General features: G+C 63.5%; 55 protein-coding genes and 1 tRNA gene (1 of these 56 cut by a window edge). 29 read left to right on the top strand and 27 right to left on the bottom strand.

Annotated features, from left to right (window positions below):
- The 5 genes from G3N95_RS08735 to G3N95_RS08715 form a co-directional block, all read left to right on the top strand.
- On the top strand, window positions 1-239 hold the final stretch of the coding sequence (locus G3N95_RS08735) for an efflux RND transporter permease subunit (protein WP_205969583.1). Its footprint begins 2,944 nt before the window's first position; only the last 239 of its 3,183 coding nucleotides appear in the window; its start codon lies beyond the left edge, outside the window; its stop codon occupies window positions 237-239.
- Window positions 240-309: 70 nt separating this feature from the next.
- Complete coding sequence (locus G3N95_RS08730) at window positions 310-1,578, top strand: efflux RND transporter periplasmic adaptor subunit (RefSeq protein ID WP_205969582.1); 1,269 nt, start codon at window positions 310-312, stop codon at window positions 1,576-1,578.
- Between the two features lie 35 nt (window positions 1,579-1,613).
- On the top strand, window positions 1,614-3,092 hold the full coding sequence (locus tag G3N95_RS08725) for an efflux transporter outer membrane subunit (RefSeq protein ID WP_241018312.1): 1,479 nt from the start codon (window positions 1,614-1,616) through the stop codon (window positions 3,090-3,092).
- A gap of 164 nt (window positions 3,093-3,256) precedes the next feature.
- Window positions 3,257-4,528: an MFS transporter gene (locus tag G3N95_RS08720; RefSeq protein ID WP_205969580.1), complete on the top strand. Its 1,272-nt coding sequence runs from the start codon at window positions 3,257-3,259 to the stop codon at window positions 4,526-4,528.
- Window positions 4,529-4,799: 271 nt separating this feature from the next.
- Entirely contained in the window at window positions 4,800-4,982 is a 183-nt protein-coding gene (locus tag G3N95_RS08715) for a hypothetical protein (protein WP_007582094.1), read from the top strand.
- 21 nt (window positions 4,983-5,003) lie between these two features.
- Here G3N95_RS08715 and G3N95_RS08710 read toward each other — a convergent pair whose 3' ends face one another.
- From G3N95_RS08710 to mgrA, 3 genes are all read right to left on the bottom strand, one after another.
- Window positions 5,004-5,459 carry a hypothetical protein gene (locus tag G3N95_RS08710; protein ID WP_205969579.1) on the bottom strand — a complete coding sequence of 152 codons (456 nt, stop codon included), beginning with the start codon at window positions 5,457-5,459 and terminating at the stop codon, window positions 5,004-5,006.
- Window positions 5,440-6,009, bottom strand: coding sequence for a nucleotidyltransferase domain-containing protein (locus G3N95_RS08705; RefSeq protein ID WP_205969578.1), 570 nt, complete (start codon window positions 6,007-6,009; stop codon window positions 5,440-5,442). Before G3N95_RS08705 ends, G3N95_RS08710 begins: the two co-directional genes overlap by 20 nt.
- Before the next feature lie 230 nt (window positions 6,010-6,239).
- Complete coding sequence (mgrA, locus tag G3N95_RS08700; RefSeq protein ID WP_205969577.1) at window positions 6,240-7,283, bottom strand: L-glyceraldehyde 3-phosphate reductase; 1,044 nt, start codon at window positions 7,281-7,283, stop codon at window positions 6,240-6,242.
- A 312-nt stretch (window positions 7,284-7,595) separates the two neighbouring features.
- On the opposite strand from mgrA, the gene G3N95_RS08695 reads away from it, so the two are divergent.
- Complete coding sequence (locus G3N95_RS08695; protein WP_205969576.1) at window positions 7,596-7,796, top strand: DUF3185 family protein; 201 nt, start codon at window positions 7,596-7,598, stop codon at window positions 7,794-7,796.
- A gap of 47 nt (window positions 7,797-7,843) precedes the next feature.
- On the opposite strand, the gene G3N95_RS08690 is transcribed toward G3N95_RS08695, so the two are convergent.
- Window positions 7,844-8,605, bottom strand: coding sequence for a phytanoyl-CoA dioxygenase family protein (locus tag G3N95_RS08690; RefSeq protein WP_205969575.1), 762 nt, complete (start codon window positions 8,603-8,605; stop codon window positions 7,844-7,846).
- A 423-nt stretch (window positions 8,606-9,028) separates the two neighbouring features.
- Between G3N95_RS08690 and G3N95_RS08685 the strand changes: the two genes are divergently transcribed.
- On the top strand, window positions 9,029-9,388 hold the full coding sequence (locus G3N95_RS08685; protein ID WP_205969574.1) for a hypothetical protein: 360 nt from the start codon (window positions 9,029-9,031) through the stop codon (window positions 9,386-9,388).
- A gap of 205 nt (window positions 9,389-9,593) precedes the next feature.
- Here the strand turns inward: G3N95_RS08685 and metK are convergent, their stop codons facing one another.
- On the bottom strand, window positions 9,594-10,781 hold the full coding sequence (metK, locus tag G3N95_RS08680) for a methionine adenosyltransferase (protein ID WP_205969573.1): 1,188 nt from the start codon (window positions 10,779-10,781) through the stop codon (window positions 9,594-9,596).
- 272 nt (window positions 10,782-11,053) lie between these two features.
- On the opposite strand from metK, the gene G3N95_RS08675 reads away from it, so the two are divergent.
- The 9 genes from G3N95_RS08675 (at window position 11,054) to hslU (ending at window position 20,457) form a co-directional block, all read left to right on the top strand.
- Entirely contained in the window at window positions 11,054-11,938 is an 885-nt protein-coding gene (locus tag G3N95_RS08675; RefSeq protein ID WP_205969572.1) for a lipid A biosynthesis lauroyl acyltransferase, read from the top strand.
- A gap of 54 nt (window positions 11,939-11,992) precedes the next feature.
- Window positions 11,993-12,853 carry a diaminopimelate epimerase gene (dapF, locus tag G3N95_RS08670; RefSeq protein ID WP_205969571.1) on the top strand — a complete coding sequence of 287 codons (861 nt, stop codon included), beginning with the start codon at window positions 11,993-11,995 and terminating at the stop codon, window positions 12,851-12,853.
- A gap of 86 nt (window positions 12,854-12,939) precedes the next feature.
- The gene (locus G3N95_RS08665) at window positions 12,940-13,659 is read left to right on the top strand and encodes a DUF484 family protein (RefSeq protein ID WP_205969570.1); all 720 of its coding nucleotides are present in this window, start codon (window positions 12,940-12,942) and stop codon (window positions 13,657-13,659) included.
- A gap of 10 nt (window positions 13,660-13,669) precedes the next feature.
- A complete protein-coding gene (gene xerC, locus G3N95_RS08660; RefSeq protein WP_205969569.1) occupies window positions 13,670-14,593 on the top strand; it encodes a tyrosine recombinase XerC in 924 nt (307 codons plus the stop codon).
- An 85-nt stretch (window positions 14,594-14,678) separates the two neighbouring features.
- Complete coding sequence (locus G3N95_RS08655) at window positions 14,679-15,881, top strand: class I SAM-dependent rRNA methyltransferase (RefSeq protein ID WP_205969568.1); 1,203 nt, start codon at window positions 14,679-14,681, stop codon at window positions 15,879-15,881.
- A gap of 177 nt (window positions 15,882-16,058) precedes the next feature.
- Window positions 16,059-17,138: a GTP-binding protein gene (locus tag G3N95_RS08650; protein ID WP_205969628.1), complete on the top strand. Its 1,080-nt coding sequence runs from the start codon at window positions 16,059-16,061 to the stop codon at window positions 17,136-17,138.
- A gap of 614 nt (window positions 17,139-17,752) precedes the next feature.
- Window positions 17,753-18,172, top strand: a complete 420-nt coding sequence (gene dksA, locus G3N95_RS08645; RefSeq protein ID WP_012399496.1) for an RNA polymerase-binding protein DksA — start codon at window positions 17,753-17,755, stop codon at window positions 18,170-18,172.
- 395 nt (window positions 18,173-18,567) lie between these two features.
- Entirely contained in the window at window positions 18,568-19,104 is a 537-nt protein-coding gene (gene hslV, locus G3N95_RS08640; RefSeq protein WP_012399495.1) for an ATP-dependent protease subunit HslV, read from the top strand.
- Between the two features lie 9 nt (window positions 19,105-19,113).
- The gene (gene hslU / locus G3N95_RS08635) at window positions 19,114-20,457 is read left to right on the top strand and encodes an ATP-dependent protease ATPase subunit HslU (protein WP_205969567.1); all 1,344 of its coding nucleotides are present in this window, start codon (window positions 19,114-19,116) and stop codon (window positions 20,455-20,457) included.
- A gap of 84 nt (window positions 20,458-20,541) precedes the next feature.
- On the opposite strand, the gene G3N95_RS08630 is transcribed toward hslU, so the two are convergent.
- Together G3N95_RS08630 and G3N95_RS08625 are read right to left on the bottom strand one after the other, a co-directional pair.
- A complete protein-coding gene (locus G3N95_RS08630) occupies window positions 20,542-21,084 on the bottom strand; it encodes a response regulator transcription factor (RefSeq protein WP_012399493.1) in 543 nt (180 codons plus the stop codon).
- The gene (locus G3N95_RS08625; protein WP_205969566.1) at window positions 21,081-22,385 is read right to left on the bottom strand and encodes an ATP-binding protein; all 1,305 of its coding nucleotides are present in this window, start codon (window positions 22,383-22,385) and stop codon (window positions 21,081-21,083) included. Before G3N95_RS08625 ends, G3N95_RS08630 begins: the two co-directional genes overlap by 4 nt.
- Before the next feature lie 102 nt (window positions 22,386-22,487).
- On the opposite strand from G3N95_RS08625, the gene G3N95_RS08620 reads away from it, so the two are divergent.
- Entirely contained in the window at window positions 22,488-24,125 is a 1,638-nt protein-coding gene (locus tag G3N95_RS08620) for a tetratricopeptide repeat protein (protein ID WP_205969565.1), read from the top strand.
- A gap of 36 nt (window positions 24,126-24,161) precedes the next feature.
- On the opposite strand, the gene G3N95_RS08615 is transcribed toward G3N95_RS08620, so the two are convergent.
- Window positions 24,162-24,401 (bottom strand): cysteine-rich CWC family protein, encoded by a 240-nt coding sequence (locus G3N95_RS08615; RefSeq protein WP_205969627.1) that lies wholly within the window; start codon window positions 24,399-24,401, stop codon window positions 24,162-24,164.
- Window positions 24,402-24,754: 353 nt separating this feature from the next.
- On the opposite strand from G3N95_RS08615, the gene argB reads away from it, so the two are divergent.
- The 7 genes from argB to G3N95_RS08580 all read left to right on the top strand — a co-directional run bounded on the left by argB (window position 24,755) and on the right by G3N95_RS08580 (window position 31,948).
- Window positions 24,755-25,654: an acetylglutamate kinase gene (gene argB / locus G3N95_RS08610; protein WP_012399489.1), complete on the top strand. Its 900-nt coding sequence runs from the start codon at window positions 24,755-24,757 to the stop codon at window positions 25,652-25,654.
- A gap of 211 nt (window positions 25,655-25,865) precedes the next feature.
- Window positions 25,866-26,621, top strand: a complete 756-nt coding sequence (locus G3N95_RS08605) for a pyrimidine 5'-nucleotidase (protein WP_205969564.1) — start codon at window positions 25,866-25,868, stop codon at window positions 26,619-26,621.
- Window positions 26,622-26,657: 36 nt separating this feature from the next.
- Entirely contained in the window at window positions 26,658-27,344 is a 687-nt protein-coding gene (slmA, locus tag G3N95_RS08600) for a nucleoid occlusion factor SlmA (protein WP_205969563.1), read from the top strand.
- A 243-nt stretch (window positions 27,345-27,587) separates the two neighbouring features.
- Window positions 27,588-28,733 (top strand): homoserine O-acetyltransferase, encoded by a 1,146-nt coding sequence (locus G3N95_RS08595; RefSeq protein WP_205969562.1) that lies wholly within the window; start codon window positions 27,588-27,590, stop codon window positions 28,731-28,733.
- Entirely contained in the window at window positions 28,730-29,338 is a 609-nt protein-coding gene (gene metW / locus G3N95_RS08590; RefSeq protein WP_205969561.1) for a methionine biosynthesis protein MetW, read from the top strand. Before G3N95_RS08595 ends, metW begins: the two co-directional genes overlap by 4 nt.
- Window positions 29,339-29,351: 13 nt before the next feature.
- A complete protein-coding gene (locus G3N95_RS08585; protein WP_205969560.1) occupies window positions 29,352-30,746 on the top strand; it encodes an AmpG family muropeptide MFS transporter in 1,395 nt (464 codons plus the stop codon).
- Window positions 30,746-31,948 carry a M48 family metallopeptidase gene (locus tag G3N95_RS08580; RefSeq protein WP_205969626.1) on the top strand — a complete coding sequence of 401 codons (1,203 nt, stop codon included), beginning with the start codon at window positions 30,746-30,748 and terminating at the stop codon, window positions 31,946-31,948. The genes G3N95_RS08585 and G3N95_RS08580 overlap by 1 nt, the downstream gene beginning before the upstream one ends.
- A 24-nt stretch (window positions 31,949-31,972) precedes the next feature.
- On the opposite strand, the gene G3N95_RS08575 is transcribed toward G3N95_RS08580, so the two are convergent.
- The 5 genes from G3N95_RS08575 to gatC form a co-directional block, all read right to left on the bottom strand.
- Window positions 31,973-32,752 (bottom strand): exodeoxyribonuclease III, encoded by a 780-nt coding sequence (locus G3N95_RS08575; RefSeq protein WP_205969559.1) that lies wholly within the window; start codon window positions 32,750-32,752, stop codon window positions 31,973-31,975.
- A 43-nt stretch (window positions 32,753-32,795) separates the two neighbouring features.
- Complete coding sequence (locus tag G3N95_RS08570; protein WP_205969558.1) at window positions 32,796-33,632, bottom strand: PPK2 family polyphosphate kinase; 837 nt, start codon at window positions 33,630-33,632, stop codon at window positions 32,796-32,798.
- Window positions 33,633-33,738: 106 nt separating this feature from the next.
- A complete protein-coding gene (gene gatB / locus G3N95_RS08565; protein WP_205969557.1) occupies window positions 33,739-35,214 on the bottom strand; it encodes an Asp-tRNA(Asn)/Glu-tRNA(Gln) amidotransferase subunit GatB in 1,476 nt (491 codons plus the stop codon).
- A gap of 2 nt (window positions 35,215-35,216) precedes the next feature.
- Complete coding sequence (gatA, locus tag G3N95_RS08560; RefSeq protein WP_205969556.1) at window positions 35,217-36,710, bottom strand: Asp-tRNA(Asn)/Glu-tRNA(Gln) amidotransferase subunit GatA; 1,494 nt, start codon at window positions 36,708-36,710, stop codon at window positions 35,217-35,219.
- 153 nt (window positions 36,711-36,863) lie between these two features.
- Window positions 36,864-37,163, bottom strand: coding sequence for an Asp-tRNA(Asn)/Glu-tRNA(Gln) amidotransferase subunit GatC (gene gatC, locus G3N95_RS08555; protein WP_007582035.1), 300 nt, complete (start codon window positions 37,161-37,163; stop codon window positions 36,864-36,866).
- 379 nt (window positions 37,164-37,542) lie between these two features.
- On the opposite strand from gatC, the gene G3N95_RS08550 reads away from it, so the two are divergent.
- From G3N95_RS08550 to rodA, 5 genes are all read left to right on the top strand, one after another.
- Window positions 37,543-38,586 (top strand): rod shape-determining protein, encoded by a 1,044-nt coding sequence (locus G3N95_RS08550; protein WP_004189550.1) that lies wholly within the window; start codon window positions 37,543-37,545, stop codon window positions 38,584-38,586.
- A 127-nt stretch (window positions 38,587-38,713) separates the two neighbouring features.
- Window positions 38,714-39,814 (top strand): rod shape-determining protein MreC, encoded by a 1,101-nt coding sequence (gene mreC / locus G3N95_RS08545; RefSeq protein WP_205969555.1) that lies wholly within the window; start codon window positions 38,714-38,716, stop codon window positions 39,812-39,814.
- Window positions 39,811-40,323 carry a rod shape-determining protein MreD gene (mreD, locus tag G3N95_RS08540; protein ID WP_012399476.1) on the top strand — a complete coding sequence of 171 codons (513 nt, stop codon included), beginning with the start codon at window positions 39,811-39,813 and terminating at the stop codon, window positions 40,321-40,323. Before mreC ends, mreD begins: the two co-directional genes overlap by 4 nt.
- 169 nt (window positions 40,324-40,492) lie before the next feature.
- A complete protein-coding gene (mrdA, locus tag G3N95_RS08535; protein WP_205969554.1) occupies window positions 40,493-42,895 on the top strand; it encodes a penicillin-binding protein 2 in 2,403 nt (800 codons plus the stop codon).
- 10 nt (window positions 42,896-42,905) lie between these two features.
- Window positions 42,906-44,054: a rod shape-determining protein RodA gene (gene rodA, locus G3N95_RS08530; RefSeq protein ID WP_205969553.1), complete on the top strand. Its 1,149-nt coding sequence runs from the start codon at window positions 42,906-42,908 to the stop codon at window positions 44,052-44,054.
- A gap of 59 nt (window positions 44,055-44,113) precedes the next feature.
- Here the strand turns inward: rodA and G3N95_RS08525 are convergent, their stop codons facing one another.
- The 14 genes from G3N95_RS08525 to def all read right to left on the bottom strand — a co-directional run bounded on the left by G3N95_RS08525 (window position 44,114) and on the right by def (window position 56,764).
- A complete protein-coding gene (locus G3N95_RS08525) occupies window positions 44,114-44,824 on the bottom strand; it encodes a tetratricopeptide repeat protein (protein WP_205969552.1) in 711 nt (236 codons plus the stop codon).
- Complete coding sequence (locus G3N95_RS08520) at window positions 44,821-45,603, bottom strand: aldolase/citrate lyase family protein (RefSeq protein ID WP_205969551.1); 783 nt, start codon at window positions 45,601-45,603, stop codon at window positions 44,821-44,823. The genes G3N95_RS08525 and G3N95_RS08520 overlap by 4 nt, the downstream gene beginning before the upstream one ends.
- Window positions 45,604-45,790: 187 nt before the next feature.
- Window positions 45,791-46,234, bottom strand: coding sequence for a 6-carboxytetrahydropterin synthase QueD (gene queD / locus G3N95_RS08515; RefSeq protein WP_205969625.1), 444 nt, complete (start codon window positions 46,232-46,234; stop codon window positions 45,791-45,793).
- A 9-nt stretch (window positions 46,235-46,243) separates the two neighbouring features.
- Window positions 46,244-46,876: a 7-carboxy-7-deazaguanine synthase gene (queE, locus tag G3N95_RS08510; protein ID WP_205969550.1), complete on the bottom strand. Its 633-nt coding sequence runs from the start codon at window positions 46,874-46,876 to the stop codon at window positions 46,244-46,246.
- 70 nt (window positions 46,877-46,946) lie between these two features.
- The gene (gene queC, locus G3N95_RS08505) at window positions 46,947-47,678 is read right to left on the bottom strand and encodes a 7-cyano-7-deazaguanine synthase QueC (protein WP_205969549.1); all 732 of its coding nucleotides are present in this window, start codon (window positions 47,676-47,678) and stop codon (window positions 46,947-46,949) included.
- Window positions 47,679-48,053: 375 nt separating this feature from the next.
- Window positions 48,054-48,129, bottom strand: a tRNA-Phe gene (locus G3N95_RS08500).
- A gap of 86 nt (window positions 48,130-48,215) precedes the next feature.
- On the bottom strand, window positions 48,216-48,905 hold the full coding sequence (gene esaR / locus G3N95_RS08495; protein ID WP_205969548.1) for a response regulator transcription factor EsaR: 690 nt from the start codon (window positions 48,903-48,905) through the stop codon (window positions 48,216-48,218).
- Entirely contained in the window at window positions 48,906-51,326 is a 2,421-nt protein-coding gene (locus G3N95_RS08490; protein WP_205969547.1) for a PAS domain-containing sensor histidine kinase, read from the bottom strand. It abuts the gene before it with no gap.
- Window positions 51,316-51,906: a DUF4390 domain-containing protein gene (locus G3N95_RS08485; protein ID WP_205969546.1), complete on the bottom strand. Its 591-nt coding sequence runs from the start codon at window positions 51,904-51,906 to the stop codon at window positions 51,316-51,318. The genes G3N95_RS08490 and G3N95_RS08485 overlap by 11 nt, the downstream gene beginning before the upstream one ends.
- Complete coding sequence (rsmB, locus tag G3N95_RS08480; RefSeq protein ID WP_205969545.1) at window positions 51,903-53,327, bottom strand: 16S rRNA (cytosine(967)-C(5))-methyltransferase RsmB; 1,425 nt, start codon at window positions 53,325-53,327, stop codon at window positions 51,903-51,905. The genes G3N95_RS08485 and rsmB overlap by 4 nt, the downstream gene beginning before the upstream one ends.
- 218 nt (window positions 53,328-53,545) lie before the next feature.
- Window positions 53,546-54,403: a zinc metalloprotease HtpX gene (htpX, locus tag G3N95_RS08475; RefSeq protein WP_205969544.1), complete on the bottom strand. Its 858-nt coding sequence runs from the start codon at window positions 54,401-54,403 to the stop codon at window positions 53,546-53,548.
- Between the two features lie 104 nt (window positions 54,404-54,507).
- On the bottom strand, window positions 54,508-55,152 hold the full coding sequence (locus tag G3N95_RS08470) for a LysE family translocator (RefSeq protein ID WP_205969543.1): 645 nt from the start codon (window positions 55,150-55,152) through the stop codon (window positions 54,508-54,510).
- A 99-nt stretch (window positions 55,153-55,251) separates the two neighbouring features.
- Complete coding sequence (gene fmt / locus G3N95_RS08465; RefSeq protein WP_205969542.1) at window positions 55,252-56,235, bottom strand: methionyl-tRNA formyltransferase; 984 nt, start codon at window positions 56,233-56,235, stop codon at window positions 55,252-55,254.
- A gap of 25 nt (window positions 56,236-56,260) precedes the next feature.
- Window positions 56,261-56,764: a peptide deformylase gene (def, locus tag G3N95_RS08460; protein WP_205969541.1), complete on the bottom strand. Its 504-nt coding sequence runs from the start codon at window positions 56,762-56,764 to the stop codon at window positions 56,261-56,263.
- Window positions 56,765-56,811: the final 47 nt, after the last annotated feature.

Genomic DNA, 56,811 nt, shown 5'->3' with positions numbered 1-56,811 from the left:
GTTTTCGTCCCGTGTTGATGACGGCGCTTGCGATGGTGATCGGCATGGTGCCGATGGCAATCGGCCTCGGCGAAGGCGGCGAGCAGAACGCGCCGCTGGGACGCGCGGTGATCGGCGGCCTCACGATCGGCACAGTCGCGACGCTGGTGTTCGTGCCCGTGGTGTTTTCGATGATCTATCGACGGCTGTCGGAAAGGCGAGCACGCGCCGCCGCGCATGTCGTCCATAAACCGCAATGACGTGCCCGAAGCGGGCACAAAGTGGCCGCTGTCATAACAACGATGTGCAAGCACAGTATCCGGAGTGCAGATGGAAGTGAATCGTCCTGATGAGTCCGCGCCGCATGGGGAAGGCCCGCGCGGCTCATCGAAACGTTCCCGCTGGATCGCGGCCGGCGCGGCAGTCGTCGTGCTCGCGCTCGCGGCGCAAGGCATCTGGTCCCGCCACGACGCACACGCCGCGCTCGAACGCGACGCGCAGCATGCCGCGCAGTTGAGCGTCGAAGTCGTGAAGCCGCAGAAGTCGGCGGCGGCGCTCGATCTCGTGCTGCCCGGCAACGTGCAGGCGTTTCTCGACACGCCGATCTACGCGCGCACCAATGGCTATCTGAAGAAGTGGTATGTCGACATCGGCGCGCACGTGAAGGCCGGGCAGCTGCTAGCCGAGATCGACACGCCCGAGGTCGACGACCAGCTGAAGGCCGCGAGCGCCGATCTCGCGAACGCACAGGCCAACTACGCGCTCGCCAAAAGCACCGCCGACCGCTGGACGGAGATGCTGCGCAGCAACTCGGTGTCGAAGCAGGAAACCGACGAGAAGGTCGGCGACATGCTCGCGAAGAAAGGCACGCTCGACGCGGCACGCTTTAACGTCGCGCGCCTCGAGAAGACGCAATCGTTCCAGAAGGTCTATGCGCCGTTCGACGGCATCGTGACGGCACGCAACGTGGATGTCGGCGCGTTGATCGACGCAGGCAGCTCAGGTGGTCCCGCGAAGGAACTCTTCCATGTCGCGCAGGCGGACCGGCTGCGCGTCTATGTGAACGTGCCGCAGGCTTACGCGCAGGAAGTGAAGGCGCAGCAGACCGCGTATCTGACGCTCACGGAAACGCCGTCGAAGCACTATCCCGGCACCGTCGCGCGCACGGCCGGCGCCGTCGATATGCAGCAGCGCACGATGCTCGTCGAAGTCGACGTCGACAACCGCAACGGCGATCTGCTGCCGGGCGCGTATGCGCAGGTTCACTTTGCGCTGAAGTCGCAGGTCGCGGCGCCCTTCACCCTGCCCGGCAACGCGTTCCTGTTCCGCCCCGACGGCGTGAAGGTCGCCACCGTCGATGCACAGCAGCGCGTGAAGCTCGTGAAGGTCGCGCTCGGCACCGACTATGGCACGCGCGTCGCGGTCGCATCGGGACTGACGGGCGAAGAACAGGTGATCCTGAATCCGCAGGATTCGATCGTCGACGGTGCGGCGGTGCGTATCGTGCATCCGAAGGCGGGCAATGCCGCAGGGGCATCGGGCGCGTCCGGTACTTCGGCTTCGGCACAAAACGAACAGACGGCAAAGGCACCAGAGTGAGCACGCACCGCACGCGCCTTCGCTCAACCGCCGCAATGGCACTTGCGGCGTTTACCGGCGCGAGCCTGCTTGCCGCGTGCACGCTCGGCCCCGACTACAAGCGGCCCGCGACGCCGACGGCCGCGACGTACAAGGAACTCGAAGGCACAGGCTGGAAAGCGGCCGAGCCCGCCGACGCGCATATCCGCAGCGCCTGGTGGGAGGTCTATGACGACGCCGCGCTGAACGCGCTCGAACAGCAAGTGGCCGACGCGAACCAGAACGTGCAGGCCGCGCAGGCACGCTTTCGTGCGGCGCGCTCGCAGGTCGCGCAGTTCCGCTCGCAGTTCTTCCCAGTCGTCACCATGAGCGGCGGCTATTCGCGTGCGCGCTCGTCGGAGAACGTGAAGTTCAAGTCCACCGCCGGCAAGACGCTCGACGACTGGGTCGTCGGCGCCGATGCAACCTGGGAGCCCGACCTGTGGGGCCGTGTGTCGCGCAGCGTCGAAGGGGCGCGCGCGAATGCGCAGGCCAGCGCCGCCGATGCGCAAAGTGCGTTGCTGTCGATGCAGGCCGAGCTCGCGACGGACTACTTCGAACTGCGCGGCATCGACCGCGAGCGCCAGCTACTCGACGATACGATTGCCGCCTACAAGGAAGCCGTCGAACTCACGCAGAACCGCTACAAGGGCGGCATCGCCACCGACGGCGACGTCGCGCAGGCGCAGACACAACTGCGCACGACTCAGGCGCAGGCGATCGATCTCGGCGTGCAGCGCGCGCAGCTCGAACATGCAATCGCCATTCTGATCGGCCAGCCGCCTTCGACGTTCTCGTTGCCCGTCGCGCCGCTCGTCGCCGTGCCCGTGATCGCGCCCGTCGGCGTACCGTCGACGCTGCTCGAGCGACGGCCCGACATCGCTTCCGCCGAGCGGCATGTCGTCAATCTGAACGCGCAGATCGGCGTCGCGACGGCGGCCTTTTTTCCGAATCTGATCCTTTCGGTGACGGGCGGGCTGGAGGCGACCAACTTCAGTCAATGGCTGCTTGCGCCGAGCCGCTTCTGGTCGCTCGGACCGTCGCTCGCGGGCACCTTGCTCGACTTCGGCGGACGCGCCGCGCAAAAGGCCGAAGCGCAGGCGAGCTACGACGAAGGCGTCGCGCAGTATCGTCAAACGGTGCTCACGGCATTCGGTCAGGTCGAAGACAACATCGCGGCCTTGCGCGTGCTCGAACAGGAAGCACAGACGCAGGACGGCGCCGTCGAAGCCGCGCAGCGCTCGCTTGCGATCATGTCGAATCGATACAAGAACGGTGCGATCACGTATCTCGACGTGGTGGTCGCGCAAACGACGGCGCTCACCAACGAGCGCGAAGCCGTGTCGATCGCGCGCCGCCGGATGGCCGCAAGTGTCGCGCTTATCAAAGCACTGGGCGGCGGCTGGGACGTCACGTCGCTGCCCACCGACGAGCAGCTCACCCATCCCGACGAAGCCGGCCAGCCGGCAAGTGCGCCCGCCGCCACGCGTGGATAAGCGCTGAGAGAACACGCATCGCGGACTTCCCGGTCCGCGTCCTGCTGCAGAGTTCGACGACGCCCATGGCGCAATGGGCGTATCGTTGAGCCCTTGCGCGCCTGCTGGCGTCGCGCTTGTCGCTACTTCTTTCGCCACTTCTCATCGTTTCCGGGAGTTCTGTTGTGACCGCATCGTCGGACCCGAGTCGGCCCGCTGATTCTTCGTCTTTCGCCTCATCCTCTCCTTCCCCCGCCGGCACGCCGTATCTCGAGCGCGGCACGCGCGCCTACTGGCGCGCCAGTCTGGCGCTGCTGTTTGCCGGTTATGCAACGTTTTCGCTGCTTTACTGCGTGCAGCCGTTGTTGCCCGCGTTCTCCGCCTCGTTCGACGTCAGCCCGGCGCAAAGCAGCCTGTCGCTGTCGCTGACGACGGCTGCGCTCGCGCTCGCGGTGTTTGTCGCGGGCTTCGTCTCGGAAGGATGGAGCCGCCATCGGCTGATGACGGCTTCGCTCACCGTCTCTTCGCTGCTCACGCTCGCGGTCGCGTTCACGCAGCAATGGCACGCGCTGCTGTTGCTGCGCGCGCTCGAAGGGCTTGCGCTCGGCGGCGTGCCCGCCGTCGCGATGGCGTATCTCGCCGAGGAAGTGCATCCCGAGGGCCTCGGACTCGCGATGGGTCTTTATGTCGGCGGCACGGCCATCGGCGGCATGGCGGGACGCGTGATCACGGGCGTCGTCGCGGATCTGTTCTCGTGGCGCGTCGCGATCGGCACGATCGGCGTGCTCGGCATTCTGTCGATGCTCGCGTTCCGCTCGCTGCTGCCACCGTCGCGCCATTTCGTGCCGCGCCGCGGACTCGGCTTTGCACATCATCAAAGCGCGCTCGCGAAGCATTTCCGCCGGCCCGGTTTGCCGCTGCTGTTCCTGATGGGCTTCGTGCTGATGGGCAGCTTCGTCACGCTGTACAACTACATCGGCTACCGGCTGCTTGCGCCACCGTTCGGGCTGAGCCAGACGGCCATCGGCGGCATTTTCGTCGTGTATCTGACGGGCGTGGTCGCGTCGCCGTGGTCGGGGCGGATGGCCGACACGTTCGGACGCGGACGCGTGCTGACGGGCAGCATCGTCATCATGTTATGCGGTTTGCTACTCACGACGACGCAGTCGCTTGCGCTGATCGCTTGCGGCATCGCCTGCGTGACATTTGGCTTCTTTGCTGGACACGCGGTGGCGAGCGGTTGGGTCGGACGGATCGCGAAGGAAGCGAAAGGCCAGGCGGCCGCACTGTATTTGCTCGCGTATTACCTCGGTTCGAGCATCGTCGGCTCGTACGGCGGGCGCGTGTGGGCGGCTTACGCGTGGACGGGCGTCGCGGCGCTCGTCGGGGCGTTGCTGCTGATCGGCATACTCGCGTCGACGCGTTTGAGGGCTCGCGAGCGCCTCGGCGCGGCCTAACGTCACTCCTGCAACGCGCGCAACTTTCGCCGACGTTTCGACCGATAAAACGCATATTCAGAAAGGTCGGCGTAAGCGGACGCGCGCGCGGCGCGAGATTCCTCACGCCGATGTGCGTACCGTGCAAAGCCTTGTCCCGCTTCGCTTTTCCTCACGAGGGACAGAAGCGTGTGTGCGTTGCAGCTAACCAAACGCGTCCGTACGGTCTCCTATACTGGTTTCAGGCGCGCCGCATGCAGTCGCGTCAAACGACTACACACAGGAGACGGGCATGCACTACTTCACGATCGGTGATTTCATTCTGGTCATTCCGATGGCGCTGGCCGGGGCACTCTTCCTCGGCGCGCTTCCGTGCAAAACCGAGTTCAGGCACAACACGCTGCGGGTATTGGGCGCGCTGCTTGGGGTCGTGTTTGCGGTCGTGCTGGTAGAGGGGTTGCCCGCGCTCGTTTAGCGAAGCGACGTTTCATCGTGCTTACGCCAGCGCAAACCAGCCCGGCAGTTTCTGCCGGGCTATTTTTTCGACTCGCTCAGCGAGTTCGAGCAGATAGGTAGCAGTTGCGCTCGATGGGGGTGGCGCGAGACTCTTATAAAGCTTGTCGTTACGGGTTTGGCTCGCGTGCGTAATTTCCGATCTATCGTCGAGGTCGAGGTCGAGAAAGCCGTACATCAGCGATAACGCTTGCGTTCGATGTCCTTCCCTGTTGCCCGGCGCGAGACCGTGCACGTAAAGCACGCCGACAGCGATGGCGTGAAGTGCTTCATAAGCGAGCGTGTACCGCGCGATGGGCGCCATCTCGAGCTTTGCGGCCTGGATATACGATGCGACGTTCTTGCGAAACTGGATGGCGTGCACGTCTTCATAGGCGGTCTCGCGGATATAACTTGCTTTGAGCGCATCAGAGAGTGCTTTAGTCGGCAGAAGCGGCAATATTGAGTTCAATCTTTGGACCCTCATCAATTGCGCGGACCACCGGGTCTGAGATTCGTAGCTCCTCCCACTCGGTTGCCGGATAAACGTTCACGTGAATCTCCCTGCCAAGCTTGGACCCGGCCGCCTCCAGCGCACGCGTCGCCTTGCCGAGCCGGACGTCGCCAACAAGCATCACGTCGACATCGCTGTCCGGTTTGTCCGTTCCCTTCGCGAGCGAGCCGAAGATAAAGGCGCGGTCCACCTGATTCCGCAGTTCGACGAGCGCAGCCTCGATGGGCTCCCGGATTCCGAAGCTCTTGATAGCGATCTGGCGCAACTCCGGATAGAGCGGATGCGCGGCATTCGCCGTGTATCGCGTCGTGCGATGTTCCGTGTCGAGCAAGAGCACCTGCGCCTCGACCAGCGACTTGATAAAAGCCTGCGTCGAGCTACGGCCACCTTCCACGAGATCGAAGATATCGCTGATGGCGAAGCTGCGCGCGGGATTCAGCAAGAAGGCGCCGAGGATTCGCTGTTGCTTCGGTGTGAGAAGAAAATCGGCAAGCATGGGTGACTTTTTAGCCCGCACCGTGACAACCGGAACCAGGTAAATTTGTACCGAAGTCAGGTAATATTGTACCTAATATAGGTACTCGTCAAGCAGCTGTCCACGACGGAGGTCAAGAAAAAACCCCGTGGACTTTCGCCAAGGGGCTTCGCGCTGGCGTAGGGAACAGGCCTATCCGTCGGCATATTCCAATGCTGGCGGTGTCGCGGCACTGCCAGTTCCGGGCCGCATCAAATGTGCTGATCCGTCGACGGCTTCTCCCACAGGTTCACGCCGCCTTCCGTCGCATGGCGGTCGATCTCCGCAAGTTCTTCCGCCGTGAACGACAGGTTCTTCAGCGCCGCGACGTTCTCGCGGACCTGCTCCGCCTTGCTCGCGCCGATCAGCGCCGACGTCACGCGCGGATCGCGCAGCGTCCACGCGAGCGCCATCTGCGCAAGGCTTTGACCGCGGCGCTGCGCGATGTCGTTGAGCTTGCGCACGCGGTCGATGTTCTGCTCGCTCAGATGCTCCTGCTTCAGCGAACCGCCGCCCGCCTTGTTGACGCGCGCGTCTTGCGGCACGCCATTCAGATACTTGCCCGTCAGCAGACCTTGCGCGAGCGGTGTGAAGGCGATCGCGCCCGAACCCGTTTGCTCCAGCGCGCCGAGCAGATCGTGTTCGATCCAGCGGTTCAGCATGTTGTACGCGGGCTGATGAATCAGCAGCGGCACCTTGTATTCGGCGAGCAGCTTCGCCATTTCGAGCGTCTTCTGCGCGGAGTACGACGAGATGCCGATATACAGCGCCTTGCCCTGCTGCACGGCGCTCGCGAGCGCGCCTGCGGTTTCTTCGAGCGGCGTGTCGACATCGAAACGGTGCGAATAGAAGATGTCGACGTAGTCGAGACCCATGCGCTGCAGGCTCTGGTCGAGACTCGCCAGCACGTATTTGCGCGAGCCGCCGCCCTGGCCGTACGGGCCGGGCCACATGTCCCAACCTGCCTTCGACGAAATCAGCAGTTCGTCGCGGTACGGCCTGAAGTCGTCCTTGAAGATGCGGCCGAAGTTCGTTTCCGCGCTGCCGTACGGCGGGCCATAGTTGTTCGCGAGGTCGAAGTGCGTGATGCCGAGATCGAACGACGTGCGCAGGATGTCGCGCTGCGTCGAGATCGGCGTGGTGTCGCCGAAGTTGTGCCACAGGCCGAGCGACAACGCCGGCAGTTTGAGACCCGACTTGCCGCAAACGCGGTACTGCATGTCCGAATAGCGTGCTGAAGCTGCTTCGTAAGCCATGGATAGTGTCCTTGTCGAGAACAGAAGTGGAGCGGCGATGCCGTCGTGCATCGCTCGAGTGAAGCGTTGTTGTTGTACTGAGGTGCCGCCGTGATGCCGCGTACGGATGACGCGTTACCGGTATCACGCGAAGGGTCTATTGCGCCGCTGTCCGGCACGCAGATTGCGAACCGCCAGCGACCGCCCAACACGCTATGTTAGCCAATCGCCGCGTGGGCTGCAGACGCCCACACTGCGGGACGCGAGCATGGACTCGAAGGCGTCGATCACCTAGACTCTCCGCCACTGTTATCCATCGATGAGGAAGTGTTCATGACCAAAGCGATCTCGCTCGCATTGATCGTCGGCGGCGTCGTGCTGCTGTACTTCGGCGGCCAGTCGTTTCATTCGTTCAGCAACGACGTGTCGCGTGTCTTCACGGGCTCGCCGACCAACAAGACCATCTTCCTGATCGCGGGCGGGATCGTCGCGACACTCGCAGGCCTGATCGGACTCGCGTCGAACAGGCGCTGACTGGCCGTATGCCATATCGGGCTCGACTTGCGAGCCCGACTCGCGGCTCAGAACGCCACTTCAGGCTTGGACGCGGAGCGCGAGCCCGGCAGCGGCACATTGCTCGCGCCGTGATAGGTGTACACCAGCGAGAACTTCACCTGATCCGACAGATTCTTGCCCGCCGAATGCAGCGTGTTGCAGTGGAAGAAGACCACGTCCCCCGCTTTCAGAGCGGGCGACACCGCTTTCTGGATCAGCGCGGCGTTCTCGGGCACGTCTGAGCGGAAAAACTTCGCTTCGTCGAAGCGGTCCGACGTGAACGCCGAGGCATGCGAGCCCGGTACGAACCAGAGCGCGCCGTTGTCGACGGTTTCGTCTCCGAGCGCGAGCCACACCGACACCAGATCGTCTCGCTCGAACGACCAGTAACGCACATCGCGATGCCAGCCCGTCAGGCTGCCGTACGCTGGATGCTTGGTCATCATGCAGTTGTGATGCGCGCGCGACAGGCGCGGCTCTTCGCCGAAATACAGTTCCATCCAGCCGCGAATTTCCGGCGCCGTCGCCCATTCAGCAAAGCGCGGATGACGCGCGTAAGCGTCCAGCAGTCGACGCACGGTATGCCCGCCGGGCGCTTCTTTCGACTCCGGCGCGCCCGGATAGCGCAGATCCGCTTCGAATTCGACGGGATCCGCGGCGACCTGCAACTGCTGGCGCGCGATCTGTTTCATCTCCTCGCAGCGCTCGGGCCTGATGAGATCCGGCACCACGACAAAACCCTGCTCGCGCAGCACCTGAATCTGCTCTTTCTTCGAATGGACTGACATGGACGTTCCGTTCAGCTAGCGTTCGTTCGACAACCGGTTCCCATTGTAAAACGGGCACGATCGGATCGGCGCCCGGTCATGTGCCCCAACGCAAGCAACGTGCAATCGTGACGGGCGCAACTGCACGCCGGCTGGGCAGCCGTGCACGCTCGTCGAGCGCAAAGGGCGCGATCGTGCGGGCTTTGTCCTCGTAAAAACCCCTATCCCTCTGGACTTTCGACGGTCATCAATCACGTGTAGCCTTGCGTCCATGTCGATTGCAACACACGCTACTTCGCCGTCGACACGGCCATCCGCAGCCGCTGTCGTCTCATTCCGTCTTTCCTCAGGCTATTGCGTCCCCCTCGCTGGCATGGATGGTGCGTCGTTTCGCGCACCCTTCGTCGCTTGCCACGCGGCCCACGCTGCCTGATCCACCACGCCATGCACAGTCCATTGAGCACTCGACTCACCCGCGCGTTCAACGCCGCGCGTCCCGCACGCCGCCATGTGGTGCGTGCCCTCCGTCATCATTCCGCGCGCACACGCGCGCTCGCCGAGCAACTGCGCGACGCGAAGCCCGTCGACAGCGTGCGCTTCTGGTTCCGCACGTTCTTCAGCGCGCTGCGCGTTCAAGCGGCGCCGCGCCTGTCGCTGCGCACGCTGCTGCGCAAGCCCGCGCCCGTGCGAATGCTGGGCGTCTCGCCACGCGCCGCGAAGCCCACCAGTGTGCCGCATGCAACGAGCCGGCGGCCGCGCCGCCTGTCGGCGGCCAGCGAAGGCTGGTTCGCGTTCGCGCGCTGAGCACTCGCCCGTTCGCAGGAATCTTGCCGAAGCCTTAGCGGACGCTCGATAGCGCCCGCTAAGGCTTCGCGTGCGTGCACAATGCCGCACATCACGCGCACCAGAAAAAACGCCCCGCATGCGTCCGCATGCAGGGCGTTTCATTTTGCAGTGCCGAGACCGGCGCCGCGCGGCATTTGGCCGCGCGGATGGCTCACACCTTCGTTCAGGCGAGAGCGGCAACCGGCTCCGTGCCAGCCGCTTCGGCCAGCACGAGCGCCTTGTCGGTCGCTTCCCACGAGAATTCCGGCTCTTCGCGGCCGAAGTGACCATAGGCAGCCGTCTTTTCGTACACAGGGCGCAGCAGGTCGAGCATCTGAATGATGCCCTTCGGACGCAGGTCGAAGTGTTCCTGCACCAGACGCGTGATCGTTGCATCCGACACGCGGCCCGTGCCGAACGTATTGACCATCACAGACGTCGGCTGTGCAACGCCGATTGCGTACGACACCTGGATCAGCGCGCGCGATGCGAGGCCCGCTGCGACGATGTTCTTCGCAACATAACGGCCGGCGTAGGCTGCCGAGCGGTCGACCTTCGACGGATCCTTGCCCGAGAATGCGCCGCCGCCGTGCGGAGCCGCGCCGCCGTACGTATCGACGATGATCTTGCGGCCCGTCAGACCGCAATCGCCCTGCGGGCCGCCGATCACGAACCGGCCGGTCGGGTTCACGAGGAACTTGATGTCGCCCTTGATCAGTTCGGCGGGCAGCGTCGGCTTGATGATCTCTTCGATCACGGCTTCGCGCAGTTGCGCGAGGTCGATATCCGGTGAGTGCTGCGTGGACAGCACGACGGTGTCGATCGAGTGCGGCTTGCCGTCGACGTAGCGAACCGTGACCTGCGATTTCGCGTCCGGACGCAGCCAGGGCAGACGGCCGTCGCGGCGCAGGTTCGCCTGGCGCTCGACGAGGCGGTGCGACAGGTGGATCGGCAGCGGCATCAGTTCGGGCGTTTCGTCGCATGCGTAGCCGAACATCAGGCCCTGGTCGCCGGCGCCCTGGTCGAGGTTATTGTCGTGCGCGCGGTCGACGCCTTGCGCGATGTCCGGCGACTGCTTGTCGTACGCGACGAGCACCGCGCAGCCGCGGTAGTCGATGCCGTAATCGGTGTTGTCGTAGCCGATGCGCTTGATGGTTTCCCGCGCGACCTGGATGTAGTCGACGTTTGCCGTCGTGGTGATTTCACCCGCCAGCACGACGAGACCCGTGTTGCACAGCGTTTCAGCCGCAACGCGCGAGTATTTGTCCTGGGCGAGGATCGCGTCGAGAATAGCGTCCGAGATCTGGTCTGCGACCTTGTCCGGATGGCCTTCGGAGACGGATTCAGAGGTAAAGAGGTAGTCGTTAGCCACGTTACAGGCTCCTTGTTGGTTACGGTTGAGTTTCACGTAGCCTGCTTCGAGCCTGAAGCGGCGACGCTTTAGCGGAATTCCTTACCGCCGGGCGACTATCTGAAAGATAGCCATCCGTCGGCTTCGCCCCGCAAGTTGTCTATTAACTCGGCGAAGCCCTTATTATAGCGACTTCTTTCATTTGTCACAGAGTGCCTGCGCGTGCGGTATATCGTCTATTTCGCCGTTTTTCTTTACCCAGCGTGGTCTCGCGCACATAGCGGAGCCATCGCATGCTGAGCCGTCTGGGCGTCACGCTCGCCATCGGGCTGCTCAAGCTGTTTGCGTTGCTGCCGTATGGCTTCGTCGCGCGTCTGGGCGACGGCCTCGGCTGGCTGCTGTATCAGATTCCGAGCCGCCGCCGCCGCATCGTCCATATCAACCTGAAGCTGTGCTTCCCTGAATGGAGCGACGAGCGTCGCGAAGAAGTCGCGCAGAAGCACTTCCGGCATGCCATCCGCAGCTATCTGGAGCGCAGCGTGCAGTGGTTCGGCTCGGCGGAGAAGCTGGAAAAGCTGATCCAGCTCGACAGCGAGATCGATCTCACCGATCCGAACCTGCCCCCCACGCTGTTTCTGGGCTTTCACTTCGTCGGCATCGAGGCCGGTTCGATCTTCCTCAACTATTCGTTGAAGCGTCCGTGCGGCTCGCTGTATCAGCCGATGTCGAACCCGCAGCTCGAGGACGTCGCGAAAGCGCAGCGCGGCCGTTTCGATGCCGAAATGGCCAGCCGCGCCGACAGCGCGCGGATCGTGTTGCGCTGGCTGCGCGAGCGCAAGCCGGTGATGCTCGGCGCCGATATGGACTACGGCATGCGCAATTCGACCTTCGTGCCGTTCTTCGGCGTGCCGACGTGTACGCTGACGGCCGTCGGACGCCTCGCGAAAGTCGGGCGCGCGCAGGTGGTGCCGTTCATCGGCGAAGTGCTGCCGAACTACAAGGGCTACCGGCTGCGGGTCTTCAAGCCGTGGGACAACTACCCGACGGGCGACGACGACGCCGACGCGCGCCGCATGAACGAGTTTCTCGAAGAGCAGATTCCGCAGATTCCCGAGCAGTACTACTGGGTGCACAAGCGCTTCAAGACGCGCCCGCCCGGCGACCCGAGCTTTTACTGAGGCGCGCCATCGCACGACGGGCAAGACGGTCGGCCAGTCACTTACAATAGCGGCATGAAACTGAAATTCACCAAAATGCACGGCGCGGGCAACGACTTCGTCGTGCTCGACGGCTACACGCAACCGCTCAACCTGACGGAAGCTCAGGTGCGCGCGCTCGCGAACCGACATTTCGGCGTCGGCGCGGACCAGTTGCTGGTGGTCGAAAAACCGACCGTCGATGGCGTCGATTTCAGATATCGCATCTTCAATTGCGACGGCGGCGAGGTCGAGCATTGCGGCAACGGCGCGCGCTGCTTCGTCAAGTTCGTGCGCGACACGTGCCTCACCGACAAGCGCAGCGTCCGCGTGCAGGTCCAGAAAGGCGTGATCACGCTGACCATGCAGGACAACGGCGAGGTCGTCGTCGACATGGGCGCGCCCGTATTCGAGCCGGCTCAGGTGCCGTTCGACCCAAGCAGCCTCGACGCGCGCGGCGAAGGCAACGACACGCTCTATCCGCTCGATGTCAACGGCTCGACGCGCTGGGTTTCCGTCGTATCGATGGGCAATCCGCACGCGGTGCAGGTGGTGGACGACGTCGAGGCGTTTCCCGTGCTCGTCGACGGGCCCGTCATCGAGAACCACCCGCGCTTTCCGCAGCGGGTCAATGCGGGCTTCATGCAGATCGTCGGACGCAGCGAGGTGAAACTGCGCGTCTACGAACGCGGCGCCGGCGAAACGCTCGCGTGCGGCACGGGCGCATGCGCGGCCGTGGCGGCAGGCATTCGCCGCGGACTGCTGGATGCCCCCGTCAAGGTGCACACGCACGGCGGCACACTGACCATCACGTGGGACGGCGCGCCCTCGTCGTCCTTGATGATGGCGGGCCCGGCCGCGACCGTGTTCGAAGGCGAAATCGAACTGGCCGACTGAATTTCTCACCGTTGCGCGGAGGCTGAACCGCGTGGCGCAGCAGCACGACCGACAGCAAAGAAGCGCGCAACCTTTAAGCTGAAACCATGAACGATCGCGAAGTCGCCGACTACCTGCTAGCCAACCCCGAATTCTTCGCCGAGCACGCCGAACTGCTCGCTTCCGTTCGACTCGCGAACCCGCACGGCAAAGCCGCCGTGTCGCTGCAGGAACGCCAGATGGACATGCTGCGCGAGAAGAACAAGCATCTGGAGCGGCGCCTCGCCGAACTGCTGCGCTACGGACACGAAAACGACAGCATCGCGTCGAAGTTCGGCCGCTGGACGACGCGCGTGATGGCCGAGCGCGATCCGGGCGCGCTGCCGCGCACGATCTCGACGGGCCTGCGCGACGTGTTCGACGTGCCGCAGGCGGCGCTGCGCGTGTGGGACGTGTCCGAACCGTACTCGCAAGCTGACTTCACGCGCCACGTCGGCGAGGAAGTGCGCATCTTCGCGAATAGCCTGGCCACCCCGTACTGCGGCGCGAACACGGGTTTCGAGGCGGCGCAATGGCTGACGCCCGCCGTATCCGCCGTTGCCGGCGAGGCTGCGGGTTCTGCCGAAGGCGCGGCTGCAAACGGCACGGAATCGATTGCGCTGATCGCGCTACGCGACCCTGAAGCATCGGACGACGCCTCGGCGTTCGGCCTGCTCGTGATGGGTTCGCCCGATGCGCGCCGCTTCCACGACGGCATGGCCACCGACTTCCTCACGCAGATCGGCGCGCTCGCGAGCGCTGCGCTGAGCCGTCTGCTGCCGCGCTGAGCGCCCTCACGTGACACCCGCCGACCCGATCGCCACCTATCTGTCGAGCCTCGAGCACGAACGGCGGCTGTCGGCGCATACGCTGCGCGGCTACACGCACGAACTCGACGAGCTGAAAACGCTCGCGAATGGGCGCGCGCTCGAAAGCCTCACCGCCACCGACATCCGCGGCGCCGTCTTGCGCGCGCATGCGGGCGGGCTGTCGGCGCGCTCGATTGGGCACCGGCTGTCCGCGTGGCGGGCGTTTTACCGCTGGCTCGCCGAGCGCGTCGAACTGCCCGCAAACCCTGTCGCAACGGTCCGCGCACCGAAACGCGCGAAGGCATTGCCGAAAGCGCTATCCGTCGACGACACGCACAAGCTGATGGAATCGCCCGCGATGGCCACGGCCGAAGGGCTGCGCGATCACGCGATGCTCGAGCTGTTCTATTCGTCGGGCCTGCGCCTGTCCGAACTGGTCGGTCTCGACGTGCATTACACCGATGTCGACGGTTATCGGTCGCAAGGCTGGCTGAAGCTCGACGAAGCCGAAGTGGAAGTGCTCGGCAAAGGCGAACGGCGGCGCGTGGTGCCCGTCGGGAACAAGGCGCTCGAAGCCTTGCGCGCCTGGCTTGCCGTACGCGGCGAACTGGTGAAGCACGATCCGCATCCGCTGTTCGTGTCGGTACGCGGCAACCGGATGCCGCCGAACGCGGTGCGCGACCGCGTAAAGCGCGCGGCGCTCACGGCGGGCATTCCCGCGAATGTGCATCCGCACGTGCTGCGCCATTCGTTCGCGTCGCACGTGCTGCAATCGAGCGGCGACCTGCGCGCGGTGCAAGAATTGCTCGGCCACTCCAGCATCGCCGCGACCCAGGTCTACACCAGCCTCGATTTCCAGCACCTCGCGCGAATCTACGATCAGGCGCATCCGCGCGCCAAAAAACGCGACTGACGCCGCCCGACGTATGTCGGGCGGCCGGTCATCCGGCTTTGCCGCTTCGGGCGGCGCATTGTTCTGCTGAAATCCTCACGAAGTCATGAATACCGTTACGCTCAAACCGTCGAAAGAGAAATCGCTGCTGCGCCGCCATCCGTGGGTCTACGCGAACGCGATCGAGCGCGTCGACGGCAAGCCGGCCGCCGGCGCCACTGTGCTCGTGCGCGCGCACGACGGACGCTTTCTCGCACGCGCCGCGTATAGCCCGCACTCGCAGATCCGCGCGCGCGTCTGGAGCTTCGACGAAAGCGAGCCCGTCGATCACGCGTTCTTCAAGCGCCGCGTACAGCGCGCGCTCGAGCATCGTCAAACGATGGTGCACGACACGGGCGCGACGCGTTTGATCTTCGGCGAGGCCGACGGCCTGCCGGGACTGATCGTCGATTACTACATCCAGGACGACGCGTCGAAGCGCGGCCAGATCGTCTGCCAGTTCATGGCGGCGGGCGTCGAGGCATGGAAGGACGCGATCGTTCAGGCGCTGATCGGCGCAACGGGTTGCCCGAACGTCTACGAGCGCTCGGACGTGTCGATCCGCGAAAAGGAAGGGCTGGACCAGACGGTCGGCGTGCTCGCCGGCGACGCGCCGCCCGAGACGCTGATCGCGAGCGAAAACGGCGTGCGCTATCACGTCGACGTGCGCAACGGCCACAAGACGGGCTTCTATGTCGACCAGCGCGACAACCGCGCGCTGGTGCAGGAGCTGTCGAAAGACCGCGACGTGCTGAACTGTTTCTGCTACACGGGCGGCTTCTCGCTCGCGGCGCTCAAGGGCGGCGCGAAGCGCGTGGTGTCGATCGATTCGTCCGGCGAAGCGCTGGCGCTCGCGCAGCAGAACGTCACCGCCAACGGCTTCGACGCGGCGCGGGCGACGTGGCTCGACGCCGACGCGTTCAAGACGCTGCGGCGCCTGTACGACGAAGGCGAGCGCTTCGACCTGATCGTGCTAGATCCGCCGAAGTTCGCGCCGTCGCGCGAGCACGTGGACCGCGCCGCGCGCGCGTACAAGGACATCAATCTCACGGGCCTCAAGCTGCTGCGGCCGGGCGGCCTGCTCTTCACGTACTCGTGCTCGGGCGCGATCGATGCTGAGCTGTTTCAGAAGATCGTCGCCGGCGCGGCCGCCGACGCGCGGGTCGATGCGCGCATTCTCAGGCGCCTCGGCGCGGGCGTCGATCATCCGTTACTGACGGCGTTCCCCGAAGGCGAATATCTGAAAGGCCTATTGTTGCAAATCGCGTGATCGCCCATAGTTAGGCGTTATTTCCCTGGCATCGGCGGGGCATTGACCGCCCGGCAGCGGCGTCCGCGCAGTTATGCTTCAATATTCTGCTGAATTCCTGCGGTTCGGACCTTGCACGCAGCGCGCGGTTCGCACCCCAGATCGACGAACACAAGGCGACTCCACATGGCGAACAACATGATTCCCGTCACTATCCTGACCGGCTTTCTCGGCAGCGGCAAAACCACGCTGCTCAAGCGCATCCTGAACGAGAAGCACGGTATGAAGATCGCCGTGATCGAAAACGAGTTCGGCGAAGAGAACATCGACAACGACATCCTCGTGCAGGACACGGGCGAGCAGATCATCCAGATGAGCAACGGCTGCATCTGCTGCACGATTCGCGGCGACCTCGCGCGCGTGCTCGGCGACCTCGCCGCGCAAAAGCAGGAAGGCAAGCTCGATTTCGACCGCGTCGTGATCGAAACGACGGGTCTGGCCAACCCCGGCCCCGTCGCGCAGACGTTCTTCATGGATAACCAGATCGCCGACGAATTCCTGCTCGATGCGATCATCACGCTCGTCGATGCGAAGCACGGCAACCATCAGCTGGACGAGCACGAAGTCGTTCAGCGCCAGGTCGGCTTTGCGGACCGTCTGTTCGTCACGAAGTCCGATCTCGTCGACGAAGCGGTGCTCGGCGACCTGCGCCACCGTCTGCTGCACATGAACCCGAAGGCGCAGATTCGCGTCGTCAATTTCGGCGAAGCGGACATCAAGGAAATCTTCGATCTGCGCGGCTTCAACCTGAACGCGAAGCTGGAAATCGACCCGGACTTCCTCGCCGAAGACGAGCACGATCACGCGCACCACGACCATGATCATGACCACGATCACGCGAACTGCGATCACGATCATGGTCAATGCGATCATGAAGGCCACGATCACGGTCATCATCACCATCATCACGCGCACCACGACGACAAGATCAAGTCGTTCGTTTTCCGCAGCGACCGACCGTTCGATCCGAACAAGCTCGAAGACTTCCTTGGCGGCATTCTGCAGATCTATGGCGAGCGCCTGCTGCGCTACAAGGGCGTGCTGTACATGAAGGGCGTCGATCGCAAGGTCGTCTTCCAGGGCGTGCACCAGATGATGGGCAGCGATCTCGCCGCCAAGTGGCAACCCATCGAGAAAAAGACGAACAAGATGGTGTTCATCGGCATCGAACTGCCGCAAGACCTGATTACCGACGGTCTTGAAGCCTGCCTCGTCTGATTCGTTATCTGTTCATTCGTGTAATTTCCGGGCGGGCGTTTCGGCGCCCTGCCCGGGCTGCCGTTTTCCCGCTTTCACACGGCAAAAAGACCTCAAAAGCACAAACGCGGCAATTTAACAGTCCGTTTGCGGTCAAAGCACGTGAAAACCCTGTTGTGAGAATACGTGTCTGACCATCGCTTTTTAGTGAACAGCGCGTTATATTTTCACGATAAGTGGAGTTTGCGGCAGGGATTTCCCTCGCTTGCTGATTCGTATTGTGATTCAGTTACAATACGGCCCCGCTGGAGAAAGAGAACGAATTGCCCGGTTTAAAGCGCGAAGTCGCGTTTGCAGCCGTGCCGGGCCGAAAACGGCGCCGGAAAATCTCATCCGGGGACATCGCCGATAGCCGGCCTGCACTGCCCGGCTCATAACGCGCTGCCGGGAAGCATTGCCTCAGGAGCATGGGAAGAATCGGTTTCCAGAGGAGTTCGGCCCCGCAACGGCGCTTCGGCGTCACGACAGCCCACCGTCCGTGTTCGCCGGCGCTCATTTGAGCGTCATCGAGGCGCCTTTGCGGGCAACACGAAAGTGCGGGCAATGATTTGCCTCACATTGAAGAAGCAAGCCAGATGACGACGAAACGACTCTTGACCGAAGCCGAAATCCTGAAGATGAGCGACAAGGATTACATGAATGAGGATCAGCTCGCTTTCTTCAAGAACCGGCTCGAGCAGCTGCAGGCGGACATCCTCCGCAATGCCGGCCAGACGACCGAGAACCTCCGCGAAACCGTGATCGTGCCGGACCCGGCCGACCGCGCGACGATCGAGGAAGAGCATGCGCTGGAACTGCGCACGCGCGACCGCGAACGCAAGCTGCTGAAGAAGGTGCAGCAGTCCATCGCGCGCATCGAATCGGGCGAGTACGGCTGGTGCGAAGAAACGGGCGAGCCGATCGGCATTCCCCGCCTGCTTGCGCGCCCGACCGCAACCCTGTCGCTCGAAGCACAGGAACGCCGCGAACTGCGCCAGAAGCTGTTCGGCGACTGATCGACGGGCGGCGCGGTTTTCGGGGTCCGCGCCCCAGATACGCTTCGTCAGAGGCGCACGGTGATTCGTGCGCCTCTTTTTCTTTTGAGCCGGGGCATTTAACTGTTCACGCGTCCATATCGACCCCGACGATCGGTAAATGCGCATTGCATATACCAAGCCGCGCGCTGAACCGTCAGCACGTTTTACCGTCGGAATCACGCCGCTCGCCCGTCCGCGCCTTTTCTCGCGCTCATTCGACTTCGGCTCTTGATAAGTCCGCGCCCGCCCTAAAATAATCCCGACATGCGTTGCACGCGCGCGCGGCACCCGGCGTCGCGCGCCGTCCGCTCTTGGATTCCGTGGATGCGCAATGGCGCTTCCGCGTCCTCCCTTGCTTTACAAAAGGAACGCATATGGAGCAATTTCACGGCACGACGATCGTCTCCGTGCGCCGCGGCGACAAGGTCGCGCTCGGCGGCGACGGCCAGGTCACGCTGGGCAACATCGTCATGAAAGGCGGCGCGAAGAAGGTCCGGCGCATCTACAACAACAAGGTGCTGGTCGGCTTCGCCGGCGGTACGGCCGACGCGTTCTCGCTGCTCGACCGCTTCGAAGCCAAGCTCGAAAAACATCAGGGCAATCTCACGCGCGCCGCAGTCGAACTCGCGAAAGACTGGCGCACCGACCGCATGCTGCGCCGTCTCGAAGCAATGCTGATCACGGCCGACGCCACCACCACGCTCGTCATCACAGGCAACGGCGACGTGCTCGATCCCGAAGGCGGCATCTGCGCGATCGGTTCGGGTGGCGCATACGCGCAGGCGGCGGCCAAGGCGCTCGCCGACAACACGGATCTTTCGCCACGCGAGATCGTCGAAAAGTCGCTGGAGATTGCCGGCGACATGTGTATCTACACGAACCACAACCGCGTCATCGAGACGATCGAGTAAGGACACACGATGAGCACCATGACTCCCGCCGAGATCGTCTCGGAACTCGACAAGCACATCATTGGCCAGAATCGCGCGAAGAAGGCCGTCGCCGTCGCGCTGCGCAATCGCTGGCGCCGTCAGCAGGTCGACGAGCCGCTTCGTCAGGAAATCACGCCGAAGAACATTCTGATGATCGGGCCGACGGGCGTCGGCAAGACGGAGATCGCACGGCGTCTCGCCAAGCTCGCCGACGCGCCGTTCATCAAGATCGAAGCGACCAAGTTCACGGAAGTCGGTTATGTGGGCCGTGATGTGGACAGCATCGTGCGCGACCTGATCGAAATCTCGGTCAAGCAGACGCGCGAAACCGAAATGCGCAAGGTTCGCACGAAGGCCGAAGACCTCGCCGAGGACCGTATTCTCGACATTCTGCTGCCGGGCGCGCGCACGGTCGGCTTCGGCTCGGGCACCAGCGAAGCGAGCGGCGACGAGTCGAACACGACGCGTCAGACGTTCCGCAAACGTCTGCGCGAAGGCGCGCTCGACGATAAAGAGATCGAGCTCGACATCGAAATGCAGCAGCCGACGATGGACATCATGGGCCCGCCGGGCATGGAAGACATGACCGAGCAGATCCGCTCGATGTTCGCGAACCTCGGCGGCGGCAAGAAGACTCGCCGCAAGGTGAAGGTGAAAGAGGCGCTCAAGCTGCTCACCGACGAAGAAGCCGGGAAGATGCTGAACGACGAAGAGGTCAAGACGAAGGCCGTGCAGAACGTCGAGCAGAACGGCATCGTGTTCCTCGACGAGATCGACAAGATTGCGTCGCGCAGCGAAGCAGGCGGCGGCGAAGTGTCGCGTCAGGGCGTGCAGCGCGACCTGCTGCCGCTCGTCGAAGGCACGACGATCAACACGAAGTACGGGATGGTGAAGACCGATCACATCCTGTTCATCGCGAGCGGCGCGTTCCATCTGGCGAAGCCGAGCGATCTGATTCCCGAGCTGCAAGGGCGCTTCCCGATTCGCGTCGAACTCGATTCGCTGTCGGTGAAGGACTTCGAATCGATTCTCGTCGCCACCGACGCCAGCCTCGTCAAGCAATACCAGGCGCTGCTCGCAACGGAAGATGTGCACCTCGAATTCGCCGACGACGGCATCCGCCGCCTCGCGGAAATCGCGTTCTCGGTGAACGAGAAGACGGAAAACATCGGCGCGCGCCGCCTCTATACGGTGATCGAGAAGCTGCTCGAAGAAGTGTCGTTCTCGGCGGGTAACCACACCGGCAAGAGCGTGCAGATCGACGCGGCGTATGTCGACCGCGCGCTGAACGAGGTGGCGCAGGACGAGGATCTTTCGCGCTACGTGCTGTAACGCGCACCTGACCGGCCAAATGACAAGGGCGGCGCTCCGTGAGGAGCGCCGCCCTTTTTCATGCGCCGGGCGACGATGGCTACGTCACTGCTTGACGGGCCGCTTCGCGAGCTTGCGCTGCAACGTGCGCCGATGCATGTTCAGCGCGCGCGCCGTCGCCGAAATATTGCCGCCGTTCTCGGCGAGCACGCGTTGAATGTGCTCCCACTCGAGCCGCGCCACCGACAGCGGCGTCGGGTTCTCGATCGCTTCCTCTGCCTGCAAGGCGCTCGCTTCCGTTTGCAGCGCAGACAAAATTGTTTCAACGTTCGCGGGCTTCGCCAGATAGTTGTCCGCACCGTCCTTCACTGCCTGGACGGCCGTCGCGATGCTCGCGTAGCCCGTCAGGACCAGCATCCGCGCGTCCGGTTGCAAGTCGCGCAGCGGTGCGACGAGATTCAGACCGGAGTCGTTGCCCAGATGCAGATCGACGGTGATCTGCCCGAACTTCTGCTGGTTCGCGAGGCGAATCGCTTCGTCGGCGTTGTGCGCCTCGGATACCGTGAAGCCGCGACGCGTCAGGCCGCGCGCAAGGATGCCGGAGAACACTTCGTCGTCGTCGATTACCAGGAAATTCTTGTCGCTCATGCTTGCTTCTCCGTATTGGACGACGCGGCGCCTTGCCGGCCCGCGCCCGTTTGCTCGCGGGCCAGAGGCAACCGCAACACCGCGCGTGTGCCGCGCGGCCTGATTTCGCTGACGTCGGTGAGCTCGATCGATCCGCCGAGCCGCGCCGCCGCCGAAAACGCCAGGTACAACCCGACGCCATGTCCGCCCTGCGTGCTGTCGACGGGCGCCGCGCCCAGCAGCCCGCGCAGCGCGGCCGGCACGCCCGGACCCGCGTCGCACACTTCGAATTCGATCGAAGCGGGCTCGACGAGCTTCGCCGCAAGCGTCACGTGATCGCGGCTCGCGCGCGCGGCGTTGTCGAGCAGGATGGTAAGAATCTGGCTGACGGCGACGGTGTCGTCGAGACCGACGTCGGCGGGCGGCTCGCCCAGACGCTCGAACTTCACATGCGGATGCCGCAGTCGCCACTGGTCCGCGAACGAGTCGAGCCATTCGTCGACACGCTGCCTGCTGCCTTGTGTCGATGCGCGGCTGCGCAGGCGCGCGAGCGCCGACGTGCACAGCGTCATCTGCTGGTCGAGGATGTCGAGGTCGGCGGCGTAGGGCTTGAGGCCCTCGTCGCTGCGCGCGGCGTCGCGCAGTTCTTCCGTGAGCATCGCGATCGTCGACAAGGGTGTGCCGATCTCATGCGCGACCGTCGCGGCCTGCACACCCAGCGCCACGGCGCGCTCGTCGCGCAACAGACGCTGTTGCGCCTCGCCGAGCGCGGTATCGCGCTGACGCAGCGCCCGCGACATGCGCGCCACGAACCACGCGATCAGGCCGACGCTGACCATGAAGTTCACCCACATGCCGGCGCGATAGTAGTCGAACAGATTCGCGGGATTGTCGAGATTGAGCGGCACCGACTCGAAGCCGAGCACCGCGTAGCAGGCGACCGCAAACGCCGCGAGCCACGCCATCAGACGCCAGGGCAGCACGGCTGCGGCAATGGCCAGCGACGGCAGGTACAACGAGACAAACGGATTGGTCGTACCGCCCGACAGAAACAGCAGCGCCGACAACGCGCCGAGATCGACCCACAGCTGCCCGAACAGTTCGAGATTCGACTCGGGCTTCTGGCTCGCGACGCGCAGCCACGTCAGCCCGTTGAAGATCACCTCCAGACCGATGATGAGCAGCATCGCCGGCAACGGCAGCTTGACGCCGACAAAGATCTGGACGAACGCAATCGTCACGAGCTGCCCGATGATGGCAAGACTGCGTAGCCAGAAGAGATGCCCGAGGTTGACCCGGCCAGTGATGGTTATGCGATGCATCCTGCAAGTTTATCCGTTGGGAGCGGTCTGATTCATCTAGCGAATGTTCGGAACTATAGTGTTCTTTACCGCCTAACGTACGCCCGCCACTCTTTACGCCCAATGCTTAAGACATCGCTTGATCCACATCAAGTTCTTTTGGATTCCTTCCAGACCTTTCTGCGTCACGCTGTCGCAGCGCAAGAGCAGAACGACCACGCGGCACGTGATATCTGGCTTCAGGCCGCTTCGCATCTGTTTCCAATGGATATCGACTCCCTCGCCGAGCTGAACCTGCAACTGCTTACCCGGCAACACGGCGCCGAAGCAGAAGCGATCGCGCGGGCGTGTGCCGCGCTCGCCCCGCGTGATCCCAGAACGCACTTTCAGCTCGGGCTCACACTGCAACTGATGAACCGGCACAGCGACGCCATCGCGCCCTACCGCGAGGCGCTCGCCATCGATCCCAACATGCAAAGCCTGCGCAACAATCTGGCCGCAGCGCTGATGTCGGCGAATCCGGCTTCGCCGGAAGTGACCATCCTGCTGACCGCCGCGCTCGACCAGACACCCGACGATGCGAACGCGTGGATCAATCTCGCCAAGTCGCGTCTCGCGGGCTTCGACCTCGACGGCGCGCTCGAAGCCGAGCATCGCGCGATCGCGCTTCAGCCCGACAATCCCATCGCACTCGGCAATCACGGACAGACCTTGCGAGAAGCGCAGCAATGGGAAGAAGCTGAACGCTTCACGTCGGCCGCGCGTCGCGCCGCGCCCGGCAATGCGTCGTTCCTGTCCAATCTCAGCATGCTGCATCTGCTGCGCGGCAACTATGCGGACGGCTGGCGCGAACATGAGGCACGCTGGGATGGATCGAAGGAACTGGCGGGTAAGCGTCCCGTCATGCCCGGGCCAAAGTGGTGCGGCGAATCGCTCGCCGGCAAGACGCTGCTGCTTTGGGGCGAGCAGGGCATGGGCGACCTGCTGCAGTTCTGCCGCTACGTTCCGTTGCTGGCCGAACGTGTGCATCGCGAAGGCGGGCGGCTCGCATGGAATTCGTTCCCGCAAATGGGCGCGCTGCTCGCACGCACGTTGGCGCAATACGCCGATGAGTTCACCCTCGGCGGCGGCGTCGAAGGCCTGCCGAAGTTCGATTATGAAATCTCGCTGCTGTCGCTGCCTTTGCTGTTCGATACACGGGAAGAAACGATCCCGTCGACTGTTCCGTATCTGCAAGCCGATCCGCGAGGCGTGGACGCATGGCGCGAGCGCCTCGCCGGAGAAAAGCGGCTCAAGGTCGGGCTCGTCTGGACGGGCAGCCACGGACATCAACGCAACCCGTATCGGCGCGTCGGACTGGAACGCTACGTCGATTACTTTCGCGAACTCGACAACGTCGCGTTCTATTCGCTGCAGCCGGGCGCCGGAGCCGAAGTGGCAGCCGCGCGTACAGCCGGGCTCGATATCACCGATCACACGGCTGCGTTCAAGACCTTCGACGACACCGCCGCGTACGTCAGCGCGCTCGATCTGGTGATTACCGTGTGCACGTCCGTTGCGCACCTGAGCGGCGCGCTGGGGCAGCGCACGTGGGTGCTGCTCGATGTCAATCCGCATTGGGTCTGGCTGCTCGATCGCACCGACAGCCCGTGGTACCCGAGCGCGAGCTTGTACCGGCAAGCGCAATTCGCGCAATGGGAGCCCGTGTTCGACAAACTGACACGCGACCTGGCCGCACTGGCGGATTCGCATCGATCGTAGTCAGCAGGCGCCCGCGCCAATCCCGCGTGGCGCACCTCAATCCTGCGCCGCGCCGCCTTTTTCGGCGCGCGTGCGCGCGATCACACCAGCGAGACATTCAGGACACAGACAGCCGGTGCCCGGCTCCAGCGCCTCGGCCGGCAACGCCGGCATCGACGCGCACCAGCACGCCGAACGGTCGCCGCGCGCGCCACAATCGAACACGCGGCGGCAGCGCGGGCAGCGCACGCTCGAGGTGACGGAAGATTCAAGCGATCCGGATGGGGACGGATTCATGACAGCGGGATGAAACCGGGCAGATGATCCGGACATGATGCCACTTCCGGCGAGTCAGCAAAATGCCTGCCCGGCTACGGTCCGCCCGAGTCTCCGACATTCGGATGCGGCAGGGATTTCCATGCGTGCGAGAACTTACGCGCGCCATGGCGGCCCAAACCTTCCGTCGCCCCGTTCAGACGGCGCAAAGTTCACTCGCAGACGTGTGCCCGTCGCTGAAAAAGCTGGCTATTCCGCAGTGCGGAAAAATGGCCCGGCCGGCCGCGACGGCACACGTCGAATTCACTATTGCACCGCGCCAGTTGTGTACAATCCGGCGTTGTTTTCACCGTTTCCGTGTCCGAGCCGCCGCCATGTCCGAGTCTCCCGACCTGTCCCAGATCGCCCCCACGCTGAAGGCTGAAATTCTCGCCGAGGCTCTGCCCTATATTCGTCAGTACCACGGCAAAACCGTCGTCATCAAATACGGCGGCAATGCGATGACGGAAGAACGCCTGAAGCAGGGCTTCGCGCGCGACGTGATCCTGCTGAAGCTGGTCGGCATCAACCCGGTGATCGTGCACGGCGGCGGTCCGCAGATCGATCAGGCGTTGAAGAAGATCGGCAAGCAGGGCACCTTCATTCAGGGCATGCGCGTCACCGACGAAGAGACGATGGAAGTCGTCGAATGGGTGCTGGGCGGCGAAGTGCAGCAGGATATCGTCACGCTGATCAACCACTTCGGCGGCCATGCGGTCGGTCTGACGGGCAAGGACGGCGGCCTGATTCACGCGCGCAAGCTGTTGATGCCGGACCGCGACAACCCGGGCCAGTACATCGACATCGGCCAGGTCGGCGAAGTCGAGGCGATCAACCCGGCCGTCGTGAAGGCGCTGCAGGACGACGCGTTCATCCCCGTCATCTCGCCGATCGGCTTCGGTGAAGACGGTCTGTCGTACAACATCAACGCCGACCTCGTCGCGGGCAAACTGGCCGTCGTGCTGAACGCCGAAAAGCTCGTGATGATGACGAACATCCCCGGCGTGATGGACAAGGAAGGCACACTGCTGACCGATCTGTCCGCGCGCGAAATCGACGCGCTGTTCGCCGACGGCACGATCTCGGGCGGCATGCTGCCGAAGATCTCGTCGGCGCTCGATGCCGCGAAGAGCGGCGTGCGTTCGGTGCACATCATCGACGGCCGCATCGAACACTCGGTGCTGCTAGAAATCCTGACGGAACAACCGTTCGGCACGATGATCCGCTCGCACTGAGCGCGGCGCATCACTGCAACGTCAAACCTCTCGCATCGCGCGAAGCACGGCAAGCTGGCCGCCGTGCTTCGCAGAAGGCATACTGGCCTTCCGTCTTTCGCGCAGCACGCTGCGTCGTCACCGCTGTTACAACGTTCCTTCCCCGCAACGCTTCGCAGGTCGTCTGCATCGCATCGCAGCCCTTGCACGCGTGCGCGGAACCCACGACATCATGCACACTTCCCGTCCGAAGCGCCGTCGGCCGCAGATTCACGCCGGCACGCCCGTCTGGCTGTTCGACCTCGACAACACGCTGCATCACGCGTCGCACGCCATCTTCCCGGCCATCAATGCCGCGATGACGCAGTACATCATCGACGCACTGCAAGTCGAACGCGACGAAGCCAACCGTCTGCGCACCGGCTACACGCAGCGTTACGGCGCGGCGCTGCTGGGCCTCACGCGTCACCATCCCGTCGATCCGCATGACTTCCTGAAGTACGTGCACACCTTCCCCGACCTGCGCGCGATGCTGCGCAGCGAGCGCGGGCTGAAGCGTCTCGTCGAGGCGCTGCCGGGCCGTAAGATCGTGCTGACCAACGCGCCCGAAGTGTATGCAATGGACGTGCTGAAAGAACTCGGCATCGAGCGGCTGTTCGAGCGCGTGATCGCGATCGAGCACATGCGCGACCGCCGCTTGTGGCGCGCGAAGCCCGATCACGCGATGCTGCGCCGCGCGATGCGCGATGCGCATGTGCGTCTCGCCGACGCCGTGCTCGTCGAAGACACCCGCAGCCATCTGAAGAACTATCGGCGGCTTGGGATCCGCACGGTGTGGATCGTCGGTCATCTGCCCCGGACGATGCGCGCGGACGGCACGCCTGCTCATCTGCCCGGCACGGGACGTCCGCACTATGTCGACCGTCGCATTCGTTCGCTAAAATCGTTGAGACTGGGCACCCGCCCGGAAGGCCGATCGAACCCCTGATGGTGCATCCGGCCTGGCATAAAAGGGACGACAGACATGCAGCCCATCCGCAAGCATGACGACGACGTAACCGAAGACCAGCCGGCCGCACCGCGCGCGACTCGCCTCAAACCGGGCGAGCGGCGCGTGCATATCCTCCAGACGCTCGCCGAGATGCTGGAGGCCCCGAAGAACGAAAAGATCACGACGGCGGCGCTGGCTGCGCGCCTCGGCGTATCGGAGGCGGCGCTCTACCGTCATTTCGCAAGCAAGGCGCAGATGTTCGAAGGGCTGATCGAGTTCATCGAGCAAACGCTGTTCGGCCTCATCAACCAGATCATCGCGAAAGAACCGAATGGCGTCCTGCAAGCGCGCGCGATCGCGCTCACGCTGCTCAACTTTTCGGCGAAGAATCCGGGCATGACGCGCGTGCTGACGTGCGAAGCGCTGGTCGGCGAACACGAGCGGCTCACCGAACGCGTCAACCAGTTGCTCGAGCGCGTCGAGGCGTCGCTCAAACAATGCCTGCGGCTCGGACTGATGGATGCATCCAGTCACCATGCAGCAGGAACAGGCCACACGGGAGCGGACACGATACCGCTGCCCGCCGACTACGATCCCGTCGTGCGCGCGAGCCTTTTGCTGAGCTACATCATCGGACGCTGGCATCGCTTCGTGCGCAGCGGCTTCTCGCGCGCGCCCATCGAACAGGCCGATGCGCAATTGCGGCTGATTCTTCAGTAAGGGCGCTTTCCGCAGAAGCGCCGGAATTTCCGATATACTCTGCGCTTGGCCGTCCATGACGGTCGAAGCTTGTACAACGCGCCGATTTGCTGACTCGATTGCGGGCGCGCGAACCAGCGGACGAGGTTCATCCATCGTCCCGGTTCACTATAAATGCGGCTAAAGAGGTCGTCAGCCGCGCACATTCTCCTTCCGCGCAATCGCCGACACCATTTAGCCGCCCCATGTCAGAAGGCGGAATGAATGGAATCGATCGGGATCGTCACTCCACAAACAATGCATTTTTCCGAGCCGCTGCGCCTGCAGAACGGCAGCTCGCTCGCGAACTACGACCTCGTCGTCGAAACGTACGGCACGCTCAATGCCGCGCGCAGCAACGCCGTGCTCGTGTGCCACGCGCTTAACGCGTCGCATCACGTCGCGGGCGTCTATGCGGACGATCCGAAGAATGTCGGCTGGTGGGACAACATGGTCGGCCCCGGCAAGCCGCTCGATACGAACCGCTTCTTTGTGATCGGCGTCAACAATCTCGGTTCGTGCTTCGGCTCGACGGGCCCGATGAGCATCGATCCGTCGACGGGCCGTCCGTACGGCGCCAGCTTTCCCGTCGTGACCGTCGAAGACTGGGTGAACGCGCAGGCGCGCGTCGCCGATGAGTTCGGCATCGAGAAATTCGCCGCGGTGATGGGCGGCAGCCTCGGCGGCATGCAGGCGCTCGCGTGGAGCATGATGTATCCGGACCGCGTCGCACATTGCATCGTCGTCGCGTCGACGCCGAAGCTGTCGGCACAGAACATCGCATTCAACGAAGTGGCGCGTTCGTCGATTCTGTCGGACCCCGACTTCCACGGTGGCGACTACTACGCGCACGGCGTGAAGCCGAAGCGCGGGCTGCGCGTCGCGCGGATGATCGGCCACATCACGTATCTGTCCGACGACGACATGGCCGCGAAATTCGGCCGTGCACTGCGCCGCGCAGAAGGCGCGGAGAACGCGTACAACTTCAACTTCGACGTCGAGTTCGAAGTGGAGTCGTATCTGCGCTATCAGGGCGACAAGTTCGCCGATTACTTCGACGCGAACACGTATCTGCTGATCACGCGCGCGCTTGATTACTTCGATCCCGCGAAAGCGTACGACGGCGATCTGACGGCCGCGCTCGCGCACACGAAGGCGAAGTATCTGATCGCGAGCTTCTCGACCGACTGGCGGTTCGCGCCCGCGCGATCGCGCGAACTGGTGAAGGCGCTGCTCGATCACAAGCGCCAGGTGACGTACGGCGAAATCGACGCGCCGCACGGCCACGACGCCTTCCTCCTCGACGATGCGCGCTATCACAACTTGATGCGCGCCTACTACGAACGCATTGCTGCGGAGGTCAACGCATGAACCAGCGCGCTCTCGATTATCTTGCGACGCGGCCGGACTTTCGCGCGATCGCCCGCTGGGTCGAACCGCGTGCGACGGTGCTCGATCTCGGCTGCGGCGACGGCTCGCTGCTGTCGCTGCTGATGGAAGAACTCGAAGTGTCGGGCTACGGCATCGAGCTCAACGACGCCGGCGTGCTCGCATCGACGAAGAACGGCATCAACGTGATCCAGCAGAATCTGGAAGACGGCTTGCGTCTGTTCGAAGACGGCAGCTTCGATTTTGCGATCCTCTCTCAAACGCTGCAGACCATTCACCAGACGGCCGCGATCCTGCGCGAGACGGTGCGCGTCGGCAAGGAATGCATCGTTTCGTTCCCAAATTTCGGGTATTGGGCGCATCGTCTGTCGGTTTTGCAGGGACGCATGCCGGTGTCGAAGTCGCTGCCGTATCAGTGGCACAACACGCCGAACGTGCGTGTGCTGACCATCAAGGACTTCGAGGCGCTTGCGCCGGAAGTCGGCATCGAGATTCTCGATCGCGTGGTCCTGCATGGCGGCCAGCAGGTACGGTGGGGCGTGAACTGGCGTGGTAGTCTTGCGGTCTATCGCGTCAAGAAAAGCTAACGTCACTCATCTCATGTCGAACCCGCCACACGAGGCGCCTGCACTAACCGCACACGAAGAACACCCCGGCTGGCGCGCGTTTCTCAACGCGCGCATGCTGATCTGCGTCTTTCTCGGCTTCACGTCGGGGTTGCCGCTCTTCACGCTCGTCTATCTCGTGCAGGCCTGGCTGCGCTCGGAAGGCGTGAACCTGAAGGAAATCGGGCTGTTCGCGCTGATCCAGTTTCCCTATACGTGGAAGTTCATCTGGGCACCGCTGATGGACCGCTACGTGCCGCGCCTGCCCGGCTGGCGGCCGGGACGCCGGCGCGGCTGGATGCTCGCGACGCAGATTCTCGTTGCTGGCGCGATCGCTTCGCTCGGCATCGTCTCTCCGCGCGATTCGATCTGGACGGTGGCCGCGCTGACCGCGCTCGTTGCGTTCTTCGGCGCGAGCCAGGACATCGTGATCGACGCGTATCGCCGCGAACTGCTGCACGATACCGAGCAGGGCCTCGGCAATGCCGTGCATGTGAACGCGTACAAGATCGCGGCGCTCGTGCCCGGTTCGCTGGCGCTGATTCTGTCGGACCACATGCCATGGGCAACCGTGTTCGTCGTGACGGCCGCGTTCATGCTGCCGGGCATGATCATGACGCTCGTCGTCAGCGAACCCGAAGTGCACGGCAAGCCGCCGAAGAATCTGCGCGAAGCCATCATCGAGCCGTTCCATGAATTCCTCACCCGCGACGGCTGGCGCGGCGCGCTGTTCGTGCTCGGCTTCATCTTCCTGTACAAACTCGGCGACACGATGGCGACCACGCTGTCCACGTCGTTCTTCCTCGACATCGGCTTCTCGCGCACGCAAATCGGCGTGATCGCGAAAACGACGGCGTTCGGCGCGAGCCTCGCGGGCGGCATCATCGGCGGTATTGCGCTGATGCGGATCGGCATCGGACGCGGCCTGTGGATCTTCGGCATTCTGCAAATGGTGTCGACGCTTGGCTTCGCGTGGCTCGCGCATGTCGGGCCGACGTCGCCGGGATTGAACGTCGTGTACGACATCGCCGTCGCGCTGAGCGCGGGCACGACGCAGCTGCTGTCGCTGTTCGGCATCGGCTGGACCGTGCAGCTCGATCCGATGTCAGTGGCGCTCGCCATCGTCTACGGCTTCGAAACGTTCACGACGGGTCTCACGCTGGCCGCGTTCACCGCGTATATCGCGAGCACGACCGACCCGCGTTACACGGCGACGCAGTTCGCGCTCTTCACGTCGCTGGCCTCGGTGCCGCGCACGCTGGCGTCGGCGGCAAGCGGCTTCGTCGTCGCGCAGATCGGCTGGTTCGACTACTTCCTGGTGTGCACGGCGCTTGCTATACCGGGCATGCTACTGTTGTTCCGGATCGCCCCTTGGAGAAAGCAGTCGTGATGGTGTTTGCGTCACGGCGCGCCGCCATTGGTCGGGCTCTGCGCGCCGTTTCCCGTCGATCGCCTGCATATCGCATGCGCGTGCGTGCGCATGCATTGCACGTCGCCGTCCTTGCTGCATGTGCAGGTTTCGGCGTCGCATCACCGTGGCAAGTGAACGCGGCAGAGCCGACGTCGAATGTCGGTTCGCCGCCCGCAGCGAATGCACCCACTGCCCCGTCGGCTCCTTCTGCACCATCAGCGCCTTCCACACCGTCGGCGCCGAAGTCCGAATCCGCGCCTACCGCTACGTCTGGCGCATCGGCGCCATCGAATGCAGGCTCGGCGACGCCTCAAACACCCGTGACGGCGCGCACGCCCACGCCGGCACCTGTATTACCGACACCGTTCCAACCGAACCAGCAGTTGCGTTACGGCGGCTACGCGGTGTTTCGCAATCTGATTCCGTCGCCGATGCTCGAAGCGCAATCGGCCGAGGAATTCGATCAGATCGCACGCGGCGCCGAGCACATGAACCGGCTCTATCCGCCATCGGACCCGCACGTGAAGCGCGTGCAGTCGATCGTCGACAAGCTGATTCCGTATTCGCTGAAATGGAATGACCGAGCGAAGAACTGGAAGTGGGACGTCGCAGTGCTGCGCTCGCCCGACATTCGGGCGTACTGCCTGCCGGGCGGCAAGATCATCGTGTACGGCGGCATGCTCGACAAGGTCAAACCCAACGACAACGAACTGGGCATGCTGCTGGGCCATGAGATCGCGCATGCTCTGCGCGAGCATGCCCGCGAGCGGCTCGGCGAACAGCAGGCCGCGCAACTCGGATCAGGGTCGATTCCGCAACTGTTCGGTCTCGCCGATCTCGGCGCAGCGCCGCTCGGCATCGGCACGCAGCTGGTGGAAATGAAGTACGAACGCGCCGACGAAACGGAAGCCGACGTGATAGGCAGCGAGATTGCATCGCGTGCCGGTTTCGATCCGCGGGCGGCCATCACGCTTTGGGACAAGCTCGCCGTCGCGACGCGAGGCAACCGCGATCAGGGCTTCATCTTCGTGCATCCGTATAACGCGGAGCGACGCGCGGACATCATGAAGCGGCTCGCCGACATGCTGCCGCTGTACGCGAAGGCAGTCGGCAAGACCGTCGATGCGCTGCCCGACTACGCGGGCATCGGCCGCCCGCGGCGCACGACCGTGAGCGACTGATTCCCGCAGCGCTTCCGGGAAGAATTATTTCGCCAGCTTGTGAGCGTAGTCGACGGTCACGGGCGCGTGGTCGCTGAACTTGATATCGCGAAACACATCGACTCGCTTCGCCGTCGCCGCGACACCCTGCGTCGCGATCTGGTAATCGATACGCCAGCCCACGTTCTTCGCATACGCCTGGCCGCGATTGCTCCACCACGTGTACTGCTCGGGCCGCTGGTCGAGCGTGCGGAACACGTCGACATAACCGACTTCGTCGAACAGTTTGGTGAGCCACGCGCGCTCTTCCGGCAGACAGCCCGAATTCTTCTGGTTGCCCTTCCAGTTCTTGATGTCGATTTCCTTGTGCACGATGTTCACGTCGCCGCACACGATCACTTCGCGTTCCTTCGACAGTTCCGCGAGATGCGGCATGAACTCGTCCATGAAACGGTACTTCGCCTGCTGGCGCTCGTCGCCGCTCGAACCCGACGGCACGTATACCGAGATCACCGACAGATTGCCGAAGCGCGCTTCCACATAACGCCCTTCGGGATCGAACTCTTCGCTGCCGAAGCCGATCACGACTTCATCCGGCTCGTGACGCGTGTAGAGACCCGCACCGCTATAGCCCTTTTTCACCGCATGCTGGAAATAGCCGGTGAAACCGTGCGGCGCGAGGAACTCGGGCGTCATGTCGTCCTGCGAGCACTTGATTTCCTGCACGCACACGACATCGGCCTTCTGCTCGCCGAACCAATCGAAAAAGCCCTTCTTGGCCGCCGAACGGATGCCGTTCAGATTAGCCGTGATCACACGCAACATGTTTTTCCTTCGTTGTGTTTTCGTCTATTCGACGAGGTGAACATCATTCGACTATCACGCCCTTCAGCGATTCTTTCGCCGGCGGGAATTCGAGCTTCAACGACTCGAACGCGCGCAGCAGCAGTTCGCCGATCATCACGTTGCGATGCGTCTTCGAGTTCGCCGGAATCACGTACCACGGCGCGTAATCCGTCGACGTCGCGGCGAGTGCGTCCTCGTAGGCGTCCTGATACTTGTCCCACAGCTTGCGCGCGTCGAGATCGGAGACGTCGAATTTCCAGTGCTTGGTCGGATCGTCGATCCGCGCCTGCAGTCGCTCGCGCTGCTCGTCCTTCGAAATGTGCAGCATGCACTTGATGATCGTCGTGCCGTTGTCCGCGAGCATCCGTTCGAAATCGCGAATGTGCCGGAAGCGCCGGTCGCGCTCGTCCTTACTCAAGGTGCCGAGCACATACGGCACAAGCACGTCTTCATAGTGGCTGCGATTGAAGATCGTCAGTTCGCCGGCGGCGGGCGCCTGCGAATGGACGCGCCACAGGAAATCGTGCGCGAGTTCGTTGAGCGTCGGTGCCTTGAACGGCACGATGCGCAAACCGAGCGGATCGACTTCATGAAACACCGCACGGATCGTGCCGTCCTTGCCGCTCGTATCCATGCCTTGCAGCACCAGCAGCACGCGCTGAACGCGCTGCGCGTGCAGGCGTTCCTGTTGCGCATCCAGCGCAGCGCCGATTTCGGCGAGGCGTTCGCGGTCGGTGTCCTTCGATCCCGTCGAGAACGGCTTCGTCGACGGATCGACGCCAGCGAGAGAAAACTTCGACTTGCCGTCGTCGTCGAAAAAAGGCACGCGATATTCGTCGAGACCGTTCTTCTTTGCCATCTGCCTGTCCTCCTCTGCGACGCTTTACGCCCAGTGAAAAAGCAAACGGGCCGTTGCGCGACTTTCGATGCGACAACAGCCCGTCCTGCGGATACGTCTACAACGGTTAGCCCAGCTTCTTCTTCAACAGTTCGTTGACCTGCTGCGGATTCGCCTTGCCCTTGGTCGCCTTCATCGCCTGACCGATCAGCGCGTTGAACGCCTTTTCCTTGCCGGCGCGGAATTCCTCGACCGATTTCTGGTTCGCGGCGAGCACTTCGTCGATGATCGCTTCGAGCGCGCCTGTATCCGAAATCTGCTTGAGGCCCTTCGCTTCGATGATGCGGTCAGCGGCGGCTTCGTCGGTGGCCTTCTCTTCCCAGATCGCGAGGAAAATTTCCTTCGCGATCTTGTTCGAGATCGTGCCGTCGGCGATGCGCTGCAGAACTAGCGCGAGTTGCGCGGCGGAAACCGGGCTGTCGGCGATGTCGAGGTCTTCGCGATTCAGTTGCGACGACACTTCGCCCATCAGCCAGTTCGCCGCGACCTTCGCCTGCGCTGCGCCGGCCTTTGCCACGACGGCCTCGTAGTAAGCGGCCATCGCCTTGCCCGACGTGACGACGCCCGCATCGTACGGCGTGAGACCGTATTGGTCGACGAAGCGCTTCTGCATCGCGGCGGGCAGTTCAGGCAGTTCGCCCTTCACACGCTCGACCCACGCTGCGTCGATCACAAGCGGCATCAGATCGGGATCGGGGAAATAGCGGTAATCGTGCGCGTCTTCCTTGCTGCGCATCGAGCGCGTTTCGCGCTTGTCCGGATCGTACAGACGCGTTTCCTGCACCACGGTGCCGCCGTCTTCGATCAGTTCGATCTGACGACGCACTTCGTACTGGATCGCTTCTTCGAGGAAGCGGAACGAGTTCAGGTTCTTGATCTCAGCGCGCGTGCCGAATTCCTTCTGCCCCACGGGACGCACCGACACGTTCGCGTCGCAGCGGAACGAGCCTTCCTGCATATTGCCGTCGCAGATGCCGAGCCACACGACCAGACCATGCAGCGCCTTCGCGTACGCAACGGCTTCGGCGGCGCTGCGCATTTCCGGCTCGGTGACGATTTCGAGCAGCGGCGTGCCCGCGCGATTCAGGTCGATGCCCGTCATGCCCGCGAAGTCTTCGTGCAGCGACTTGCCCGCGTCTTCTTCGAGGTGAGCGCGCGTCAGGTTGATGGTCTTCTCGTACGCTTCTTTACCGGCCTTTTCGTTGGCAGGAACCTGAATCGTGATCTGACCGCCCTGCACGACAGGGATTTCGTACTGGCTGATCTGATAGCCCTTCGGCAGATCAGGGTAGAAGTAGTTCTTGCGCGCGAAGATGCTGCGCGGCGCGATCGTCGCGTCGATCGAGAGACCGAACTGGATCGCGCGCTCCACAGCGCCCTTGTTCATCACGGGCAGCACGCCCGGCAAGGCCAGATCGACGGGGCAGGCCTGCGTGTTCGGCGCGGCGCCGAACTGCGTGGCCGCGCCCGAGAAGATCTTCGAGACCGTCGACAGTTGCGCGTGGGTCTCGAGACCGATAACGACTTCCCATTGTGTTGCCATATTCAGACTCCCGCCGGCGCCTTGCGATGCCAGTCGGTGGCGCGTTGGAACGCGTCAGCCACTTGCAGCATGCGTGCTTCGTTGAAATAGTTGCCGATGATCTGCAAGCCGACCGGACGCTGCGCATTCGCGCCCGCGCCGAAACCGCACGGCACGCTCATGCCGGGCAGGCCCGCGAGGCTCACCGACAGCGTGTAGATGTCCGCGAGATACATCTGCACAGGATCGTCGCCCTTCGCGCCGATGTCCCACGCGACCGACGGCGCCACCGGGCCCATGATCACGTCGCATTGCTTGAACGCTTCCTGGAAATCCTGCGCGATGATGCGGCGGATTTTTTGCGCCTGCAGGTAGTACGCGTCGTAGTAGCCGTGCGACAGCACATACGTGCCCACCAGAATGCGGCGCTTCACTTCGGGGCCGAAGCCCTCCGCGCGCGACTTCTTGTACATGTCGAGCAGATCGCGATACTCGGCCGCGCGATGGCCGTAGCGCACGCCATCAAAACGCGAGAGGTTCGACGATGCTTCCGCCGGTGCAATCACGTAGTACACGGGAATCGACAGTTCCGTCTTGGGCAGCGACACCTCGACGAGCGTCGCGCCGAGCGCTTCATATTGCTTCAGCGCCGCGTCGATGGATGCGCGCACGTCGTCGGCGAGACCCGCGCCGAAGTATTCCTTCGGCAAGCCGATACGCAGGCCCGCAAGCGGCTTGTCGCCCGCGTTGCCCGCGCCCGTCCAGTTCTGGCCAAGGTAGCGCGTGTAGTCTTCGTGATCGTGCGTGAGGCTCGTCGAATCGCGCTCGTCGAAGCCGCCCATTGCGTTGAGCAGCAGCGCGCAGTCGGCCGCCGTCTGAGCCATCGGGCCGCCCTGATCGAGCGACGATGCGAACGCGATCATTCCGTAGCGCGACACGCGGCCGTACGTCGGCTTGATGCCCGTAATGCCCGAGAACGACGCGGGCTGACGGATCGAGCCGCCCGTGTCCGTGCCCGTCGCGGCGGGCGCGAGACGCGCGGCGACAGCCGCCGCCGAACCGCCCGACGAGCCGCCAGGCACCGCCTTGCGGTCCCAAGGGTTCTGCACGGGGCCGAAATACGAATTTTCGTTCGACGAGCCCATCGCGAACTCGTCCATATTGGTCTTGCCGACGCACACCATGCCCGCCTGCGCGAGACGGTCGACGACGGTGGCATCGAACGGGCTCGTGTAGTTTTCGAGCATCTTCGAGCCGGCCGTGGAACGCCAGTTGCGCGTGACGAACACGTCCTTATGCGCAATGGGCAGGCCCGTCAGCGGGCCGGCATTGCCGGCTGCGATCAGCGCGTCGGCGGCTTGCGCCTGCGCGAGCGTCTGCTGCGCGTCGACGTGAACGAACGCGTTCAGCGCCTTGTGGTCTTCGATCCGCTTCAGATACGTCTGCGCCAGTTCGACTGCGGAGCATTGCTTCGCGTCGAGCGCGGCGCGCAGTTCGGTCAAGCTTTTTTCATGCATTGCGTTTTTCCTGGAAAGCGCGACGGCGCAGTGCGCCGCCGTTTGGGCATCCGGCCGCCCGCCGGCACGCCGGGCCGAAAGGAGCGGGCCATGTTGCGCGCGTATTCGCACGCATGACACACAACCCTGTGCTTAATCACGACGTCACGACGCTTATTCGATGACCTTCGGCACCAGATACAGGCCGTCCTGCACGGCCGGCGCCGGGCGCTGATAGTCGTCGCGATTCACGTTTTCAGTGACGGCGTCGTTGCGCAGACGCAAGGCGACGTCTTCGATCTGCTCGATCGGGTGCGCGAGCGGCGCGATGCCTGTCGTATCGACTGCCTGCATCTGTTCGACGAGGCCAAAAAAGTCGTTGAGCTGGGTGAGCGTGTGCTCGGCGTCGGCATCGGGCAGTTCGAGCCGTGCGAGATGGGCGATGCGTTTCACATCGGTCAGAGTCAGGGCCATGCAGTCACCGGAAAAGTGGCGCTCTGCCGCAGCTATGAAAAAACGATGCTGCGACAGCAGGTTAGGTCATTGGAGCTGGCCCTCGAAATTGGGGCCGGCGATGGCAAAAAGTGCCATTCGTTTCCTTTAAATCAAGCAAAATTATAAGGTATCATTACGCGTTCGACCCAAACCCGGACCGACTTACCAAGGCCTTTCTGTCAAATTCAGAGATCGCTGAACGACAGCTCGGCTGCCTTGCTATAGCCTCCGGTACGTTCCCCCGCAGTTTCATGCTTCCCTCGGCCCCGTAACTGGCCGGACATGAGGCTGCTATTTTTTCCGCTGCCGCCCTACGCTTTCGATGCGAGGCCCGGCCCCCAGCGAGACAGGATTTTGCATGTTCGGTTTTTTGCGCAGCTATTTCTCCAACGATCTGGCCATTGACCTCGGCACGGCCAACACGCTCATCTACATGCGTGGCAAGGGTATCGTTCTCGACGAGCCGTCCGTCGTTTCGATCCGCCAGGAAGGCGGCCCGAATGGCAAGAAGACCATTCAGGCAGTCGGCAAGGAAGCAAAGCAGATGCTCGGCAAGGTGCCGGGCAACATCGAGGCGATCCGCCCGATGAAGGACGGCGTGATCGCCGACTTCACCGTGACGGAACAGATGATCAAGCAGTTCATCAAGACCGCGCACGAATCGCGCATGTTCTCCCCGTCGCCGCGCATCATCATCTGCGTGCCGTGCGGTTCGACGCAGGTCGAACGCCGCGCCATCAAGGAAGCGGCACACGGCGCGGGCGCATCGCAGGTCTACCTGATCGAAGAGCCGATGGCGGCGGCAATCGGCGCCGGCCTGCCGGTGTCGGAAGCTACGGGCTCGATGGTCGTCGACATCGGCGGCGGCACGACGGAAGTCGGCGTGATCTCGCTGGGCGGCATCGTGTACAAGGGCTCGGTACGCGTCGGCGGCGACAAGTTCGACGAAGCGATCGTCAACTACATCCGCCGCAACTACGGCATGCTGATCGGCGAGCAGACAGCCGAAGCCATCAAGAAGGAAATCGGCTCCGCGTTCCCTGGCTCCGAAGTCAAGGAAATGGAAGTGAAGGGCCGCAACCTGTCGGAAGGCATTCCGCGCAGCTTCACCATTTCGAGCAACGAAATCCTCGAAGCACTGACCGATCCGCTGAACCAGATCGTGTCGTCGGTGAAGATCGCGCTGGAACAGACGCCGCCGGAACTGGGCGCCGACATCGCCGAGCGCGGCATGATGCTGACGGGTGGCGGCGCATTGCTGCGCGACCTCGACCGTCTGCTGGCGGAAGAAACGGGGCTGCCCGTACTGGTCGCCGAAGATCCGCTGACGTGCGTCGTACGCGGCTCGGGCATGGCGCTCGAACGCATGGACAAGCTCGGCAGCATCTTCTCGTACGAGTAAGGTTGCCAGTCTCCATGTCTGCAATGCGCACTGAAAGGCTGGCTTTGCCAGCCTTTGTGCGCTTCGTGCATTGCGCGCGCGCCTAGCGCGCCGCCGTTTCACCCACTCGCTCACGCTCCCGGCGACCATGGAATACAGTCCGCCGCCCCTATTCAAGCAAGGCCCCTCGGCACTCGCACGACTGATTTTCTTCGTGCTGGTAGCGCTCGCCCTGCTTATTTCAGACGCCCGCTTCCGGACGCTCGAAATCGTTCGCGGCGTGCTCGGCGCGGGGCTGTATCCGTTGCAGCGCGCGGCGCTCGTGCCGCGCGACATCTTCATGGGCGCCGCCGATCTCGCCGTCACCAGCGCCACGCTGCGCGGTGAGAACGACAAGCTGCGCGCACGCAATCTTCAGTTGTCGCAGCAGGCCAACGAGGCCGCGCAGCTCGACGCCGAGAACAAGCATCTGCGCAACTTGCTGCAGCTCTCGCAACGGATGACGACGCAATCGATCCCGGCCGAAATCCAGTACGACACGCGCGATCCGTTCACGCAAAAGGTCGTGATCGGCCGTGGCTCGCAGCAGGGCATCAAGGACGGTTCGCCCGTCGTCAATGAAGACGGCGTGATCGGCCAGGTGACGCGCGTGTTCCCGCTGCAGTCGGAAGTGACGCTGCTCACCGACAAGGATCAGGCCGTGCCCGTGCAGATCGTCCGTACGGGTCTGCGCAGCGTGATTTACGGCACGCCGAAGGGTGACGCGCTCGACCTGCGTTTCGTGCCGATCAGTGCGGATGTGCTCGCGGGCGACGAACTCGTGACGAGCGGACTCGACGGCGTGTATCCGCCGGGCCTGCCCGTCGCCAAGGTAGTGCGTGTCGACAAGCAGGCGGATACCGCGTTCGCGCGCGTCGTTTGCCAGCCTATCGCTCCCGTGCGCGGCGCTCGCGACCTGCTTGTCCTACACTACGAGCACAACGTGCCGCCTCGTCCCGCCGACGAACCCGATCCGGCCACGGCCGCGAAAGAAGCGAAAAAGAAGAACGCGAAGACCCCGGACAAGGGCAAGGACGCAAAGCCCGCGCAACCCGCTTCGACGGTGACAGCGGCATCGGCGCCGGCACCTGCGGCTGCCGCGCCGAAGCCCGCGTCGACTGCCAGGCCTGCTGGCAAGGCATCGACCGAAAAGAAGCCGGCCGCTGAAAAGGGCGCGAAGGCACAAGGCAGCCAGGGGGCCAAGCAATGAATCGCCCGCAGTACATCCTGCAGCCAGTCAATCCGTACTTCATTGCGTTCAGTCTGGCCGCCGCATTCCTGCTGAACATGATGCCGTGGGGCCGTCTGATCGGCGTGCCTGATTTCGTCGCGCTCGTGCTGCTGTTCTGGAACGTGCATCAGCCGCGCAAGGTCGGAATGGGTATCGCGTTCACGCTCGGCCTGTTGATGGACGTGCACAACGCCAGCTTGCTCGGCGAGCATGCGCTCGCTTACACGCTGCTCTCGTACGGCGCGATCACGATTCACCGCCGCGTGCTGTGGATGTCGATCGGCGTACAGGTTTTCGCCGTGATGCCGTTGCTCGTCGTCGCGCAACTCGTGCCGTTCGTGATCCGCCTGCTGACGGGCGCATCGTTTCCGGGCTGGGGTTATCTGATCGACGGTTTCGTCGAAGCTGCGTTGTGGCCAATCGCGAGCATTCTGCTTTTGATGCCGCAGCGCCGTCCGGCCGATCCGGACGATACGCGGCCCATCTGACAGCCGCGCCGCCCGCTCATGAACTCGCCATCGTTTCGCGGCCATCACGAGCGTTCGACGGCGCAACGCACTGCACGACCGGGCGATGCAGCGCAAAGCCCGGCAGCGCGACGGCGCATATCCGCCGAATTGAATCAAACCGCATAACCGGCAGTTCCTGCCCAACCGCATGACCGAATTCAAGGACACCCAGCAGCAGCTCACGAAATTCCGCCTGCGCGTCGCGGCGGCGGGGCTGTTCGTGTTCGTCTGCTTCGGGCTGATCGCATTCCGCTTCCTGTTCCTGCAGGTCTGGCACTACAGCAAATATTCGCTGCAAGCGAACGAGAACCGTATCTCGGTCGCGCCGATCGTACCGAACCGCGGCATCATCACGGACCGCAACGGCGTCGTGCTCGCCAAGAACTATTCGGCGTACACGCTCGAAATCACGCCGTCGAAGCTGAACGACACGCTCGACAACGTGATCGACAATCTCGCGACCGTCATCAGCGTCGACGCACGCGATCGCCGCCGCTTCCGCAAGCTGCAGGAAGACTCGAAGAACTTCGAGAGCCTGCCGATCCGCACGCGTCTCACCGACGACGAAGTCGCGCGCTTCACCGCGCAGCGTTTCCGCTTTCCAGGCGTCGAAGTACGCGCGCGCCTGTTCCGCCAATATCCGCTCGGTCCGACGGCCGCGCACGTGATCGGCTATATCGGCCGGATTTCGCAGCGAGATCAGGACCGCATCGACGACGCAAGCGACCAGAACGACAGCGATCCCGAGCACTACGATCCGCGCCTCGACGCAAACAACTACAAGGGCACCGACTACATCGGCAAGATCGGCGTCGAGCAGAGCTACGAGACGGAGCTGCACGGGCTGACGGGTTTCGAGGAAGTCGAAGTGACGGCGGGCGGCCGGCCCGTGCGCACGCTGTCGCGCACGCAGGCGACGCCGGGCAACAACCTCGTGTTGTCGATCGATATCGGCTTGCAGCAGGTCGCCGAGCAGGCATTCGCGGGCCGTCGCGGCGCACTCGTCGCCATCGAGCCGTCGACAGGCGATGTGCTCGCGTTCGTCTCCGCGCCGAGCTTCGATCCGAATTCGTTCGTCGACGGCATCGACCAGCAGACGTGGGACGACTTGAACAACTCGCCCGATCACCCGCTGCTCAACCGTCCGCTGCATGGCACGTATCCGCCCGGCTCGACGTACAAGCCGTTCATGGCGCTCGCCGCGCTGACGCTGCACAAGCGCACACCGCAATGGGGTTTCCAGGATCCGGGCTCGTACACGTTCGGCGGCCACACGTTCCGCAACGACGTGCCGCAGGGTCAGGGCTGGGTCGACATGAACCGCGCGATCATGGTGTCGAACGACACGTACTTCTACATGCTCGCGCACGATCTCGGCGTGAATGCGATCGCGAACTTCATGAAGCCGTGGGGTTTCGGTCAGATCACGGGCATCGATATCGCCGGCGAAGCGCGCGGCATCCTGCCGTCCACTGATTGGAAACGCAAGGCGTATCGCAAGCCCGAGCAGCAGAAGTGGTACGAAGGCGAGACGATCAGCCTCGGCATCGGCCAGGGCTACAACTCGTACACCATTCTTCAGCTCGCGCACGCAACGGCCACGCTCGCGAACAACGGCGTGCTGATGAAGCCGCACCTCGTGAAGGAAATCGAGAACCCGATCACGCGCGCACTGCGCGCCACGGTACCGAAGGACGATGGCCGTGTCGACGTGAAGCAGTCCGACATCGATGTCGTGAAGCGCGGCATGGAAAACGTCACGATGAATCCGTCGGGCACGGCGTACCAGGTGTTTCGCAACGCCGCGTATCTGTCGGCCGGCAAGACGGGTACGGCGCAGGTGTTTTCGCTGCAAGGCGCGAAGTACCACGGTCACGCGCTGGCCGAACATCTGCGCGACCACGCGCTCTTCATCGCGTTCGCGCCGGCGGACAATCCGAAGATCGCGATCGCGCTGATCGTCGAAAACGGCGGCTGGGGTGCGCAGGCGGCCGGTCCGATCGCGCGGCGCGTGCTCGACTACTACCTCGTCGACAAAGCGAAGCCGGGTGTCGAAGCGGCGGCTGTCACGGCGGCTGCGTCGGCGACGGAGGAAACCTCGGCGCCCGTCATCGGCAGCGCGCCGGCAACGCCCAATGGTGACATTCAGCCCATTTCCGTTGCGGCGGGCTTCACGCCGCTGCCGCAGCCAGTGGGCGCATCGGCACCGCGCGCGGCAGCTGCATCTGACGCATCCGGCGCGGCGCCCGCAGGTGCAGCCTCCGGAGCCGCGCCCGCTTCGGCGCCTGTCGCAGCATCGGCGAGCGCGCCGCGGCCCGCTTCGAATGCGAAGTCGGCGAAAGCGCCGCGCGCCGCTTCAGCCACGGTTGCAACATCCGCCGCGGCATCCGATGCGACGGCCGCAGCACCCGTCAAGGCTTCCGACACCCGCAAGTCCCCACGCAAACCCCGTCCGGCCAGCGAATCGCGGCCGGTCGCAGCCGCGCCGTCGCGCAACGAGGAAACGCAGGCCACGCCGCGCGGCCCCGTTTCCGGCGGCATCGACGAGTAAGGAGAAAGGCATGCAAATCGACAAGCGCGCCTGGCTCGAACGCTTCAAGAAAATGTTCGCGGGCTTCGACCGCCCACTCGCACTAATCGTGTTTCTGTTGCTGTGCGTCGGCATCGTCACGCTCTATAGCGCGAGTCTCGACGTGCCCGGCCGCGTCGAAGATCAGTTGCGCAACATCATCCTGACGTTCGCGTTGATGTGGGTGCTGGCCAATATCCCGCCCACAACATTGATGCGCTTCGCCGTCCCGCTTTATACGTTTGGAGTCGCGTTACTGATCGCCGTTGCGCTATTCGGCCTCACACGCAAAGGCGCCAAGCGCTGGATCAACGTCGGTGTCGTGATCCAGCCATCGGAAATTCTGAAGATCGCGACGCCGCTAATGCTCGCGTGGTACTACCAGCGACGCGAAGGCAACATTCGCTGGTGGGACTACATCGTCGGTCTGCTGATTCTCGCCGTGCCCGTCGGGCTGATCGCGAAACAACCCGACCTCGGCACCGCCGTGCTCGTGTTCGCGGCAGGCTTCTTCGTCATCTATTTCGCGGGACTGAGCTTCAAGCTGATCGTCCCCGTGCTGGTAGCGGGCGTGATTGCCGTCGGCGCGATCGCGACGTTCCAGGACAAGATCTGTCAGCCCGAAGTGCAGTGGCCGCTGATGCACGATTATCAGAAGCATCGTATCTGTACGCTGCTCGATCCGACGTCCGACCCGTTGGGCAAAGGCTTCCACACCATTCAAGCGGTGATCGCGATCGGCTCGGGCGGCCCGCTCGGCAAGGGCTGGTTGAAGGGCACGCAGGCGCACCTCGAATTCATTCCCGAGAAGCACACCGACTTCATCTTCGCGGTGTTCTCCGAAGAGTTCGGACTGGCCGGCGGTCTGGTTCTGTTGACGCTGTATATGGCGCTGATCGCGCGCGGTCTCTACATAGCGGCAAACGGCGCGACGCTATTCGGCCGACTACTCGCCGGTTCGCTGACGATGGCGTTCTTTACTTATGCGTTCGTGAACATCGGCATGGTGAGCGGGATTCTTCCCGTGGTGGGCGTGCCGTTGCCGTTCATGAGTTACGGTGGCACCGCGCTGACCACACTCGGTTTCGCGATCGGCCTCATCATGAGCGTCGCGCGACAGAAGCGTCTGATGCAAAGTTGATCCAGCGTTGCTGCGAGAGGCAAAACCAAACGGCGCCTGAAAATTCAGGCGCCGTTTTTTCATTGTGGCTTGGCTTCGTGCGATTCGCGCAGCTGCGTACTAAGCTGCTGATACTTGAGCCGCGCGGCAGGATCGCCCTGCGCGGCAGCCGCCGCATAATAGGCACGCGCGACGTTCAGATTCTGCGGCACGCCATCGCCGCCACGCTCGTAGAACGAACCCGTCACGTACTGCGCGGTCATGTCGCCGCCCTCAGCCGCTTTCTTGTACCAGACGAACGCCTGCTGGTTGTCGCGCGCGGTACCGCGTCCGTCCAGAAACTGATTCGCCAGCGCCAGTTCGGCCTGGATGTGACCTTGCTGCGCAGCCTTCAGAAACCATTGATGCGCCTCGACGGGATCGCGCGCAACGAACTCGCCATCGTCGTACATCTTGCCGTACACGTACTGCGCGTGCGACATGTTGGCATCGGCGGCCTTGCGCAGCCACTTCTTGCCTTCTTCGACATTCGCCGGACCGCCTTCGCCGTTGAGCAGCATCATCGCGTAGTTGAACTCGGCCAGACGATTGCCGCGTTGTGCGGCCTTGCGAAACTCGGCGAGCGCGGACGTATAGTTGCCCGCGTTGTAGTCAGCGACAGCCGTTTGCGTTTCCATATCCGACGCGGGCGGCGTCTTGCTCTGCGCATACGCCACCGCGCCGGCCATCAATGCGGTCAGCACGACAGCGCGCGTTGCCATGCGCGTCGCGTGCAACGACAACAGCTTCATGAGCGAACCTCCTGCAGTGCCTGTCGCGTGGTGCGCAACAGCCACATCACATCAGCGGCCAACGCGATGAAGCGGAAGCCCTCCGATCGGTATTGCCGGGCGCTCGCGACATCCATCGCGAAGATGCCCGTCGCGACGCGCGCGCGATGCGCAACGTCCTGAATGCGCTTCATTGCTTCCTGCACGTCAGGGTGCCTCGAATCGCCGAGATGACCGAGGCTCGCGGCCAGATCCGCCGGTCCGACGAACAGGCAATCGACACCCGGCGTCGTCGCGATCTGCTCCAGATTTTCGAGTGCCTGTTGCGATTCGATCTGCACAATCGTCGCGATCTGCGCATTGGCGTTTTGCAAATAGTCGCGCCGCATGCCGTAAGCAGCCGCGCGCACGACACTTGCGACGCCACGTAAGCCGTCCGGCGCGTCCGATGTCGCGTACTGCGTCAGACGAACGGCATACGCCGCTTCGTCGGCCGTTTCGATGTTCGGGAACATCAGCGTGCGCGCGCCCGCATCGAGCACCCGTTTGACGAGCCACGGCTCGACGGCGGGCAGACGCACGACGGGCTCCGTCGGCAGATGCGCCGCAGCAATCGCGCGCAATTGGCCCGTGACGTCGACGCTGTCGTTGGGCGCGTGCTCCATGTCGATCAGCAGCCAGTCGAAGCCTGCATGCGCGAGCGCCTCGGCCGCGTTATCGCTGCCGAGCGACAGCCACAGGCCGAACAACGGGTCGGGATCCTTGAGACGCAGCTTGAGGGGATTCGTGAACGTGCTCATCGCTCACCTCTACCGATGCGAGGCGCAGCCGCGAGCAGGCTGGAGCAGAAGACGACGCGGCCCGAAAGGCCGACGTGGTGAACAGCTTGAAAGTGGTGGCGGGCGTCGAGCCCGCTGCGTAGCGCGGTGACCGGCATGTCTCGCTCCGTGTGGTTATCGAAACGATCATACCGTGACAATAACCCCTTTAGTCGCGCACGACGTCGGCCCAGCAATTCGGCGTCTCATACAGACGCACCTTGTGCAGACGCAGGTTCACGCCGTAGTGCGCGTCGTAGACGTTCGCGAGAATGTCGAACGCGACGGCAGCGAGATTTTCGACAGTCGGAATGCGATCGAGCACGACCGTCTTGTGGCCGGCCATCGTGTCGAGAAAGCCGCGCACCTGCGTATCGCCTTCATAGACGAGAAACGCGTGATCCCACCTGTCGACGAGGTGCTCGTTCGCGAGCGCTTTCACGTCGGCGAAATCCATCACCATGCCGCGATCCGGCGCGCCTTCCGTTTCGACGAGATCGCCTTGCAGCGTGATTTCGAGCACGTAGCGATGGCCGTGCAGATTGCGGCACTGGCTGCGGTGATCGGGAATGCGGTGGCCCGCATCGAATTCGAGTTTTCGGGTAATCGTCAGCACGGCAAATCAGGGAATGTTCAGGTACTTGTGAGTCTGCATCGACAGGCGCCATTGCGGATGGCGCTTGCACCAGTCGATCGCGAGCTTCGTGTTGATGTCCCGCGACGGGCCGTCCATTGGCTGGACGAGGAAATAGTCGAACTCGAGCTTCGCGTAGTCGGCAAGCCGCTGGTTGTCCTGCGGTACGACCACTTTCAGTTCGTTGCCTTTGGTCTGCACGAGCGGCGCGTCGGCCTTCGGGCTCACGCAGATCCAGTCGATCGTGTCGAGCACAGGAAGCGAGCCATTCGTTTCGATAGCAATTTCGAAGCCTTGAGCGTGCAACGCGTCGACCAGCGGCTGGTCGATCTGCAGCATCGGCTCACCGCCCGTACACACGACGAAGCGCTGGCCTTCGTCTTTCGGCCACAGCGACGCGATCTTCGCAGCGAGTTCTTCGGGCGTGCGGAATTTGCCGCCGTTTTCGCCGTCCGTGCCGACGAAATCGGTGTCGCAGAACTTGCACACCGCGTCAGCGCGATCTTCTTCGCGGCCCGACCACAGGTTGCATCCGGCGAACCGGCAGAACACGGCCGGACGTCCGGCGTTCGCGCCCTCGCCCTGCAACGTGTAGAAGATTTCCTTGACCGCGTACGTCATGCTGCTTTCTGCCCGATGCTCCGTGAAGCTCTGTTGATGTGTGTGCTCTTTGCCCTGCGCGGTGAAAAACTCAGGCCGCTTCCGTGACCTGCTCGCCGCTCAGATACGCCTCGTAACCCCGCTTGCGCAAGCGGCATGCGGGACACTCGCCACAACCGAAGCCCCATGCATGCAGTTCCGCACGCTCGCCGAGATAGCACGTGTGTGTCTCGACGCGAACCAGCTCGACCAGTTCGTCGCCGCCCAGCTCATGCGCGAGGCGCCACGTGTCGGCCTTGTCGATCCACATCAGCGGCGTTTCCAGCACGAAGCGGCTGTCCATGCCGAGATTCAGTGCGACTTGCAGCGCCTTCATCGTGTCATCGCGGCAATCCGGATAACCGGAGAAATCCGTCTCGCACATGCCGCCGACCAGCACGCGCAACCCGCGCCGATATGCGATCGCCGCTGCAATCGTCATGAACATCAGATTGCGACCGGGCACGAACGTGTTCGGCAGACCGTTCGACGCCGCGTGAATCTCGATCTCGCGCGTCATCGCGGTGTCGCTGATCGAGCCGAGCACGGACAGATCGATCATGTGATCGTCACCAAGCCGCTCGCCCCATTCTGGGAACGTGCGCGCCAGCGCGCTGCGGAAACCTTCGCGGCATTCCAACTCGACGCGATGCCGCTGGCCGTAGTCGAAACCCAGGGTTTCGACCGTTTCATATCGATCCAGCGCCCAGGCGAGACATGTGGCCGAATCCTGGCCGCCGGAAAACAGCACCAGGGCGCTACTCTTCGCGTCTTTGCGGGTCACCGTGAAACTCCGTGTAGGTTATTGCCGCACGCTGCGGCCTTAGGACTTGCGGCGCGTGCCGGCGCCAGGTCTGGCACCGGACTTGGCAAATAAGCCGGCTCAAGCAGTATAGGCGGCGCCTTTCGCGCGCCAAGCTGCCTTGGCTTATACCGCTGATCGTCCGCCAGAGAGTTTCACGCTACGCGATACCCCGGACCCGAAACGAAAAAGGACTTGCGAAGAACATATGGCAAGTCCTTGATACAGCGCGATTTTATCATGCGGGGCCGGGCCCCGCTCGCGGCTGCCGCGCCGCCCTTGCCACGCAGCGACCCGGCTTCTTGCCCGCAAATAGGAAAAGCCCCAGGAATCTTGCGATTTCCTGGGGCTGAATCCTGGTGGCCTGGGGCGGAATCGAACCACCGACACGCGGATTTTCAATCCGCTGCTCTACCAACTGAGCTACCGGGCCAACGAAGAAGCGAGAGTATAGCAAGCAGTTTTGCGTTCCTCAAGCCCTTCGCGAAAAAAACTTCAACGACGTTCATTCACCCCGCGTCACTCGCCCTTGTTCTTGCCCAGATCGACGCCGAGTTGCTTGAGCTTGCGATACAGGTGAGTCCGTTCGAGCCCCGTCTTCTCCGCGACGCGCGTCATGCTGCCGTTCTCGCGTGCGAGGTGATATTCGAAGTACGCGCGTTCGAATGCGTCACGTGCATCGCGCAGCGGAATGTCGAACGAAATCGACGCCGTCTGCGCGGACAGCATGCCGCCGCCCAGACTATCCGCCGACATCATAGGCAGCGCCGCCGCCGACGCGACAGCGGACGCATTCGCCGCCATTGCAGGCTTCGCCGCCATGCCGCCTGCTGCGGGCGCCGCGCTGCCGCGTGCAAGCCCCTGCTCGACGGCCTTCAGCAGCTTCTGCAACGCGATCGGCTTTTCGAGGAAGTTCAGCGCACCGATCTTCGTCGCTTCGACAGCCGTATCGATCGTCGCGTGACCCGACATCATGATGACGGGCATCGTCAACGTGCCTTGTGCCGCCCACTCTTTGAGCAAGGTGACGCCATCGGTATCGGGCATCCAGATGTCGAGCAGCACCAGGTCGGGTGCCAGGCGTTGCCGGTAGTCGCGCGCCTCCTGCGCGTTCTCCGCGACCTCCACGACATGCCCTTCGTCGCTCAGGATCTCCGAGAGCAATTCCCGGATGCCCATTTCATCATCTACCACCAGGATGGTTGCCATTTAAGCTGCCCTTGTCTGCACTGTTGCTTTTGTCTTTCCCTGCGACGCGCTGCTGCCATGCGCCGCCTGCGGCCCGCTTCCAGGCGCCGCAGCCTTGTTGTCTGCGAGTTGAAGGAAGAGGATCGAAATCTGCGCACCTTCGATCACATCGCCCGCTTTCAGGCGATTGCGAATGTCGATTCGTGCGCCGTGTTCATCGACGATCTTCTTGACCATGGCGAGTCCGAGACCTGTTCCTTTGGCCTTGGTCGTCACGTAAGGTTCGAACGCGCGCGTGAGGATGCGCGCGGGGAAGCCCGGACCGTTGTCCGACACGGTCAATCGCACCGCGACGCTCACTTTGCCGTCTGCGTCGGGATCGCCATATTCTACTGTCCTCGTCTCGAGCAACACACGCGGATGCTGGACATCGGCCACAGCATCCTGTGCGTTCTGCAGCAGGTTATGGATCACCTGACGCAATTGCGTCGCGTCACCGCGTATAACGGGCAAGTCCGCCATTTCGACGACAATCGGGCTCTTGCCTTCTTCGATTCCATACAGCGTCAGCACTTCGCTGACGAGTTCGTTCAGCTGCAGATTCGCAAGCACGGCCGGCGGCGTACGCGCATAGTCGCGGAAGTCGTCGACCATCTGCTTCATCGCGGCAACCTGATTCACGATTGTAGTAGCACCGCGTTTCAACACTTCGGCATCCGACGGCATGAGCTTGTCGGCGAGCTTCATCTGCAGACGCTCGGCCGAAAGCTGGATCGGCGTCAGCGGATTCTTGATCTCGTGCGCCAGACGCCGTGCCACTTCGCCCCATGCAATGGAACGCTGAGCGGAGATCACATCGGAGATATCGTCGAACACGACGACATAGCCGGACGTCTCTTCGTCGTCGCTATCGTTACCTGCCGCCGACACGAGCCGCGCGCCGCGCGCGAGCAGCGTCAACGGATCGGCTTCGCCCGGCACCTGGAGCGCCATCTGCTGCTGCCAGTGCCCGGTGTCGCCCTGATCGTCGCCGCCTGCAGCTTCGAGATCCGCAAAAGCCTTGCGCACCATCGCGCCGAATTCGCTCAACACGCCGATGCGATCCAGCGATGAACCGAGCAGCGACGCGAAGGGCTGACGGAAGATGCGTTCAGCGCCGCGATTCGCGGTGGTGAGACGGAACTGCCGGTCAAACACGAACACGCCCGCCGTCAGGTTCGCCAGAATACTTTCGAGGTACGACTTCGAATGTTCGAGCGCGATGCGGTTCGCCTCGACAGCGAGGCGCGCTTCCGACAACTGGCGCGTCATCGCGTTGAACGACTGCGTGAGGAAGCCGAGTTCGTCGCGCGACTTGATCTCGCGCTTCGGCGTGTAGTCGCCTTCCGTCACTTCCTTCGTGCCTTGCGCGAGCAGGAACAGCGGCCGCGCGAGCTGATTGCCGAGCGCGAGCGCGAGCATCATCGCGATAAAAGTGGCGAGGAACAGCGCGAGCGTCAGCGTGCCGATGTACATCTTGCGCAAGCCCGTGCGCCCGATCGCTTTCTCCTGATACTCGCGATACGCACGCTGCACGGCGTCCGCGTTGCGCGCCAGCGACTGCGACACGGGCTGCGTGAGTTGCAGGAAGCGCTCGGTCGGCTGTAGCTGCGAGGCGTTGGCGTCGGGAATGCGCTGCACGATGCGCAACCGCAATGCACCCTTCGCGCCGCGCGCTTTCGGATCGCCGTCCACTTCACCTTCGATCGATGCGAAGCCACGCCCACGCGCCTGCTCGATCATGATCGACGTGGGCAGGTCGCCGGGTACGAGTGATGCGTAATTGCTGGTCGCCTGCGCGACGACGTGCATGTCGGGCGTCGCGCCCGAGATGCTGCGCGACGGCTCGACGATCGTCGCGTCCTGCACGCCGAACTGATCGCGCAGACGCAAGAGCGTGAGCGTCGTGCCCGCCGAGTCTGCGCTCGCAAGCTGTTCGGCCATCAGGCGACCCTTGGTTTGCAGATCGGACAGCGACGCATCAAGCATCCCGCGCCCGAGATTCAGCCCGGACGTGAGTGCCGTCTCGACATTCACGTCGAACCAGGATTCGATACTGCGCGACACGAACTGATACGACACGATGTAGATGATGCCTCCGGGCACCACACCGACGAGCGCGAAGAAGAACGCGAGCTTCGCCAGCAGCCGCGTGCCGAACTTGCCCTTGCGCAGTCGCGTGACGATGATCACCACCAGCACCGCGACGATCAGCATGAAGATCAGCGCGACCGCAACGTTGGCGGCATAGAGCCAGCCATAGTAGCGATCGAAGAACTCGGTGTTCGCGCTCGCGGCTGCAAGCAGCACGAGCAGCAGGACAGCCGTGACGGCCACCGTCGAGACGAGCAGCCTGACGACGAGACTGCCGGCACTGGTGGCCCGGCGCACTTTATTTAGCACGTTCGGTCACCGTAAAGGTAAAGCGCTTCCAGTCGGAAGCAAGATTCCAGTCGCGGTTGTTGACCGCGTCGATCTGGAACGGCTTGGGCATCAATGCGACATCGAGCTGCATACGCACCGACGCGTTGTACGTTTCTCCCACGTGGACCTGATTGCGATCGATCACATGCCACGACGTGACATGCTTGATGACGGCGAGCGCCTCGTTCAACGAACCGAAGCCGAGCTGCAGACCGCCCGTCGATACGCGGTATTCGCGTGTGAGCGGCTGAAACGAGAGTCGAATGCTTTGCGATACGCTCACCGGTTGTTCGTCGAACCAGTACCAGCGTGGTCGGCTCAGTTCGAAGTCCGTTGTGAAGTAAAGCGGTATGCCTTTGTTGACGGCGTCTTCGAGGTTGCTGTTCAGTTCGAACTCGAAACGCGCATCGAGGCTCCAGCCGCTGCCGTCGGATTGCAGGGACGCGCGTTGCACGGCGATCGATTCGGCTCGCGCCGGCCCGGCTGCCGTGAGGCAAAGGGCCAGCGCAATCCAGAGCGCGGCCACGAGCCGTAGCGGAAGAAAGCGTTTGATGATCACCGTTTCTGAAAGCGCGCGTAGAAGAATCCGTCGTGGTCTAAGCTCGAACCAGTGCTTTGTCCGGCGCGGGAACCAGCCGAAACGTCGGCGGGCGCGCGGGCGACTGCTGGGAGCAGTTGCCTCGGCGCGTCCAATCGTACCGCATCCGCGTGTCGGTTTCCAAACCACTGAGCCTGCAACTCGCCCTCTTCCGGAAAGATCGAGCACGTAACGTACAGCAACTCGCCGCCCGGTTTGACGAGCGTCCATAGCGCTTCGAGAATGCGCCGCTGCTCGTCGACGAGCGCGGGAATGTCCGATGCGCGCCGGAGCCAGCGAATGTCCGGATGACGGCGCACGATGCCCGAAGCCGAACACGGCACGTCGGCGAGAATGCGGTCGAACGGCGCATCGGCGGCATCGTGCCACTGCTCGGGACTGCCCGCATCGCCGACGCGCACCTGCGCGCTTAACCGCAGGCGCTGAAGGTTTTCGCCGATCCGCCGCGCGCGCGTCGCGTCGCTTTCGAGTGCGATCAGATCGATATCCGCGAGTTCGAGCAGATGGCCCGTCTTGCCACCCGGCGCGGCGCACGCATCCAGCACACGCATACCGTCTTGCACGCCGAGCCACTGGGCCGCGAGTTGCGCCCCCGCATCCTGCACGGAGACGACGCCTTCGTTGAAACCGGGAATGCGGTCGACGGGCATCGGCGTATCGAGTCGCACGGCATGGTCGCCCGCTTGCGTCGCGGAAATCTGATGCTGACGCAACGTTTGCAGATAGGCGTCGACAGTCGCGCGGCGCGCGTTCACGCGCAGCGTCAGCGGACCTTGGCTGTTGCCCGCCGCGAGGATACCTTGCCATGCATCGGGCCATGCGCTGCGAACGGCGTCGATCCACCAGACGGGATAGTTCCAGTGAGCGACAGCGTCCTTCTGCGCGTCGCCGAGCAACGTCTCGCGTTCGCGCAGGAAATTGCGCAGCACTGCGTTCGTCAGGCCCTTCGCAAACGAGACCTCGCGACGCGCGCCGATCGCGTTCACGGCCTGATCGACCACCGTGAAGGGCGCGTACGCTGCGTTGCGCTCTTCGTCCACCAGCAACGCAAGCGCGCACGCCAGCATATGCGCGACGTGCGGCGGCGGCGCCTTGCGCACGAGTTTCGCGACGAGCCATTCTGCCGTGCCGAGCCGGCGCATGGTCCGGTACGCGATGTCCTGCACTGCCCCACGCGACGCCGTGGCGACACTCTCCGGCAACGACACGAAGATCGAATGCAAGGCCGCGGGCAGCGCCGCGCCATGGCGCACCGCGCCGACCGCCTGCGCTGCGCAATCGAGCGCGAAACCGAGCGATTCGGGTGCGAGATGCAGCGACGACAAACGGGTGTCGCGCGAACGCGGCGGCGAGGCAGGACGCTGAGAAGGCTTTCGGGTCATGAACGGGCGGAGAACAGTGCGCACCAAGTGTCGCGCAAACGCCACATTGTAGCGTGACGGGCAGTGCGGCCCCGCGGCCCGTGCGGATCACCCACGCTTTTTGAGGGAAGTTCGACGCGATGAAACCACAAAGGCCGCGCCGTAGGAAAAAAGGGGCGAGTCATGCTCGCCCCTTGTCGGATTGCAGCCGAAGCTTCAGCCGCCGCGGTCGACCCCGCTTATTCGAAGCGCCCCGTACGCGCCATTTCCATCAGACGCGCGATGCGCTCCTCGGTGGCCGGGTGCGTCGAGAACAGGTTTGCGATGCCGCCGCCCGCGAGCGGATTCATGATCATCATCTGCGCGGTGGCCGGATGGGCCTCGGCCGTCGGAAACGGGATGCCGTTCGCATAACGGTGGATCTTGTCCAGTGCCGACGCAAGCGCCTGCGGATCGCCCGAAATCTGCGCCCCGCCCCGGTCCGCCTCGAATTCACGCGCACGCGAAATCGCCATCTGGATCAGTGCGCCTGCGATCGGCGCCAGCAACGCGACCGCGATGCCCGCGATCGGATTCGCCGGACGGCCATTCTCGTCGCGGCCGCCGAAGAACATCGCGAAGTTCGCCAGCGCCGAGATAGCGCCCGCCATCGTCGCCGAAATCGTCGAGATCAGGATGTCGCGGTGCTTCACGTGCGCGAGTTCGTGCGCCATCACGCCGCGCATTTCGCGCTCCGACAGCACGCGCAGAATGCCCGTGGTCGCCGCGACGGCCGCGTGTTCGGGGTTACGCCCCGTCGCGAACGCATTCGGCTGGTCTTCGTCGATCAGATAGACGCGCGGCATAGGCAGATTGGCGCGCGTGGCCAGCTCGCGAACCATCCGGTAGAACTGCGGCGCACTCGTTTCGTCGACTTCCTGCGCGTTGTACATGCGCAGAACCATCTTGTCCGAGAACCAGTACGAGAAGAAATTCATCCCGAGCGCGATCAGCAGCGCGAGCATCATGCCGCTCCGGCCGCCGATCATGCCGCCGATCACGATGAAGAGGGCCGTGATCCCGGCCATCAGCATCGCGGTTTTCACCCAGTTGAACATATCCAAGACTCCTTGCCCGCCACGCGGTCCTGATTGGTTGCCGCGTATTCGCGGCGAATGATTGTAAGCGAACTGTTAGATATGGGCGGGCGGGAAAAATTCAATCACCGCGTTGCCGTAGCGAGCCTGATGCCCAGCCCGACGAACGCGCTGCCGACGGTGCGGTCCAGCCACTTCTTGACGCCCGGCTTGCCGGAAAAACGGCGCGTAACGCTGCCCGCGACCCACGCGACGAAGCTGTTCCACGCCATGCTCATCACCACGAAGACGACGCCGAGCGTCAGGAACGCCACCGTCTTGTTGCCGCTGTCCGCCGAAACGAATTGCGGAAAGAACGACACGAAGAACAGCACGACCTTGGGATTCAGCACGTTGGTCCAGAAGCCTTGCTGGAAAAGCTGGCGCAGCGACTTGGGCGCGCCGGCGGGCAGGCGCGCTTCGCCGGTGGCCTGGCCGGATTCCGGCTTCGTCAGGATGAGACGCACGCCGAGATAAACCAGATAAATCGCGCCGACGAATTTGATCACGGTGAAAGCCGTGGCCGATGCAGCCAGCAGCGCCGTCAACCCGAACGCGCACGCGAGCGAGTGGACGCAGCATCCGGCCGAGATGCCCAGCGCCGACATCAGCCCTGCGCCGCGCCCCTGCGCGACGCTTCTGCCGACGATGTAAGCGGTGTCGGGCCCCGGCGTGACGTTGAGCAAAAAGACTGCGACGACGAAAAACTCGAAATGGGTGATGCCGAACATGGAATCCTCTTCATGCAAGTTGCACCAAAGATTTTAGCGCGCTGCGCGAACGCGGCGTGCCCTGGGCGAACGGCATATGGTGCAACGTCGTAGGTGACTTTATTGTGGCTGTGCGAGTTCGAAACGCTGGCCTGCCGCGAGCGTCGAGCCGGCGAGAAAATCGCGCACAGGCAAGCGCTTGCCGCCGGGCTTCTGGAGTTGCGTGATGCGCAATGCGCCGTCGCCGCATGCCACCACGACACCTTCGGGTGACACATCCACGATCGTGCCGGGTTCCGCCTTGCGCGGCGCGTCGATTGCGGCAGCCGACCAGAGCTTGAGCACCGTGCCGTCGAGCGTCGCGGCACCGCCGGGGAACGGGTCGAACGCGCGAACCTGGCGGGCCAGTTCCGCCGCGGGGCGTCGCCAGTCCAGCGCCGCTTCGTGCTTGCCGATTTTCTCGGCGTAGGTCGCGCCTTCGCCGGGTTGCGGGGTCGACGCGAGCTTGCCGCTGCGCTCCAGTACGATCAGCGCGTCGACGATCAGCTTTGCGCCCGCTTCGGCAAGCCGGTCGTGCAGCGTCGCGGTCGTGTCCGTGCCTTCGATCGGCGTGCGGACTTCGGAAATCATCGCGCCGGTATCGAGACCCGCGTCCATCTGCATCAGCGTGATGCCGGTTTCGGCGTCACCTGCTTCGATTGCCCGGTGGATCGGCGCGGCGCCGCGCCAGCGCGGCAGCAGCGATGCATGAATATTGATGCAGCCGTGCGGCGCAATGTCGAGCACTTCCTGCGGCAGCAGCAGGCCGTAGGCGGCGACCACCATTACGTCGTGCGGCGTTGCGCGCAACTGATCGATGGCGGCCGTGGCTTCCGCCGGAAACTTGCCGTTACGACGCAGCGAAGGCGGCTGTGCGACTTCGATGCCGTGCTCCTGTGCGTAACGCTTGACAGGGCTGGCCTGCAGCTTCATGCCGCGCCCCGCCGGGCGGTCCGGTTGGGTGAGCAAGAGCGGCACCGGAAAGCCCGCCTCGTGAATCGCGGCAAGCGCCGCCGCGGCGAACTCCGGCGTACCGGCAAAAATGACGCGCAACGTGTGACTCATGTACTGGTGGCCGTCCAAAAGCGCATCACATTGCGTGCGCGAGCTTTTTCATCTTGCTCTTGATGCGCGTCTGCTTGAGCGGCGACAGATATTCGACGAACACCTTGCCCATCAGGTGATCCATTTCGTGCTGGATGCAGACGGCGAGCAGCCCTTCGCAATCCAGTTCGTAGGTTTCGCCCTTCTCGTTCAGCGCGCGCACACGCACCTTCTCGGCACGCTCGACGTTGTCGTAGATGCCCGGCACCGACAGGCAGCCTTCTTCGTGAATCTTCCGCTCGTCGCTCGACCAGATGATTTCCGGATTGATGAACGCGCGCAGTTCCTCGTGCGTGTCGGACACGTCGATCACGATCACGCGCTCGTGCACGTCGACCTGCGTCGCCGCCAGGCCTACGCCGGGCGCGGCGTACATCGTCTCGGCCATGTCGGCGACGAGCTTGCGGATACGGTCATTGACCTTCTCGACCGGCTTCGCAACCTTGTGCAGCCGCTTGTCCGGGTAATTGAGGATGTTGAGTAAAGCCATAGTCCTGAAATTGATTGGGCGCCGACGCTGTTCAACAAGTCGCGCGA

The sequence above is a fragment of the Paraburkholderia sp. Tr-20389 genome, assembly GCF_017104565.1.
In the GTDB taxonomy this organism is placed as follows: domain Bacteria; phylum Pseudomonadota; class Gammaproteobacteria; order Burkholderiales; family Burkholderiaceae; genus Paraburkholderia.
Note: the sequence above shows the minus strand (reverse complement) of the source record. Positions and strands in the feature narration are given on the sequence as shown.

Excerpts from the sequence above, each read along its gene's own strand:
- G3N95_RS08630 (WP_012399493.1), bottom strand. The coding sequence starts at position 21,084 with ATGAGCGACAAGAATTTCCTGGTAATCGACGACGACGAAGTGTTCTCC.
- fmt (WP_205969542.1), bottom strand. The coding sequence starts at position 56,235 with ATGAGTCACACGTTGCGCGTCATTTTTGCCGGTACGCCGGAGTTCGCC.
- G3N95_RS08690 (WP_205969575.1), bottom strand. The coding sequence starts at position 8,605 with ATGTCAGTCCATTCGAAGAAAGAGCAGATTCAGGTGCTGCGCGAGCAG.
- hslU (WP_205969567.1), top strand. The coding sequence starts at position 19,114 with ATGAGCACCATGACTCCCGCCGAGATCGTCTCGGAACTCGACAAGCAC.
- G3N95_RS08595 (WP_205969562.1), top strand. The coding sequence starts at position 27,588 with ATGGAATCGATCGGGATCGTCACTCCACAAACAATGCATTTTTCCGAG.
- G3N95_RS08730 (WP_205969582.1), top strand. The coding sequence starts at position 310 with ATGGAAGTGAATCGTCCTGATGAGTCCGCGCCGCATGGGGAAGGCCCG.
- gatA (WP_205969556.1), bottom strand. The coding sequence starts at position 36,710 with ATGCATGAAAAAAGCTTGACCGAACTGCGCGCCGCGCTCGACGCGAAG.
- argB (WP_012399489.1), top strand. The coding sequence starts at position 24,755 with ATGTCCGAGTCTCCCGACCTGTCCCAGATCGCCCCCACGCTGAAGGCT.
- queE (WP_205969550.1), bottom strand. The coding sequence starts at position 46,876 with ATGACGTACGCGGTCAAGGAAATCTTCTACACGTTGCAGGGCGAGGGC.
- G3N95_RS08525 (WP_205969552.1), bottom strand. The coding sequence starts at position 44,824 with ATGAAGCTGTTGTCGTTGCACGCGACGCGCATGGCAACGCGCGCTGTC.
- G3N95_RS08470 (WP_205969543.1), bottom strand. The coding sequence starts at position 55,152 with ATGTTCGGCATCACCCATTTCGAGTTTTTCGTCGTCGCAGTCTTTTTG.
- G3N95_RS08655 (WP_205969568.1), top strand. The coding sequence starts at position 14,679 with ATGAATACCGTTACGCTCAAACCGTCGAAAGAGAAATCGCTGCTGCGC.
- G3N95_RS08675 (WP_205969572.1), top strand. The coding sequence starts at position 11,054 with ATGCTGAGCCGTCTGGGCGTCACGCTCGCCATCGGGCTGCTCAAGCTG.
- G3N95_RS08705 (WP_205969578.1), bottom strand. The coding sequence starts at position 6,009 with ATGCTTGCCGATTTTCTTCTCACACCGAAGCAACAGCGAATCCTCGGC.
- G3N95_RS08665 (WP_205969570.1), top strand. The coding sequence starts at position 12,940 with ATGAACGATCGCGAAGTCGCCGACTACCTGCTAGCCAACCCCGAATTC.
- G3N95_RS08620 (WP_205969565.1), top strand. The coding sequence starts at position 22,488 with ATGCTTAAGACATCGCTTGATCCACATCAAGTTCTTTTGGATTCCTTC.
- G3N95_RS08715 (WP_007582094.1), top strand. The coding sequence starts at position 4,800 with ATGCACTACTTCACGATCGGTGATTTCATTCTGGTCATTCCGATGGCG.
- mreD (WP_012399476.1), top strand. The coding sequence starts at position 39,811 with ATGAATCGCCCGCAGTACATCCTGCAGCCAGTCAATCCGTACTTCATT.
- esaR (WP_205969548.1), bottom strand. The coding sequence starts at position 48,905 with ATGGCAACCATCCTGGTGGTAGATGATGAAATGGGCATCCGGGAATTG.
- slmA (WP_205969563.1), top strand. The coding sequence starts at position 26,658 with ATGCAGCCCATCCGCAAGCATGACGACGACGTAACCGAAGACCAGCCG.
- G3N95_RS08580 (WP_205969626.1), top strand. The coding sequence starts at position 30,746 with ATGGTGTTTGCGTCACGGCGCGCCGCCATTGGTCGGGCTCTGCGCGCC.
- G3N95_RS08605 (WP_205969564.1), top strand. The coding sequence starts at position 25,866 with ATGCACACTTCCCGTCCGAAGCGCCGTCGGCCGCAGATTCACGCCGGC.
- mrdA (WP_205969554.1), top strand. The coding sequence starts at position 40,493 with ATGACCGAATTCAAGGACACCCAGCAGCAGCTCACGAAATTCCGCCTG.
- def (WP_205969541.1), bottom strand. The coding sequence starts at position 56,764 with ATGGCTTTACTCAACATCCTCAATTACCCGGACAAGCGGCTGCACAAG.
- dksA (WP_012399496.1), top strand. The coding sequence starts at position 17,753 with ATGACGACGAAACGACTCTTGACCGAAGCCGAAATCCTGAAGATGAGC.
- htpX (WP_205969544.1), bottom strand. The coding sequence starts at position 54,403 with ATGTTCAACTGGGTGAAAACCGCGATGCTGATGGCCGGGATCACGGCC.
- G3N95_RS08695 (WP_205969576.1), top strand. The coding sequence starts at position 7,596 with ATGACCAAAGCGATCTCGCTCGCATTGATCGTCGGCGGCGTCGTGCTG.
- G3N95_RS08725 (WP_241018312.1), top strand. The coding sequence starts at position 1,614 with ATGGCACTTGCGGCGTTTACCGGCGCGAGCCTGCTTGCCGCGTGCACG.
- dapF (WP_205969571.1), top strand. The coding sequence starts at position 11,993 with ATGAAACTGAAATTCACCAAAATGCACGGCGCGGGCAACGACTTCGTC.
- G3N95_RS08550 (WP_004189550.1), top strand. The coding sequence starts at position 37,543 with ATGTTCGGTTTTTTGCGCAGCTATTTCTCCAACGATCTGGCCATTGAC.
- G3N95_RS08685 (WP_205969574.1), top strand. The coding sequence starts at position 9,029 with ATGCACAGTCCATTGAGCACTCGACTCACCCGCGCGTTCAACGCCGCG.
- gatB (WP_205969557.1), bottom strand. The coding sequence starts at position 35,214 with ATGGCAACACAATGGGAAGTCGTTATCGGTCTCGAGACCCACGCGCAA.
- gatC (WP_007582035.1), bottom strand. The coding sequence starts at position 37,163 with ATGGCCCTGACTCTGACCGATGTGAAACGCATCGCCCATCTCGCACGG.
- G3N95_RS08650 (WP_205969628.1), top strand. The coding sequence starts at position 16,059 with ATGATTCCCGTCACTATCCTGACCGGCTTTCTCGGCAGCGGCAAAACC.
- mreC (WP_205969555.1), top strand. The coding sequence starts at position 38,714 with ATGGAATACAGTCCGCCGCCCCTATTCAAGCAAGGCCCCTCGGCACTC.
- metW (WP_205969561.1), top strand. The coding sequence starts at position 28,730 with ATGAACCAGCGCGCTCTCGATTATCTTGCGACGCGGCCGGACTTTCGC.
- hslV (WP_012399495.1), top strand. The coding sequence starts at position 18,568 with ATGGAGCAATTTCACGGCACGACGATCGTCTCCGTGCGCCGCGGCGAC.
- G3N95_RS08625 (WP_205969566.1), bottom strand. The coding sequence starts at position 22,385 with ATGCATCGCATAACCATCACTGGCCGGGTCAACCTCGGGCATCTCTTC.
- G3N95_RS08585 (WP_205969560.1), top strand. The coding sequence starts at position 29,352 with ATGTCGAACCCGCCACACGAGGCGCCTGCACTAACCGCACACGAAGAA.
- mgrA (WP_205969577.1), bottom strand. The coding sequence starts at position 7,283 with ATGGCTTACGAAGCAGCTTCAGCACGCTATTCGGACATGCAGTACCGC.
- G3N95_RS08575 (WP_205969559.1), bottom strand. The coding sequence starts at position 32,752 with ATGTTGCGTGTGATCACGGCTAATCTGAACGGCATCCGTTCGGCGGCC.
- G3N95_RS08520 (WP_205969551.1), bottom strand. The coding sequence starts at position 45,603 with ATGAGCACGTTCACGAATCCCCTCAAGCTGCGTCTCAAGGATCCCGAC.
- rodA (WP_205969553.1), top strand. The coding sequence starts at position 42,906 with ATGCAAATCGACAAGCGCGCCTGGCTCGAACGCTTCAAGAAAATGTTC.
- rsmB (WP_205969545.1), bottom strand. The coding sequence starts at position 53,327 with ATGACCCGAAAGCCTTCTCAGCGTCCTGCCTCGCCGCCGCGTTCGCGC.
- G3N95_RS08570 (WP_205969558.1), bottom strand. The coding sequence starts at position 33,632 with ATGGCAAAGAAGAACGGTCTCGACGAATATCGCGTGCCTTTTTTCGAC.
- G3N95_RS08615 (WP_205969627.1), bottom strand. The coding sequence starts at position 24,401 with ATGAATCCGTCCCCATCCGGATCGCTTGAATCTTCCGTCACCTCGAGC.